44 protein-coding genes, 1 pseudogene and 1 riboswitch (1 of these 46 running past the window's edge) are annotated in these 57671 nt (G+C 41.6%); of the genes and pseudogenes, 42 read left to right on the forward strand and 3 right to left on the reverse strand.

The features are described from left to right. From BXY41_RS26860 to BXY41_RS21500, 27 genes and pseudogenes are all read left to right on the forward strand, one after another. A pseudogene (locus tag BXY41_RS26860) lies at positions 1-231 on the forward strand (anaerobic sulfatase maturase); the annotation flags it as partial. Between the two features lie 115 nt (positions 232-346). Further along, entirely contained in the window at positions 347-883 is a 537-nt protein-coding gene (locus BXY41_RS21375) for a flavin reductase family protein (RefSeq protein WP_104438915.1), read from the forward strand. A 63-nt stretch (positions 884-946) separates the two neighbouring features. Then, complete coding sequence (locus BXY41_RS21380) at positions 947-1159, forward strand: hypothetical protein (protein ID WP_104438916.1); 213 nt, start codon at positions 947-949, stop codon at positions 1157-1159. Positions 1160-1339: 180 nt separating this feature from the next. Beyond that, positions 1340-2347 carry a LacI family DNA-binding transcriptional regulator gene (locus BXY41_RS21385; protein WP_104438917.1) on the forward strand — a complete coding sequence of 336 codons (1008 nt, stop codon included), beginning with the start codon at positions 1340-1342 and terminating at the stop codon, positions 2345-2347. Between the two features lie 264 nt (positions 2348-2611). Further along, positions 2612-3925 (forward strand): ABC transporter substrate-binding protein, encoded by a 1314-nt coding sequence (locus BXY41_RS21390; protein ID WP_104438918.1) that lies wholly within the window; start codon positions 2612-2614, stop codon positions 3923-3925. 90 nt (positions 3926-4015) lie between these two features. Then, the gene (locus BXY41_RS21395; protein ID WP_104438919.1) at positions 4016-4888 is read left to right on the forward strand and encodes a carbohydrate ABC transporter permease; all 873 of its coding nucleotides are present in this window, start codon (positions 4016-4018) and stop codon (positions 4886-4888) included. Between the two features lie 12 nt (positions 4889-4900). Continuing rightward, positions 4901-5740, forward strand: coding sequence for a carbohydrate ABC transporter permease (locus tag BXY41_RS21400; RefSeq protein WP_104438920.1), 840 nt, complete (start codon positions 4901-4903; stop codon positions 5738-5740). 18 nt (positions 5741-5758) lie between these two features. Next, on the forward strand, positions 5759-7270 hold the full coding sequence (locus tag BXY41_RS21405; RefSeq protein ID WP_104438921.1) for a DUF5605 domain-containing protein: 1512 nt from the start codon (positions 5759-5761) through the stop codon (positions 7268-7270). A 117-nt stretch (positions 7271-7387) separates the two neighbouring features. Further along, on the forward strand, positions 7388-8365 hold the full coding sequence (locus BXY41_RS21410) for a LacI family DNA-binding transcriptional regulator (RefSeq protein WP_104438922.1): 978 nt from the start codon (positions 7388-7390) through the stop codon (positions 8363-8365). A 314-nt stretch (positions 8366-8679) separates the two neighbouring features. Beyond that, a complete protein-coding gene (locus tag BXY41_RS21415; RefSeq protein ID WP_170072514.1) occupies positions 8680-10041 on the forward strand; it encodes an ABC transporter substrate-binding protein in 1362 nt (453 codons plus the stop codon). 22 nt (positions 10042-10063) lie between these two features. Then, positions 10064-10945: a carbohydrate ABC transporter permease gene (locus BXY41_RS21420; protein WP_104438924.1), complete on the forward strand. Its 882-nt coding sequence runs from the start codon at positions 10064-10066 to the stop codon at positions 10943-10945. After that, a complete protein-coding gene (locus BXY41_RS21425) occupies positions 10945-11811 on the forward strand; it encodes a carbohydrate ABC transporter permease (protein ID WP_104438925.1) in 867 nt (288 codons plus the stop codon). The genes BXY41_RS21420 and BXY41_RS21425 overlap by 1 nt, the downstream gene beginning before the upstream one ends. 78 nt (positions 11812-11889) lie before the next feature. Next, the gene (locus tag BXY41_RS21430; protein WP_104438926.1) at positions 11890-13533 is read left to right on the forward strand and encodes a glycoside hydrolase family 32 protein; all 1644 of its coding nucleotides are present in this window, start codon (positions 11890-11892) and stop codon (positions 13531-13533) included. A gap of 15 nt (positions 13534-13548) precedes the next feature. Then, positions 13549-14967, forward strand: coding sequence for a sucrose phosphorylase (gene gtfA / locus BXY41_RS21435; RefSeq protein ID WP_104438927.1), 1419 nt, complete (start codon positions 13549-13551; stop codon positions 14965-14967). An 84-nt stretch (positions 14968-15051) separates the two neighbouring features. Next, entirely contained in the window at positions 15052-15540 is a 489-nt protein-coding gene (locus BXY41_RS21440) for an HD domain-containing protein (RefSeq protein WP_104438928.1), read from the forward strand. Positions 15541-15885: 345 nt separating this feature from the next. Next, positions 15886-18228, forward strand: a complete 2343-nt coding sequence (locus BXY41_RS21445) for a helix-turn-helix transcriptional regulator (RefSeq protein WP_104438929.1) — start codon at positions 15886-15888, stop codon at positions 18226-18228. A 173-nt stretch (positions 18229-18401) separates the two neighbouring features. Continuing rightward, entirely contained in the window at positions 18402-19304 is a 903-nt protein-coding gene (locus BXY41_RS21450) for an ABC transporter permease subunit (RefSeq protein ID WP_242980313.1), read from the forward strand. Between the two features lie 11 nt (positions 19305-19315). Beyond that, complete coding sequence (locus BXY41_RS21455) at positions 19316-20206, forward strand: carbohydrate ABC transporter permease (protein WP_104438930.1); 891 nt, start codon at positions 19316-19318, stop codon at positions 20204-20206. A gap of 46 nt (positions 20207-20252) precedes the next feature. Next, on the forward strand, positions 20253-22031 hold the full coding sequence (locus BXY41_RS21460; RefSeq protein WP_104438931.1) for a type 2 periplasmic-binding domain-containing protein: 1779 nt from the start codon (positions 20253-20255) through the stop codon (positions 22029-22031). Positions 22032-22055: 24 nt separating this feature from the next. Further along, complete coding sequence (locus BXY41_RS21465) at positions 22056-23471, forward strand: family 43 glycosylhydrolase (protein ID WP_104438932.1); 1416 nt, start codon at positions 22056-22058, stop codon at positions 23469-23471. A gap of 16 nt (positions 23472-23487) precedes the next feature. Then, positions 23488-25797, forward strand: a complete 2310-nt coding sequence (locus tag BXY41_RS21470) for a glycoside hydrolase family 95 protein (RefSeq protein WP_104438933.1) — start codon at positions 23488-23490, stop codon at positions 25795-25797. 11 nt (positions 25798-25808) lie between these two features. Then, positions 25809-27638 carry a glycoside hydrolase family 36 protein gene (locus BXY41_RS21475; RefSeq protein WP_104438934.1) on the forward strand — a complete coding sequence of 610 codons (1830 nt, stop codon included), beginning with the start codon at positions 25809-25811 and terminating at the stop codon, positions 27636-27638. Between the two features lie 48 nt (positions 27639-27686). Then, a riboswitch (M-box (ykoK) riboswitch) is annotated at positions 27687-27846 on the forward strand. 454 nt (positions 27847-28300) lie between these two features. After that, complete coding sequence (gene mgtA, locus BXY41_RS21485; RefSeq protein ID WP_104438936.1) at positions 28301-31009, forward strand: magnesium-translocating P-type ATPase; 2709 nt, start codon at positions 28301-28303, stop codon at positions 31007-31009. Positions 31010-31092: 83 nt separating this feature from the next. Beyond that, complete coding sequence (locus tag BXY41_RS21490) at positions 31093-31401, forward strand: glutaredoxin family protein (protein WP_104438937.1); 309 nt, start codon at positions 31093-31095, stop codon at positions 31399-31401. Positions 31402-31427: 26 nt separating this feature from the next. Then, positions 31428-31937 carry a flavin reductase family protein gene (locus BXY41_RS21495; protein ID WP_104438938.1) on the forward strand — a complete coding sequence of 170 codons (510 nt, stop codon included), beginning with the start codon at positions 31428-31430 and terminating at the stop codon, positions 31935-31937. A gap of 69 nt (positions 31938-32006) precedes the next feature. After that, complete coding sequence (locus BXY41_RS27355; protein ID WP_277407106.1) at positions 32007-32141, forward strand: hypothetical protein; 135 nt, start codon at positions 32007-32009, stop codon at positions 32139-32141. A gap of 120 nt (positions 32142-32261) precedes the next feature. Beyond that, on the forward strand, positions 32262-32708 hold the full coding sequence (locus BXY41_RS21500) for a staygreen family protein (protein WP_104438939.1): 447 nt from the start codon (positions 32262-32264) through the stop codon (positions 32706-32708). 100 nt (positions 32709-32808) lie between these two features. On the opposite strand, the gene BXY41_RS21505 is transcribed toward BXY41_RS21500, so the two are convergent. Together BXY41_RS21505 and BXY41_RS21510 are read right to left on the reverse strand one after the other, a co-directional pair. Continuing rightward, positions 32809-33576, reverse strand: a complete 768-nt coding sequence (locus BXY41_RS21505) for a hypothetical protein (protein WP_104438940.1) — start codon at positions 33574-33576, stop codon at positions 32809-32811. A 167-nt stretch (positions 33577-33743) separates the two neighbouring features. Continuing rightward, complete coding sequence (locus BXY41_RS21510) at positions 33744-34232, reverse strand: cell wall hydrolase (protein WP_170072516.1); 489 nt, start codon at positions 34230-34232, stop codon at positions 33744-33746. Between the two features lie 200 nt (positions 34233-34432). On the opposite strand from BXY41_RS21510, the gene BXY41_RS21515 reads away from it, so the two are divergent. After that, on the forward strand, positions 34433-38560 hold the full coding sequence (locus BXY41_RS21515) for a DEAD/DEAH box helicase (RefSeq protein WP_104438942.1): 4128 nt from the start codon (positions 34433-34435) through the stop codon (positions 38558-38560). 62 nt (positions 38561-38622) lie between these two features. Then, positions 38623-39471, forward strand: a complete 849-nt coding sequence (locus BXY41_RS21520) for a glycosyltransferase family 8 protein (RefSeq protein ID WP_170072518.1) — start codon at positions 38623-38625, stop codon at positions 39469-39471. Here the strand turns inward: BXY41_RS21520 and BXY41_RS21525 are convergent. Next, entirely contained in the window at positions 39444-39635 is a 192-nt protein-coding gene (locus BXY41_RS21525; protein ID WP_104438944.1) for a hypothetical protein, read from the reverse strand. The two genes, BXY41_RS21520 and BXY41_RS21525, sit on opposite strands and share 28 nt — an antisense overlap. Before the next feature lie 152 nt (positions 39636-39787). Here BXY41_RS21525 and BXY41_RS21530 point away from each other — a divergent pair, with 152 nt between their 5' ends. The 13 genes from BXY41_RS21530 to BXY41_RS21590 form a co-directional block, all read left to right on the forward strand. Beyond that, complete coding sequence (locus tag BXY41_RS21530; RefSeq protein WP_104438945.1) at positions 39788-40156, forward strand: HsmA family protein; 369 nt, start codon at positions 39788-39790, stop codon at positions 40154-40156. 16 nt (positions 40157-40172) lie between these two features. Then, positions 40173-41120, forward strand: coding sequence for a DUF1848 domain-containing protein (locus BXY41_RS21535; protein ID WP_104438946.1), 948 nt, complete (start codon positions 40173-40175; stop codon positions 41118-41120). A gap of 216 nt (positions 41121-41336) precedes the next feature. After that, a complete protein-coding gene (locus BXY41_RS21540; RefSeq protein WP_104438947.1) occupies positions 41337-43139 on the forward strand; it encodes a sensor histidine kinase in 1803 nt (600 codons plus the stop codon). Next, positions 43136-44605, forward strand: a complete 1470-nt coding sequence (locus BXY41_RS21545; protein ID WP_104438948.1) for a response regulator transcription factor — start codon at positions 43136-43138, stop codon at positions 44603-44605. Before BXY41_RS21540 ends, BXY41_RS21545 begins: the two co-directional genes overlap by 4 nt. Positions 44606-44693: 88 nt before the next feature. Then, complete coding sequence (locus tag BXY41_RS21550) at positions 44694-46571, forward strand: ABC transporter substrate-binding protein (RefSeq protein WP_104438949.1); 1878 nt, start codon at positions 44694-44696, stop codon at positions 46569-46571. A gap of 28 nt (positions 46572-46599) precedes the next feature. Then, positions 46600-47601, forward strand: coding sequence for an ABC transporter permease (locus tag BXY41_RS21555; protein WP_207657087.1), 1002 nt, complete (start codon positions 46600-46602; stop codon positions 47599-47601). Between the two features lie 11 nt (positions 47602-47612). Further along, positions 47613-48863 (forward strand): ABC transporter permease, encoded by a 1251-nt coding sequence (locus BXY41_RS21560; protein WP_104438951.1) that lies wholly within the window; start codon positions 47613-47615, stop codon positions 48861-48863. Between the two features lie 12 nt (positions 48864-48875). Next, entirely contained in the window at positions 48876-49883 is a 1008-nt protein-coding gene (locus BXY41_RS21565) for an ABC transporter ATP-binding protein (protein ID WP_170072520.1), read from the forward strand. Next, positions 49876-50703 carry an ABC transporter ATP-binding protein gene (locus BXY41_RS21570; RefSeq protein WP_104438952.1) on the forward strand — a complete coding sequence of 276 codons (828 nt, stop codon included), beginning with the start codon at positions 49876-49878 and terminating at the stop codon, positions 50701-50703. Before BXY41_RS21565 ends, BXY41_RS21570 begins: the two co-directional genes overlap by 8 nt. A gap of 22 nt (positions 50704-50725) precedes the next feature. Further along, on the forward strand, positions 50726-53212 hold the full coding sequence (locus BXY41_RS21575) for a beta-mannosidase (protein ID WP_104438953.1): 2487 nt from the start codon (positions 50726-50728) through the stop codon (positions 53210-53212). Between the two features lie 28 nt (positions 53213-53240). Continuing rightward, the gene (locus BXY41_RS21580) at positions 53241-55508 is read left to right on the forward strand and encodes a glycoside hydrolase family 3 C-terminal domain-containing protein (protein WP_104438954.1); all 2268 of its coding nucleotides are present in this window, start codon (positions 53241-53243) and stop codon (positions 55506-55508) included. Positions 55509-55699: 191 nt separating this feature from the next. After that, complete coding sequence (locus BXY41_RS21585; protein WP_170072522.1) at positions 55700-56509, forward strand: MurR/RpiR family transcriptional regulator; 810 nt, start codon at positions 55700-55702, stop codon at positions 56507-56509. A gap of 139 nt (positions 56510-56648) precedes the next feature. Further along, a protein-coding gene (locus BXY41_RS21590; protein WP_104438956.1) for a beta-glucoside-specific PTS transporter subunit IIABC crosses the window boundary here: on the forward strand, positions 56649-57671 show its 5' portion. 819 nt of this gene lie beyond the right edge of the window; only the first 1023 of its 1842 coding nucleotides appear in the window; the start codon lies at positions 56649-56651; its stop codon lies beyond the right edge, outside the window.

Here is a 57671-nt window from a genome sequence, read left to right on the forward strand (position 1 = left end):
ATGGCGAAAATACAGGAACGAAGATCAGAGATTGGATTTATCGAGCGGTCCCGGAATCATTCCGAAGACTGCAGACAGTGCCGTTGGTTTTCTCTGTGCCGCGGCGGATGCTATCGCTGCAGAGATGGTATGGAGGACAATTATTTCTGCGAAAGCTATCGGATGCTATTTGAGAACTGCTTTGCGCAGATGGAGGAGATAAGCCGTTTTCTGTTTACAACCAGGTATTAAATGTAAGGTTCCATTCAGATGTTGCGTGTGCAACATCCTGGGTGGACTTTTTTTGCTATCATAGAAAAGTAAGAGCTGACTTACTAAAATGATACAAATCGATATGGAGGCAGACATGAAAAAGGTAAATGTAAATTATGAAAAACTGTATTATGGATTTCCTGTTGTACTTGTAAGCTATTACGATACAGATGGGACTCCCAATGTAACAACTGTGTCTTCATCCTACACCTTAAGGGATATGATGGCGCTGGGTTTTTCCTCAAAGGGATATGGCATAAAGCGGATTAAAGAGGTGTCGGATTTTGTGGTAAATATTGCAGACAGCAGCATGGAGGAGGCAGTAAAATTTTGCGGCAGCAAAACAGGAGCAGAGTGCAAAAAATTTGACAGCATCGGTCTGACACCCGTTGCATCTGATGTTGTCCATGCTCCAGTCATCAAAGAATGCCCAATCTCCATTGAATGCAGCCTGACGGATGTAATTGAAAGCGGAAATCATTTAGGAATTACCAATATTCTGGCAAAAATAAAAGGCCGTCTTGTAGCAGAAGAACACTTAAACAGGGAAGGAAGACTGAACGTATCTGCATTTGATGATATTATATATATGGGAGACGGAGTCAGCCGCGGTTTCCGTAATATGAAATAAAAATTTTTGTCCGTATATTTTCCTGATGACTACAGAAACTAATGTCACACAGGAGGTAAGAAAATGGCAAAAGCAGGAATGAGAAGACCAAGTCCTTATGATCCCAAAAATCATGGAACGGAAAATCACGAAAAAATGCATCGTCCAAAGAATGAACAGGCCATGGTTCCTGAAATTCAGGGAGCTGCAAAAAACAGCAGTGAAAAAGCAGGCCCCGTCAATGCTCCAAACTGGGCGAGAGATGATTACAAAACTGGAAATAAAAATGAGGACTGACGAGAAATCATAATACAGGCACAGAAGGACTTAGCATAATGAAAGCTAGGTTCTTCTTTTTGTTTTCAGTGTTAGTATGAAAAAAATTAAACAAATACATTGACTGAAATGTTGAAAACGTTTAAACTTGATAAGTAGATTTATGCTATAACTATATCATACCAGGAGGAGACTGTAAGAATGAAAGTAAAAGCAGCGGATATTGCCAGAGATTTACAAATATCTAAAGCAACTGTTTCGCTGGCCTTAAATGGAAAGCCTGGTGTCAGTGAGCAGACGAGACAGGAAATTCTTGCTTATAAAACGTATCTGGAAAATAAAATGGCGGAAACAGCCTCTGCGATAGGAAAGGAAAAGCAGGTCATAAAAGTTATATTTATGCACCGGGATTTAAAAGTAGCATATAATTCCTTATGGACAGAGGTCCTGGCAGTATTTGACAGGGAAATAAAGAAAATGGATTATTCTCTGGGGGTGACCTATGTTAATGTTTTGACTGATTCTGTGGAAGCAGTGGTCAATGAATGTAATATAAGCAGCGTTGCAGGAGTAATTTTGTGTGCAACGGAAATGCAGAAACAGGATTATGAGCTTTTAAAAAACATTCAAAAACCAATGATAATTTCTGATAATGACTTTGGAGATAATTATCATCACCGGGTATGTATTGATAATATTTCTGCGGTCAGGCTGGCTGTTGAATATTTACTGAAAAGAAACTGCAGGAAAATCGTGTATCTGGCGAATGAAACGGAGATTTTTAACTTTTTACAAAGAAGAGAAGGCTTTCGATCAGTACTGGCTGCTCATGATCTGGTATTCAGCAAAGACATGATGGTTCCCATTGGCAGAACCATTGATGATGTTTTTGAAAGAATGAAACAGTATCTGCATGAAAATCCACTGCCTGACGCATTTGTTATGGAGAACTATCAGGTTTCCATCGGAGTGATAAAGGCGATGAATTCGCTGGGAATTTCCATACCGGAGGATATTTCTCTGATCGGGGTGGATGAGGTTCCTAACTATGCCACATATGATAGCAGGCTGACTGTTATAAAAATAGATCATATAAACAGAGCGGGTATGGCAACGTTTCTGTTACAAAAGGAGATAGCAGAGAATCTTTCTGTAAAATTTAAAGTGATGTCTGACTGCAGACTTATAGAGGGAAACAGCGTGAAGTAATTAAATAACATACTAAATTGCGCCAGGTGTAATTATACACCTGGCGTTTATGTTTGCATATAAAAGTTTAAAAGGAAATATAAAATAAAAATGTTTCATATATGATATGTTACAAAAATTATAATAAAATACCCTTGAATACATACAAGTAATACAAAAAATGCTTGAAATCCAGTTTGTAATGTGTTAAAGTAAGTTTATATTTAATTTAAAAGATTAAATTAAATGTTTAAAAAGGACACATTCGTTTAATAGGAGGTATTTATGAAAGGAAAAAGGGGTATTGCGTTCATGCTGGCAACGGCAACAGTGATTTCCGGGGTACTTGGCGGATGCACAGGTAAAACCGGACTGAAGGAATCGGAGTCAAAAACAGAACAAACAAAAAGCCAGTCAGGAGGTTCGAAGGAAGGAGTAACAGAGGTTTCATTCTGGACACTGAATACAAGGCAGAATGCGGTCGAGCCAATTGCAGAGGCCTTTAATGCTGCCAATAAGGATATGAAAGTAACTGTTTCCTACTATGATACAGATGGAATCAAGGATGCCTGTAAGGTGGCTGCTTCTTCCGGAACGCTACCTAATATGTGGTTTAACTGGGGCGGAAGTCTGGGGGGATTTTACGCGGAAAACGGTCTTTCCTATGATTTGACAGAGTATGCAAAAAACAATGGGTGGGCAGATCGTTTTAGTTCCGGTGTATTAAATCTTTGCCAGTTAAGCGGACAATTGTCAGGCTATCCCACAAGCTATAATGTATTGGATGTTTATTATCGAAAAGATATTTTTGAAAAATATGGTATTAAGGTACCGGAAACTTTTGAAGAATTTGAGGCTGCCTGTGCAAAATTAAAAGAAAATGGTATTACGCCCATATCTACAGCGGGTCTTAACGGCTGGCATGTAATGAGATTCGTGGAGTTATTAATTGAGCATTACGCAGGGAGTGAACTCCATGATTCATTGAATACATTCAGCACCAGTTATAATTGTGAGGCTGTCATTTCAGCTTTAACAAAGTACAAAGAGTTCTGTGAGAAAGGTTATTTCCCAGAAGGCTTTGTTACAACAGACCCCAATGACACAAAGATGGCTTTGTTTTCAGGGAGTGCGGCAATGGATATACAGGGGCAGTGGTACGATGGAGTGATTGTTCAGGATGAACAGGACATGAATTTATACGGAACATTTGCATTTCCATCCGGCGGTTCTGACAGGTTGTCTGCATTTGCTGAGATGACTCAGTTTAATGCGAAAAATACTGATGTTCAGTTAGACGCTTGTATGAAGTTTATGGATTATTACTATAATGAGGAAAATGTAAAAAAATATGCTGAGTACTATAATCTGCCCCTTCCCAACAAGGAGGCAAAGATGCCGGAGGGTCAGCCGAATGTTGCTGATATGCTGGCAGCAGCGGAAGCCAATGGAACCTTCACTATTACAGATCAGGCATTTCCGACAGAAGTAGCAGATGCTTTATTTAATGTTCAGGATGCCATTGCGAATGGTCAGATGGAACCTGCAGACGGAGCCTCTAAAATTCAGGAGGCAATAGAGGCTTATCGGGCTAAATAATAAGTTCATAAGATGATAACGGGCAGTTTTAAGACAAGCTGTCCGTTTTCAGCAAAACGTTGTACGCACGGGATTCGAGGAGAGATTATTATGGGAGATAGTAAAAAAAGGGATTGGAGCGCATATTTATTTATTCTGCCTGCAGGTATTATTTATTTATCGGTTATTGTTGTTCCGGTTTTTTATTCCTTCTATATCAGTTTATTTAAGTGGAATGGAATAGGAAAAAAAGAGTTTATTGGATTTTTCAATTACATACATTTATTTCAATCAGATCCAATCTTTTTGATTTCAATTAAAAATAATCTTATTTGGATTACACTGACGATTTTAATTACAATGACTGTTTCACTGGGATTTGCTGTCATTTTAAATAAACAGTTCCGGGGACGTACTTTTTTTCGTGGATTCTTCTATTTCCCTTGTGTAATTGCTCCAATTGCGGTATCTATTATATGGAGATGGATATACAATCCGAATTTTGGCTTCATGAATCAACTTATGAAGGTTTTAGAAATAGATTTTTCCCAAAGCTGGATTTCCGATCCGAAAGTCAGTCTTTATGCTATATTTGCTGCTGCTTTGTGGCAGGCTGTTGGTCAGCCCATGATTCTTTTTTTAGCAGGGCTGCAGGCAATCTCCTCAGATGTACTGGAAGCCTCAAGAATTGACGGAGCTTCCGGAATGAAGCAGTTTTTCTTTATTACTGTGCCGCTGTTAAAAGAGAGCTTTGTAATCGTAATCGCAACATTAATTGTCTCGGCTTTAAAAGTGTTTGATGTGATTCAGGGCCTGACAGGCGGTGGGCCAAACAATGCCACCCAGATGCTTTCAACCTATATGTATTCCCAGACCTTTCAGTATAATAATGTAGGGGTTGGGACAACCATCGCATGCGTAATGGTATTTATCATGATGGTAGTTATCATACCGTATGTGCTGTTTACAGCAAAAGAAGACTAGGGGGGAATTAGTATGGAGGGAAAGTCACGAAAAGTGGGAAAGAAAATCTGGCTCTATGGAATTCTTACAATTTTAGCATTCATCTGGATTGTACCAATGTTAACCTTGCTTTTAACCGCAATAAAAGCCAAAAAAGATTTTTACAGTGGATTAAGCCTGTTTCGCCTTCCGGCGGAGATCGCATGGAGTAATTTTACAAATGCATTAACCAAAGGGCGCCTGCTTGTTTATATGAAAAATGATTTCATCGTCTCAGGGTTAAAGGTGCCTCTCGGCATTTTTGTAGAAGCTATGGCGGCATTTGCAATAACGAGGCTTAACATTAAGCATAAAACCGGAATTTTTATATTTTTTTTAATCGGTATGATGCTGCCAATGCAGACGGCGTTAGTACCAATTAATGTAATTTACAGCAAACTGAAACTGCTGAATACTTATTTTGGACTGTTTTATGTGTACATAGGATTTGGTATTTCTTATGGAATCCTGATTTTAAGGGGCTTTTTTAAAGGAATTCCAAAGGATATTGACGAGGCAGCCTTTCTTGACGGATGCAATAAATGGCAACTGTTTATAAAGGTGATTCTGCCTGTTTCCAAACCGGCAGTCGCAACTCTTGTTATCACAGATTTCCTGGCAACCTGGAACGAATATTTACTTGCCAGTGTTATTATAAATGATAATGCAAAAAAAACTGTTCCAGTGGGAATTATGACGTTTGTTGGAGAGCATGGAACAGATTATGGTTATCTGTGTGCTGGAGTCCTGGTTTCGGTGATTCCGGTGTTGGTGGTATATCTGGTTTTTCAGCGCCATTTTGTAGAAGGTATGGCGGGAGCAGTAAAATCATAAAAAATATAGGAGATTGATATGACAGAATTTATTCAGAAACTTGAAAAATGGGATACCTGGGAAATTACCTGCCCCGGTCACACTGATAAGAATCCGTTTATGGATTATAAGATCCAGGGGACCTTTACCGGCGATCATGAATGTAAAACAGTGGATGGCTTTTACGATGGAGAGGGAAATTATGTGGTCCGCTTCATGCCTTCCTTTGAAGGAATTTATCAATTTTTGATTAGCGGAAGTTTTTCTGAAAAAACATGGGAAGGAACCTTTGAGGTTCTTCCTGCTTTGGGTAACAATCATGGACCTGTTCATGTAGCAAATACCTATCATTTTGCCTATGAGGACGGAGTTCCCTATTATTCCATTGGAACGACCTGTTATGTATGGGAGCTGCAATCGGAAGAATTACAAAAACAGACTCTTGAAACTCTTAAGAATAGCGCATTTAACAAAATTCGTTTCTGTATTTTGCCGAAACATTATGATTATAATTTAAACGAACCGATCTCTTATCCATACATAGGAACGCCTTGCGACAGTACAAAATTAACCAGTGAAAATTTTATGCAGTATAATGGAAGGGCAGAGGGGAATCAGTGGGATTATACCCGTTTTAATCCGGATCATTTTCGGCATATTGAACAATGTATCAGACAGCTGAGAGATTTGTCTATAGAAGCGGATTTAATCGTTATGCATCCTTACGATCGGTGGGGATTCAGCCTTATGGACAGAGAACAGGACGAACAATACTGGAACTACGTAATTGCCAGGTTTTCCGCATACAGGAATGTCTGGTGGTCACTTGCCAATGAATATGATCTTATGCCTCAAAAGTCTGTGGAGGACTGGGAGTGTTATGCGGGGATCATTTGCAGGAAGGACAAATACAATCATTTGAGATCCATTCATAACTGCAGGCCTTTTTATGATTATACCAGACCATGGATTACCCACTGCAGCATACAGAGGCAGGATGTTTATAAGACGGCGGAATACGTGGATGAATGGAGGGAGAGGTATCAAAAGCCGGTAGTGCTGGATGAAATAGCCTATGAAGGAAACATCCAGCATGGCTGGGGAAATATAAGCGGTAAGGAACTGGTTAGAAGATTCTGGGAAGCCAGCTTAAGAGGGGGATACGCCGGTCATGGAGAGACTTATATGAATCCAAACGACATCCTGTGGTGGTCCCACGGCGGTGTCTTACACGGGGAAAGCCCTGACAGGCTGAAGTTTCTCTATCAGATCTTAACAGAAACGCCGGGGTATGGGCTGACGCCTTTAAAACAGGCGTGGGATGAGGTGTGCGCAACTGTGGAACGTGTCAGCTATTATCTGTATTACTATGGTTTTAACAGACCTTCCTTCCGGGAATTTTATTTTGATGACACAACAGAATTTGATGTGGAAGTCATTGATACATGGGATATGGATATTGAAAACAGGGGAATATGTAAGGGGAAATTTAAAGTGGAACTGCCTGGAAAGGAATATATGGCGATACGCATCAGAAAACATCAGGCGTAGAGATAACAGAGGCGGAATTGGATTTTCCGGGATTGTACTAGACCGTAGACAGGCAATATGGTATACTGAATCCAAAATTTATTTTCAGAATAAAAGACGGCGGGAGGAGATTGACCAATGGCAACCCTTAAAGATGTGGCAGAACGGGCAGAAGTTACGGTCACCACTGTCTCAAGAGTCATTAATAACCGGGGCTATATCAGTGAGCAGACCAGAAAAAAAGTTTATGATGTTATGAAGGAGCTTAATTATCAGCCCAATGAACTGGCACGGTCTCTTTCCATGCAAAGAACCAATACCATCGGAATTATTGTCCCTCACATTGTCCACCCGTATTTTGCCAAGCTCATCAGCAACTTAGAAAACGCAGCCGCCAACAAAGGCTACAAAATATTGCTGTGCAATTCCAAAGCAAAGAATGAAAAGGAACTGGAATACATCCAGATGTGTAAGAGCAACCGGGTATCGGGGATTGTACTGTGCAGCCGAAACGTGGATATTGAAGAGATGAAGAATTTAGACATTCCTGTCATTACCATAGAACGTAACTTGGAAGCAGGAACCGTGGGAATTCAGTGTGACAACTATCAGGGAGGCTGTCTGGCGACGGAACATTTAATATCCTCAGGCTGTAAGAATCTGCTTCATTTAAGCGGGATTAAAAATGAAAACATGCCGGCGGATGCCAGAGCGGAAGGATTTATTGCTGTCTGTGAAAAGCACGGAGTGCGGCACCGGGAAGTGATGGCTACCAGCACCATTTACAATACTCTGGATTATCATGAGCACATCAGAAAAGCCATTGAGGAAGATCCTTTCGTAGACGGTATCTTTGCCAGCAGTGATCTGATTGCTGCCCAGACCATTCAGATCTGCGCTGAGATGAATCTGTCCATACCCGGACAGATCCGGCTGGTTGGTTTTGACGATGTGGATATTGCCAGACTGACAACTCCCACAATTACCACCATCAGACAGCCGGTCAGAGAGATGGCGGAATGGGCAATCGAATTTATACAAAGAAGTCTGGATCATGAAGCAGTTCCGGAACAGTTTAAGCTGCCGGTTACACTAGTAAAAAGAAACTCCACATAAATAAGAATGACACTGGAACATAAAAGCCAGTGTCATTTTTTTATCGTCGATTGCAGAATAATTTATTATAAGCGATTGATCTATGAAATAAGCGCTTTAAGTTAAATAATAAAATAAATATCATAGATATAACACATAAAAATTTGGGGAAAATGCACAAAAAATAAGATTAAAAATTTGTAGATAAGACGAAAATATGTCAAGCGGTTGACATGAGGCACAGAGAGGAATATACTCAGGTTACAGCATACGTAAATACGCTTCCATCAGGGAGCAGATTTTGCGGAAAATCAGAATATCAGGGAGGTATTGGAATGAAACGAAATCAGGTTCTTTCATTGGGACTGGCAGCTGTTATGATGCTTACTGCAGCAGGATGTAACAGCGGAAGCAAGACGCTTGAGGGGGACGCAGGCACAACGGCAGCAGGAAGTACAGAGGGGAGCAAAGCAGAATCATCCCAAAGCGCAGGAGCTGCGGCAAATGGAGTCACCATCACCATTTTAAACACAAAGGCAGGCATGGAGAAATTTTTTGAACCGGCGTTTGAGGATTATAAGAAAAAAACCGGAGTTACTGTGGAGATGTCTTCTATTTCAGAGGGAGATTCTCCCTACGAGGCAATTCAGAAAAGATATGCAGCAGGTGATGCTCCTACACTTGCCATCATGGACTGCAATGATATTGTTGCACTGGCAGAACAAAAGGCCCTCCCGTTAGATGGGGAAAAGTGGGTGGCCGACGGCGGAGATAAATACGGTGTAAAGGTGGGCGGTAAGCTGTATGGCTTCCCATTCAGTCTGGAAGGCAGAGGACTTTTATTTAACAGAACCGCCATTGAAAAGACATTGGGAAGGGATTTTGATGAAAAATCCATAAAAACCCTTGATGATTTCAAAGCAATCTGCGATGAACTGGTTGCTGCAGGCATGGAAAAACCAGTCTGTATCTCCAAAGAAGACTGGTCACTGGGAGCTCATTATCTGGGACTTATGTATGAAGAACAGGATGGAACTTCCAAAGGAGCAGAAGACCTCATCGGTTCGTTAAAGGACGGATCTGCTAAGCTGACTGATAACGCAAGATTTAACAGCCTGTTTGATACCTTTGATGTGCTTATGAAATATAACATCAATGGAAAAGATCCTCTTGCGGCTGATTACGATACGGATAATGCCTATTTTGCAGAAGGGGACGTTGCGTTCTGGTTTAACGGTAACTGGGTATGGGAAGTAGTATCCGGATTTGCAGATTCCAATTCTGAGTTTGGCATGCTTCCTGTTGTTCAGAATACAAAGGATGATAAGTTCAACACTCTGGTCAATGCGGTTGGTTCCAAACAGATTATGATTGATAAAAACGCTTCTCCGGAACAGATCCAGGCAGCGAAAGACTTTTTAAACTGGCTGGTCTATGATAAGACAGCTCAGGATATTGTGGCAAATCAGATTCTTGCAGTCCCATGCTTTAGTACCTTCAACGCTTCCCCTGACAATAAGCTGGGGCAGGCATTAAAGGCTTACGCAGATGCAGGGCTCACCTTTGATCAGTACAACGGACTGCCTGGAGATCACTGGTCCGTATGCGGTGGTTTTGTACAGAAATATCTGGGAGGGAAAACAGACCGTGCCGGTCTTGCAGCTGACTTGGAAGGCTATTGGAAATCCAAGAAATAGGGGATAGGGAAGGAACGCTTTTATGGAAAGAAATGCGATGTCCAATAAAATAAAAACATATATGATGTTTGCTGGTCCGGCAATGTTTTTCTTCTTTGCAGTAGTCATCATTCCATTTATCTATGGTGTGTATTTAACCTTTACCAACTGGGATGGGATTTCAGAAAAAAAGCATCTGATCGGATTCACCAACTACATAGCAGTATTTCAGGATGGGGGATTTTGGAATGCATTGTTACTGACCCTGTCTTACGTGGCAATCAGTACAATCCTGGTACAGGTGATTGCATTTGCGCTGGCATATTTACTGACTGGCGGGCTGAAAGGTCAGAACTTTTTTCGGGCAGGATTTTTTACACCAAACTTAATCGGCGGGATTGTTTTAGGATTTATCTGGAAGTTTGTGTTTTCCAAAGCATTTACTGCTTTTGGAGCGATGATTTCAGCGCCGCTGTTTGAAAGTTCCTGGTTATCGGATCCCATAAAAGCGTTCTTTGCTTTAATTCTGGTTACCGTATGGCAGTATTCCGGATATATGATGCTGATCTACGTTGCAGGCTTTGTCGGAGTGCCCAAGGATTTAATAGAGGCGGCCAGTATTGATGGTTGTACCAATACACAGAGAACCAGACACATCGTAATCCCCATGATGGCCCAGTCATTTTCCATCTGTACATTTTTAACACTGACCAGATGCTTTATGGTATATGATTTAAACGTATCCTTAACAGGAGGAGAACCATATGGAAGTACGATTATGGCGGCTCTCCATGTATATCAGAAGGCGTTTAAATCCAAACAGTACGGGTTAGGTCAGGCAGAGGCGCTGGTGCTATTCGCAGTGGTCGCAGTGGTGGCTGTCACTCAGTATTATTTAAGCAGAAAGAAGGAGGTGGAAGCGTAATGGCGAAAGGGAGAACTGTGGTAGGAGGAAGAAAAGCAGTTTTTATGAACCTTATGAAGCTGGTTTTATTAACAGCTGTGCTGATTTTATACATGATTCCATTTTTCCTGATTCTGATCAATTCGTTTAAGAGAAAGATTACGATTATAAAGAATCCCCTTATGCTGGTAGATCCCAAAGGATTTTCCTTTGATAACTATAGTTCGGCGTTTCGGGAGATGAACTATGTCAGGGCGTTTGGCAACTCCTTGATAATTACCTTTGTCAGTGTGGCCTTCATTGTCCTGTTTGCTTCCATGGCAGCATACTTCTTTGCAAGAACCAAAACCTTTGCTGCGAAATTCAGTTTTTCACTGATTGTGGCAGCTATGGTAATTCCGTTTCAGACGATTATGATTCCCCTGATATCCATTTATGGGAATATGTTTGGAATGCTGAATATGAGGTCGACTTTAATATTCATGAATATCGGATTTGGTATGGGTCTGGCGATATTTATCTATTATGGGTTTATCCGTTCCGGGGTTCCCATTTCCCTGGAGGAAGCGGCTATTATTGATGGCTGCACCCCTTACCAGCTGTTTTTTAAGATTGTTTTTCCACTTTTAAAGCCCACTACCGCAACCCTGATTGTTCTTGATGTCTTATGGCTGTGGAATGATTATCTTCTTCCCAGCCTGATACTGGGAAAAAAGAAATTATATACGCTGCCCTTATCAACTTATACTTTTTATGGTACGTATTCCAGTGATCTGGGGAAAATCATGGCAGGTCTGGTGCTGACCATTCTGCCAGTCATTGTTATATATCTGATTTTGCAGAAGCAGATTATCAGCGGTGTTGTAGCGGGAGCGGTAAAGGCATAGGAGACAGCCCTGTGATTCCATATTCGGTAACACAGGGCTTTTTTAACAGGGAGAAAGACAAAAAGAGAGGGCAGCAGGTTGGAAAAGACAATTCGTATTACAGGAAAATATTTATGGATTCCCATCACTCCGGGAGCGAAAGATTCCATTGTATCTTTTTATATGGATGGCGTAAAGATTCAGGAGATGTGTATTGAAACCGGAGAAGAGAAACCACATTTCTATGCATGGTTTGATGCATCGGCGTATCAGGGCGCTGCAATGACCATAGAAGGGGATTACAAGGAAGCATGGTTTGAGAACATTGTGGTGAGAGATAAAAAACCAGTAAATCCTTCCAAAAGACCTCTGATCCATTATGCGCCTGAATTTGGGTGGCTCAATGATCCCAATGGGCTGATTTATGACAATGGAGTCTACCACATTTACCATCAGCATAATCCTTACGGAGTCAGGTGGGAGAACATGCACTGGGCTCATACCAGTACTGGTGATTTCCTGTCTTATACCCAGACGGAGGATGTTCTGTTTCCAGATGAAGAGGGACCAGCTTTTTCCGGGACAGCTATTTTGGATCAAAACAATTGCCTGGGACTGGGGGCGGAGGCAATTGCATATTATTATACTTCAGCTGGTGGACGCAGCCACTGGTCTAAGGCGCATAAGTTCACTCAGAAAGTAGCAGTAAGCACGGATCATGGAAAAACGCTTAAAAAGCTGGAAGAATCTGTTCTGCCTCATATTAATGAGGAAAACAGAGATCCAAAGGTGTTTTATCACGAAGAAAGCGGCTCTTATATTATGGTGCTTTATATCTCTGATGATACCTTCTGTTTCTTTCAGTCCAAGGATCTGATTCATTGGGAGAAGATACAGGAAATTATCATACCGGGTATGTGGGAATGTCCGGACTTTTTTCCGCTTACCTGTGAAGAGGATGGGGTGAAAAAGTGGGCTTTGTGGTCTGCAGATGGATATTACTGTCTGGGAGATTTTAATGGGAAGTATTTTCAGGCAGAGAAGAATAAAGAGGGAGACACCATTGCCAGATATCAGCTTTATGAAATAATCACAGATGGGGAGAACAAAGCTGACCGAAACTTTGTAAGACCATATGCAGCGCAGATTTTTAAAGGGACAGGTGACCGAATTTTGCAGCTTAGCTGGATAACCAGCGTGAAAAAGGATAGGAATTACGCCGGCATTTTGTCCCTGCCTGGAGAACTGGGGCTTAGTAAAACGACTGATGGATACCGGATCTGTATCAATCCGGCAAAGGAACTGGCAAAGCTGAGAAGTGAGTCATTCAGTGAAGTTCTGGATGAGAAAGAAGAGGCATTGGCACCTTGTTTTGTCAGCCTTTATTCTGGTGAGGGTCAGGCACTGGAGATTGAATTGACTGTTAGTGACGCCAGACAAATAAAGGGGAAAGGTGAATCCTGTCTAAAGCTGACTGTATTTGGAACCCTGTTTTCGATTGATCTTTCTAGCCGTGAAATAAAAGTGGGACCACACAGAATACCATTGAACGAGGAAAAAGAACATCATTTAAGAATTTATGCAGATTCGGATGTGTTTGAATTGTTTGCCTGCAAAGGATTGACATATGCTGTGACTGATAATGAAGGTGACAGCGTTTCAGGATCTGTGGAGATCGAGTATTCCGGGATCATGGGAGACATAAAACTTCATGTATTAAGGGAAATCAGGATAAGTGAATAGATGGGAGCTGGATGAATGGAACTGAATAATAAGATTATGTTAATTACGTATGCGGACAGTCTGGGCAGGAATTTAAAAGAACTGGATACAATTCTGCACACCTATCTGCAGAATGAAGTAGGCGGTGTGCACATTCTTCCCTTTTTTCCTTCTTCTGCAGACAGAGGCTTTGCTCCTCTGTGCTATGATCAGGTGGATGGAGAATTCGGAACATTTGAAGATATAAAAAGGATCAGCAACGATTATTATCTGATGTTTGATTTTATGGTAAATCATATTTCCAGAAACTCTGATTATTTTAAGGATTTTGAGGAAAAAAAGGAGCTTTCCGATTACAAGGAAATGTTTATCCGATATAAAGAATTCTGGGATCAGGGAGAACCAACCAAAGAAGAGGTGGATTTAATCTACAAACGAAAGCCACGGGCACCCTATACGGAGGTAACATTTAAAAACGGGGATGTGGAAAAAGTCTGGTGTACCTTTTGTGAGGAACAGATTGACCTGGATGTAAGGACAGAAACAACGAAGGAATTCATACGTAAATCCTTATCTGGCATGTGTGAGAATGGGGCCTCCATCATTCGGCTGGATGCATTTGCCTATGCTGTAAAAAAGAAAAATACCAATTGTTTTTTTGTGGAACCGGACATATGGGAGCTGCTTCATGATATTCAGGATGTTGTGTCCTCAAAGGGAGTGGATATATTGCCTGAGATCCATGAGCATTATACCATCCAGATGAAAATTGCTAAACAGGGCTTCTGGATCTATGATTTTGCACTTCCTGTGCTGGTTTTAAATGCGCTTTATACAGGAAACGGGGTTTATTTGAAACGATGGCTTGAGATGTCTCCGAAAAAGCAGTTTACCACGCTGGATACTCATGATGGAATTGGAATTGTGGATGCCAGAGACTTAATGCCCGATGAGGCAATTGAGGAGACAAAAGAAAAAATGTTTACCAAGGGAGCCAATGTAAAAAAGATATACAATACAGCGGCTTACAACAATCTGGATATTTATCAGGTGAACACGACCTATTATTCTGCACTTGGTGACAGGGATGATGCATATCTGCTGGCAAGAGCCATTCAGTTTTTTGCACCGGGAATTCCACAGGTGTATTATGTGGGCCTGCTTGCCGGATCCAATGATATTGAACTGATGGAAAAGACAAAAAATGGAAGAGACATTAATCGTCACTATTACAGCCTGGAAGAAATAGCAAAAGAGACGGAACGTCCGGTTGTGAAACGACTTTTTGAGTTGATGCGTTTTAGAAATACCCACCCGGCGTTTGCTTTGGAGGGAAATATGGAAGTGAAGCTTAAAAAGGATTATCAGCTGACTATCATCCGTACCTGGGGCACCTATTATGCTGCGCTTACGGCTGATTTAAAAAGTTTTGAATTTGACATCAGCCATAATTAAAAGAGGAAGCTGGTTCTCTGCGTTGACAAATGCCCTCCGCCTCAGTAAGATAAATACAGAATAAATAAGGAGGGCTCTCAACGGATGAATACCATAAACAGTGTGATTGAAAAGATGATGGATTATTATAAAGGCGATCCAAAGAGGATTCAGCATTTTATGAAAGTATACCAGTTTGGTAAGCTGATTGGAGAAGAAGTAGGGCTTGATGCCAGGAAGCAGCGGGTACTGGAAACAGCCTGTGTGGTTCATGATATCGGTATTAAGGCAAGCGAAGAAAAATATCACAGCAGCGCAGGCAATTATCAGGAGCTGGAAGGACCGCCCATTGCAAGAGATCTTCTTGCGTCTCTTGATTATTCACCGGAAGAGATTGACCGGATCTGCTGGCTGGTAGGTCACCATCATACATACAAAAATATAGAAGGTGAGGATTATCAGATTCTTGTGGAAGCTGATTTTCTTGTCAATGCATGGGAGGATGGGATGTCTCGGGAGGCAGTTGAGAATGTCAGGAAGAAGATATTTGCAACATCACCAGGAATCCGAATGTTTGAAACCATGTATATGTAAAGAATATCTGGCTGGGATGAATTTCTTAAAAATTGTATATGATAAATTAAGGATTGAATATACACGTTTTTATAATTTTATGTAATAATAGTGTTGAAACGGATGGAGATCTGCTGGGTGATATCATGAACGATGCTGTGACATAAAGTTTTGACACTATCAATTTAAAACAATAAATAGGGTTGTTGCATTATAGTAACGGGAAATAAGTGATAAGTGGCTGACTATAAAAAAGCGTTAGGATACAGTCATGAAATCAATCTCCTTTATTACTTTATTTGCAGCATCCCTTTTTTATTTTATTTGCATCATACATAAAAAATATTTCCCATAAGGAGACCTGTTATGAAACAAAATGGAAAAAAAACTTTTAAATTATTCAAAAAATCCAGGGCCCATACCATTTTGTATCAATTTATGGTGACGTATTTTATTGTGCTGTTTATTCCTTTATTAATATGCAGCGGTTATTATATCAGGATGATTTCAGTAATTGGCAACGACGATATACAGTCGAGGAAAACAGAGCTGACACATGCTGCAGTTTTAGTGGATACGATGCTTGATGAAGTCTCCTATCTGGGAGACAGTCTTGCATCTAATACAGGTGTTAATACCTTTAAGAGAATTTCTGCCGCTTTCGAAGGTCCCAATTCCTATGAGGTTTATGAGTTACACAAAATGCTTCCGGATCTATATGCCATTAATCAGTCTATATTTGACTATTTCATATTTTTTGATAAAAGTGAAACAGTAATAAATAAGCAGATTGCCTATACATACAAGGATTTCTATGATCTCTACCTGCATGAGGTAAGATATGAAAGTTACGATGACTGGTACCGGCATATGAAAGAGGATCAAGTAATTTATGGATTAAGCCCAATGGAAGCTTATAAATACAAAACGAAACCCTCTCTAAATATGATTGCATATACAAGGCCTATGATCTATGGGGATTATAACGGGAAAAGCAGGATAGAGATCATGTTTAAAGATACGGTATTAGAAACCTTAATGCCGGCGCGGGCTGATAACAGTATCCAGTTTATAAAAGATTTTCACGGCAGGCTGCTTTACTATAAAGCTCAGGGTGAACCGGAAACGACATCCCGGGAGGATGTGAGCAGAGCAGTTGACATGGTCATTACCCATAATGAGAATCCTGAGAATCAGACAGTAATCCTTAATAAAGAAAAATATCTGGTGATCCGGTATGCTTCGGATAAATCCGGTCTGGAATATTATATGCTGCAGCCGATGGTGGCAGTCAACAGCAGGAGTGTGTACAGTATGTTCATGCTGGCTGTTTTTGTTTTTACTGCAATAACGGTGGGAATCATATTAAGCTATTATATGTCCAAGAAAAGTGCCACTCCCATTAATGATATTATGAAAGAAGTTTCCCAAAACACGGAACGGTTTCAAGGGCATCAGGCAGTTTTTTTAAGCTTAAAAGAGACTTTTAAACATCTGATAAATACCAATACGGACATGATAAGGGTAATTGAAAGTCAGAAACCGTTTTTAAGGAATGCTTTTTTAAACCGGTTGTTATACGGCAATTTCACTACAGAAGAGGAAGTTTCCATAATTGCCCGCAATATTGGACTGCTTCATACTGACAGGGTCTTTGGCATCCTTGTATTCCGCTTTAATACGGATATAGATAAAATTGTAGAAGATGATCTGAAACTGATAAACTCCTGCATCCTTTCCATCATTGAAGTATTGAAAGAGATACTTCCAGACAGCCTCTATACCACCCTTGACGGTGATCAGGTAGTCCTGCTGATGAGTATCGATAAGAAACACAGTGAGTATTTCAAAGAAGAGACAGAACGAAAGATTAGAAAAATCAGGGAAGCCATGCCCTCCAATGTATCGGAGCAGTTCTATGTATATGGTGGCAATGAAGTGGAGAGTCTGACAGAACTTAAGGATTCCTATAATAATGCAGTGTATATGTTCCAGAATGAGAAGGAGCAGATTGATCATACCGTCATCTGGTATATTAATAATTTTGTAAATATTCCTTCCTATCCTCCCCAGGACTTTTCCCTGAAACTTATGCATTATGTAATGGCTGGGGATAGTGAGGGGCTCCATGATGCTCTTGAGGATATTATTAAAAAGTATTTTATTGAGAACAATCTGCCGGTTTATCTCCAGCATATGCTTTTGAATGAATTGCAGACAGCGTTATTCCGTATAATCCGCCGGATTGGGGCTGATGAATCAGAATACCGTACTTATTATAACAAATTAGAGGAAAACAGTAATGCAACACTGCTGAATCAGTTCACCCTCACTCTGAACCTGTACCGTACGGTATGTAAAGGTGTCAGCGACAGAAAGAAGCTTAAGGATACTTCCGCGATTACAGCTTCCATTGCTTCCTATATTGATGTTAATTACGGTGACAAAAATCTGTCACTAACCAGTGTTGCTGACATATTCAGTATCAGTGAACCCTATTTATCCAGCATATTTAAGCAGTCCCTGGGAATTAACTTTTCTAACTACATGGAAGGGGTAAGAATTGAAAAGGCAAAGGAATTATTAGAAAAGACCAATTTGTCCATCGGTGAAATCTCCGATCATGTAGGTTACGGTTCGGCTAACTCTTTCTGTAGGGCTTTTAAGAGGGTAATGGGAATCAGTGCTTCCGAATACAGAAAAAAATAAGGACTGAAAGCCTTATAAACATTGGGTTCTTAAATTATGAATAGTGGGAAAAAAGTATTGTATATATATTTTTAGCTGACGGTGTGCAATGATGAAAAAAAGAAAAGGGAGAGGTGAATGAATTGCTTAACCGTTATAAAGCTATTGTAACAAATCAAAAGAAAGGAGGCTTTTTGAAATACTTTGCTGCCCACTGGCAATTATATCTTATGATCGCACTGCCTTTCAGTGTATTACTGATTTTTTCTTATGGTCCCATGTACGGTGTTATACTTGCTTTTAAAAATTATAAGGTAAGTCTGGGAATATGGGATAGTCCATGGGCTGATAATTATGGTTTTAATAATTTTATAAGATTTTTCAATAATTATAATTTTAAAGAATGTTTCCGCAATACTCTGGTGGTTTCTATTTACTCCATGGTGGTAAGCATACCCTGTTCCATATTGCTGGCAATTTCCTTAAATTATACTAAAAATATCTTATTTAAGAAAGCGGCCCAGTTGATTACATATTGTCCCTATTTTATTTCTACAATTGTATTTGTAGGAATTATAAATATAATCATGGACAACAGAACCGGAGTAATTGGGAGCATTCTTTATAATCATTTCGGAATTAACGTACTGGGCAGTGCCGGATTGTTTCCGTCCCTCTATGTGTGGAGCGGTGTCTGGCAGGGGATTGGTTTCGGTGCAATTATTTATATTGCTGCCCTGGCTGGTGTAGACATGGAACAGCATGAAGCAGCCATTATCGACGGAGCCACTCTTTTACAGAGAATACGGTTTGTGGATATACCCGCAATTATACCTACGGTGGTTATTATGATGATCTTAAATATGGGAAGTCTCTTAAATGTGGGATATGAGAAAGTTCTTGCCATGCAGAACCAGAATAATCTGATTACTTCTGAGATTATCACTACCTATTCTTATAAGGTATCATTGGTTTCTACCTTTCCGGATTATCCATATTCTACTGCCATTGGATTGTTTCAGTCCCTGATTGGATTGTTTCTGATACTTGTCGCAAATAAAATCGCCAATAAAGTATCAGGCACTGGCTTTATGTAAAGGGGGAAATTATGAAGAGTAGAAGAATTACACAGGATAAGGTTGTTTATTTCGTCAATTACATATTGCTCACCCTGCTGTTAATAATTGTGTTATATCCGATTATCTATATTATCAGCTGCTCCTTCAGCAGCGGTAATGCGCTGATGACTGGAAAGGTTAAATTATTTCCGGTAGGATTTACCCTGGACAGCTATGAAACCGTATTTAAATATAAATCAATCTGGACCGGGTTTAAGAATTCACTTACTTATACGGTCTGCGGCGCTTTAATCAGTATAATCCTGACGTTGTTTGCGGCATATCCCTTATCCAGGGAGGATTTCAGGGGAAGAAAAATAGTGACAGGACTTTTCTTGTTTACCATGATGTTTTCTGGTGGATTAATCCCTACCTTTATGTTAGTGAAGAACCTTAAGATGATCAATACGATGTGGGCAGTCATTCTGCCCGGTTCAGTCAGTGCCTATAACGTTATTGTTGCAAGAACATTCTTTTATCAGACGATTCCAAAAGAATTACTGGAAGCCTCAAAGATGGATGGCTGCTCTGACTTTAAATTCTTCTCCATGATAGTAATACCTTTGTCTAAACCAATTATAGCGGTTCTTAGTCTTTGGGTAACGGTTTCCTTATGGAATTCTTATTTTAACCCTATGATTTATATCAATTCCGTGGATAAATACCCATTACAGTTGGTACTCAGAAAAATAATTCTGATGTCCCAGGTGGATTTGTCTTCCGCCAATGTGGATCCCATGATGGTAGCAAAAAACCGGAATTTAAGTGAAATGCTAAAGTATGGAACAATTATTATCAGCAGCCTTCCCTTAATGATTGTCTATCCTTTCGTACAGAAATACTTTGTAAAGGGTGTTATGATCGGATCTGTTAAAGGTTGAGTGTAACCTTTTTAGCTTAATATATAAATAATGAGGAGAAAAAACCATGAAAAATAGAAGGATTTTTAACAAACGTATCATATCAATCATAGCTTCAACCGCTATGGTAGTATCACTGTTAGGAGGCTGCCAGAAATCTGGCACGAAATCTTCCGATGCCAAAACAGACGATACGAAATCAACATCTTCTGAAGATGCGTTTAATTTTAAATCCGTTAAAGATGTGACGTTTCCACTGAAACAAAAGCTGGAATTAACAGTTTTTGTATATGCGACAGCTACAGGCGGGGGCACATATCAGGATAACTATGTAACCGACTGGCTGGAGGAAAAAACCAATATTCATCTGAATTATGTATATGATTTAGATGGTGATGATGCAAAAACCAAATTAAATCTTGTTATGACTGATGCGGCCAGTCTTCCGGATATCTTCCTGGCCACCAACTGGACGAAATCAGAAGTACAGTCTTATGGACAGCAGGGGCTGATTATTCCCCTGAATGATTATCTAAAAGACGCACCAAACTGGAATGCCAATAATGAAAAAAGTCCTTCCAGAAAAGCGGATCTTACGATGACAGACGGAAACATCTATACATATGGCGATGAGAATGAAAGCTTCCATAATATGTTCCAGAACAGAATGTGGATCTATATGCCCTGGGTAGAAAAACTCAATGAAGGTAAGGTGCCTCAGACCACAGATGAACTGTATGATTACATGAAAAAAATTAAAACCCAGGATCCCAATGGTAACGGTGCAGCAGATGAAATACCTATGACCGGTTATATCGGCGGCTGGGCAACCGATCCCACTGTCTGGATGATTAATTCTTTTGTACAGTGTAACAATCCGTTAAGCAATACGAACCCTACGGTAGCAGCGGGTTTTGTCGCCAACAATGGAAAAATTGAGTATAACGTAATGAAAGACCAGTATAAAGATGCACTTAAATATATGAATAAGCTTTATAAAGAAGGTTTACTGGATAATCAGACCTTTACTCAGGATAATACCCAGTTTGATTCTGCTTTAAATAATACGGACCATCTGGTTGGATTATATGCAGATGGCGGTGTGAATGCGGACGGAGATAATTTCTGGGCTAAAAAACCGGGTGACTGGCAAAACTGGGCATGCCTTGAGCCTGTTGCAGGACCTGATGGGGTCAGACTGGCGGCCAGAAGTATTGCTACTTACTTTGGCTCTTCAATAGGAAGTATATCAGCAAATTGCAAATACCCTGTTATTGCAGCAGCATTATTTGATTTCATGGCATCAGAAGAAGCTTCCAATGTACAGGCATATGGACCAGAAGGCTTTGGCTGGGATTGGACAACAGAGGGAACTTCTTTGGGTGATGGTGTTCCTAAATATGAAACACATACGATTCCCGATGATTTTGACTGGGTCGGAAACGGATTTCCCAGAAATTATGCTCACAAGGCCTATACTGCCGATGCTATGGTAAGATCCAGCAACATTGATTACCGTTCTGCCTTAAAGATTGAGAATCCAGATCTGGATGTAGAGTATGTATTCCAGAAGGCAGCAGAAAAATATGAAAAATATTCACCGGATATTAACACCCTGATTCCAAACTTTGCATTCGAAGGGGATGACAGCCGGGCCATTTCGGAATATACACTGACCATTGGTGGATATGTAAATCAGGCTACGGTTCAGTTCATCACTGGAAATATGGATATAGACAAAGAATGGGGCAATTATATCAGTAAATTAAAGGATATGGGAGTGGATGACTATATCGCACGTTATCAGAAATACTATGATGAATATATGAAAACAACAGGAAAGTAAAAAGACTGGTGGGAGGTATTATTTGTGAAAAAACAGGCCTTTAATCCCTATCTTCCGTCATGGGAATATATACCTGATGGGGAGCCTTATGTATTCGGAGATCGTATTTATATATATGGGTCTCATGACCGGTTCAGGGGAAATGCTTATTGTTTAAATGATTATGTATGCTGGTCGGCACCAGTGGATGATCTGGGTGACTGGAGATATGAAGGTGTAATTTACCCCAAGGTATCCGATCCCCTTAATAGGGACGGCAGCATGTGTTTGTACGCACCGGATGTAACCTTAGGTCCTGATGGACGCTACTATCTTTATTATGTGCTGGATAAAGTAAGCATCGTATCCGTTGCGGTGTGTGAGGAACCGGCAGGAAGATATGAATTTTACGGATATGTACATTATGCTGACGGTACACGTCTGGGAGAAAGAAAAGGTGACGAACCCCAGTTTGATCCAGGGGTTCTTACGGAAGGCGGTACAACCTATTTATATACCGGATTCTGCGGCGTAGGTGACAGATCCAGAAGCGGCCCCATGGTAACGGTACTTGGACCTGACATGCTTACCATTGTGGAAGAACCTGTATTTATTGCCCCAAGCGAGCCATTCAGTGAAGGAAGCTCCTTTATGGAACATGAATTTTTCGAAGCACCGTCTATGAGAAAAAGAGGAGATACCTATTATTTTATTTATTCCTCCATTGTTATGCATGAATTATGCTACGCAACCAGTAAGTATCCCACAAAGGGGTTTGTGTACGGTGGAGTGGTAAGCAGTAATTGTGATATGCACATTCATTCCTATAAACCGGCCAGGAAACCCATGTATTATGGGTCTAATAATCATGGAAGTATGGTTGAAATCAAAAACCGGTGGTATATATTTTACCACCGCCATACGGATGGAACAAATTTCAGCAGGCAAGGCTGTGCAGAACCCATTGAGTTTCGGGAAGACGGATCCATCATACAGCCAGAGATGACCTCCTGCGGATTAAACGGGGGACCATTGGCTGGAAGGGGAGAATACCCAGCTTATTTAGCCTGCAATCTTTTCTGTAAGGATGAAGAAATTTATACTCCCCTTGGAGGCCTTTGGATGGACAGCCGGTTCCCCAAAATAACACAGGACGGGAAAGATGGGGATGAGGAAGCCGGTTATATACAGAATATGCGTGATACGGCAACTGCCGGATTTAAATATTTTGACTGTCAGGGAGTGAAAGGTGTTATAATTAAAGTACGCGGATACTGCAGGGGTCAGTTTGAGATAAAAACCTCCTGGGATGGAAAAGCACTTACAAATATTCCCGTTGGTTATACCAATATATGGAAGGAATATACGGCGGATATTGCAATTCCGGATGGGATCTGGCCAATTTATATTACATATCGCGGAGAAGGCAGTGCGTCTTTACAATCGTTTACTTTAATTTAGCCTGGAGGATATCCTTATGAAGAATCGTTTGCTGTATGACAGACCAGTTCCGTACCAAAGATTCAGACCTGACAGTGAAGAAATTTGGAATGAAGCAGCACCCATTGGCAACGGAAACATGGGAGCTATGGTTTTTGGTGGAGTTCAGATAGATAAATTGCAGCTGAATGAGGATACCATCTGGTATGGAAACGGGGGAAGAAACCGTGTAAATCCGGAAGCAAAAGGCAATTATCTTAAGATACGCCAGTTACTGTCAGACGGCATGGTCTCAGATGCTCAGAAGCTTGCCGCCGATACAATGATGCCAATTCCTGACCAGCAGAGAAATTACAGTACCGCCGGTGAAATCTTTTTTGAATTTCATGAAGAGAACCAGGAGTTTAAGAATTACATAAGGTGTCTTGATTTCAATCAGGCAATTGTAACCATGGAATATGAGATTGGCGGGGTGGAGTACCAAAGGGAATATTTTGCCAGTGCCGTTCATCAGGTAATTGCCCTCCATCAGGAGAGCAAAGGTGAGGAAAAGGTAAATGGCTGCCTGATTCTGACATTTTTCCGCAGTAATGTAGAAAAAATTGAAAAAATCTCCGACCACATCCTATCTATGACAGTAAAGGAAGGCGGAGAGGGCTGCTGTTATTGTGTCATGGCTGCAATTAAGAATGAAGGCGGTACCGTGGAGATTCACAGAGACCAGATCCGGGTGAATGAAGCAGATTCCTTTACTGTCTATCTGTCAATCCGAAGTGATTTCTATAAAGAAGAGCCGGCCGGCTGGTGCAGAGAAAAGCTGGAGTCTGTACTTAGGCTGCCTTATGAGCTTGTAAAGTCGGAGCATACAAAGGAGTACCAAAGCTACTTTAATCGCGTTCAATTTTCGCTGGGTCAGGATACTGCAAAAGCGGAAAGGACGGTTCCTGAAAGACTGAAAGCCATGCAGCAGGGAGAACAGGATCTGGAGCTGATTGCAGCGTATTACCAGTTTGGCAGATATTTGCTGATTTCAAGCAGCAGACCTGGGTCACAGCCCGCAAATTTACAGGGCATCTGGAACCGCAATGAGCATCCGGCCTGGGGCAGTAAATATACAATTAACATTAATACGGAAATGAATTACTGGCCGGCAGAAAGCTGCAATTTATCGGAATGCCACCTTCCCCTTTTCCAGTTAATCCGTAGAATGCTTCCCTATGGTCAGAAGGTTGCAATGGATATGTACGGTCTGCCCGGTTTTGTTGCCCACCATAATACGGATTTGTTCGGAGACTGCGCCCCCCAGGATGCAGTCATGTCGTCTACGATCTGGCCTATGGGTGCAGCCTGGCTTTGCATTCATATCTGGAACCATTATGAATATACCCTGGATCAGGAATTTCTGAGAATGAATATGGATTTGATAAAGGAAGCCTGTCTTTTTATATCGGAGTATCTCTTTGAAAACCATCAGGGAAAACTGATAACAGGACCTTCCATTTCACCGGAAAACACCTATCTTCATCAGAGCGGTCAGACGGGTCAGCTTTGTATCGGGCCAACTATGGATACTGAGATTATCAGGGACCTGTTTGAGGCCTGTATCAAAGGGGCAGAGATTACTGACTGCGAGGATGAATTGACAAGGAAGCTTAAAACTATCTTACCCCGTCTTCCGCAGCTGTCTGTTGGTAAATACGGACAGTTAATGGAATGGGCGGAAGACTATGAGGAGATGGAACCTGGCCACCGTCATATCTCTCATCTGTATGCGCTGTATCCTTCTGAGCAGATCACTTATGAAAGAACTCCGGAATTAATGGAGGCTGCAAGGGTGAGCTTAGAAAGACGTCTTAAGAACGGCGGGGGTCATACCGGATGGTCAAGAGCCTGGATTATTACCATGTGGGCAAGACTCAGGGACGGCGAAAAGGCGGGAGAGAATATCAGGAATCTACTGACAAAATCAACCTATCCCAATCTTTTTGACTGTCACCCTCCGTTTCAGATTGACGGAAATTTTGGCGGGACGGCAGGTATTGTGGAAATGTTACTGCAATGCTTAAATGGGGAGCTTACTTTTCTGCCCGCACTGCCAAAAGACTGGGACTTGGGACATATAAGCGGAATAAAAACCAAAGGTGCCTTAACCGTTTCCTTTACCTGGAAGGACGGAGAGGTTATTTCAGGCAGTATTCTTGCAGAGAAAGGCGGCAGGTGCTGTTTTATAAAGCCTGACAGCATTACAAAAATCGTTTCCGGGCAAAAGGTAAACATTACCTATAAAGGGCAGAAGGTAGTCTGTTACGGTGAGGGTGTATATGAAATACAACTCTTCTGTCAGTAAGGAGATCAGAGATGGAATATTATGTAGAACTGAAACTGAGAAAAGATGCTCATAACGGAGGATTTTCCAATGGCCTGACCTTATGCGGAGGTGAATCCACAAGAGGACTGGAACTAATTTTCAAAGAGGATGACAGAATTGTTTATAAAAACAGTACCAATCAGTATGTAACACTGGATATAGTAAGGAATGACGATACCGTTGAGGTAAGCACTATATTTGAGAATAAAGGTACTGAAAGTACAACTTTGGAAATGCTCTCATCGTTTGCTCTGAAAGGAATAAAAGCGGATAAAATCCACAGACTCCAATCCTTTTGGAGTGGGGAAGGAAAGCTCAGGACAGAAACAATTGAGGAGCTGCACTTAGAGCCATCCTGGAACAGATGTGGTATGCGGGTTGAGAAATTTGGCAATTTAGGATCTATGCCAGTGCGGAAGTATTTTCCTTTTATCGCGCTGGAAAACAGTGAAACACAGGAGTTTACGGCGGTTCAGTTATATATCCCCTTCTCCTGGCAGATCGAGATTCTGTGCAAAGAGGATGAAACTCTGTCACTTGTGGGTGGTATTGCAGACAGGGACTTTGGACACTGGTTTAAGAATATTGCACCGGGGGAAACCTTTACTGCCCCCAAAGCAGTCATTGCCAGGGGAAGTTCCCTTTATGAGGTGTGTGATAAACTGGTGAAGGCACAAAAGCCAGAGGTATCTGAACTGGATCAGGATATGGGTATCATGTTTAATGAATATTGTACTACCTGGGGGAACCCAAGCCTTGAAAACATCAGTAAAATCTGTAATAAATTAAAGGATAAGGCGGTTAAGTACCTGGTAATTGATTCCGGCTGGTATGGTAAAAATGATGGCTGGTGGGAAAGCATCGGGGACTGGGATGTCAATTGTGAAAAGTTCCCTGGCGGCTTAAAAAAAGCTGCGGATTATATCAGAGAATGCGGAATGATACCAGGTCTCTGGTTTGAAGCGGAATCTGTGGGCAGACGGTCAAGACACTGGAACGATACGGAGCATTTACTGAAAAAAGATGGTGTAGTACTAACTGTGGGTGATAAACGCTTTTGGGATATGTCCGATCCCTGGGTTATGGAGTATTTAAATAATGCGGTTATAAAAACCCTGAAAGAATGCGGATTTGGCTATATTAAAATTGATTATAACGATACCATCGGCATTGGCTGTGACGGTGCTGAAAGCCTTGGAGAAGGATTAAGACAGAAAGTCAGTGCAACCCAGGGATTCTTTAAAAAAATCAGAAGGGAGATTCCGGATATTGTAATTGAAAACTGTTCCAGCGGGGGACACAGGCTGGAACCCTCCATGATGGAACTGGTATCCCAGGCAAGCTTTTCCGATGCCCATGAAACCACCGCCATACCGATTATTGCGGCAAATATGCATCGAGTAATAAAACCGTCCCAAAGTCAGATTTGGGCAGTTATGCGAAGCAGTGACAGTATTAACAGAATTTACTATTCCATGATCAGTACTTTTTTGGGCAGAATGTGCTTAAGCGGTGATATCTATGATCTTACTGCAAAACAGTGGGAAGTAATTGAGGCGGGAATGGAATTTTATAAAGAAGCAGCTGATATTATCAAATATGGAAAAACAATAAAATATGAAAATAGTACGAAAAGCTATAATAATCCCCAGGGAGAACAGCTTGTTATCCGGGAATTCTGCAATAAACAGTTAGTGATTGCCCATAGATTTGAGAATTCCAAAGAGATCAGCCTTGATTTCCTGCAGAATAAAATAATTATAAAAGAATATGGAGTCATAGATGGTGATTTTACTGCTAAGGCATGGCTTATAGGATAAAAAACAAATTAGGGGTTGACAAATGTGGCAAATTGAACTAGTATTAAGACGAATATTCGGTAGGTGAGGCTACTACAGGGATACGGGCTGTTGCCGCGGAGTTGTGGAGACACAATGAGATGGTTTGAACAGGCTGCATCGACATTAAGGTGCAGCATAATACAGTTACATTGCCCTGTAAAGCTAAAACTCATACGAAAATATAAGAAAATGTAATTACATTCTCGTATATTCTTTCCGAATATGCGGGAATTTTTTATTTTAAACTCTAACAAAGAAAGGATGTGCCTGTTTTGGATAGTGGTAATTGTCACAGTTGTATGAAACGGATGATGGCAGTATATGATATCGGTGACAGGCAGTCTTTGCCTGTTACTTAGTTGTGCTGTTCAGCCAGATATTACGGCCATCATTCTCAAAAACACGTTTTTTGATAATGGTGGTTTTTTTGTGCCTATTTTTGGGTTATTTAATTATTTTGAAAGTGAGGTGAGGAGAATGGATGCAGACGGAAGTAGCGGTGCGGCCCCCGGGAAGCGAAGCAGCAGGAGTGATTTGGAGGGAGACGTACACTTGTCTGCTCCAGGCTCCTGAACCCAATACGCTTCTCTTGGCTGCCATAATTTTTGAAATTACAAACTATAATTATGGAGGTAGAAACCATGAAGAAGATTATTTTAAACAGAAAAAGGAATGGGAGGCTTTTGGCCGATCATTCCCGTTACAATGAAACAAAACAGAGACTGATTCAGGCTGCTGATGGAAATACAAAACAGGTATTGAACGCATTGGGAACCTTTGAGGACGGACTCACAGAGGAAATGGCAGAGGAATCCAGAGAAACCTATGGAAACAATGTGATCACACATGGAAAGAAAGACTCCATATGGAAGCGGATCTGGGCTGCATTTGTCAATCCATTTACTTCAATCCTGTTCCTCCTGACTGTGGTCTCTGTATTTACCGATATTATTTATGCAGAACCCCAGAATAAAAGCTATACAACCGTAATCATTATCACTACCATGGTAATGATTTCCGGGATTCTCCGCTTTGTTCAGGAAACAAGAAGCGGCAACGCTGCAGCCAAACTTTCTCAGATGATTCACACCACCACCTGTGTGGAGCGAAAGGAAGCCGGCCGGCAGGAGATCCCCTTAGAGGATGTGGTTGTGGGAGATATCTTACATCTCTCAGCAGGAGATATGGTGCCTGCAGATGTACGGATTCTCAGCTCCAAGGACTTATTTGTGAGTCAGTCAGCGCTGACTGGCGAAAGTGAGCCGGTGGAAAAGCTTGCAGTTAACCATGCAGATACCAAGGTGCTCACTGAGATTACGGACCTGGCGTTTATGGGAACCAATGTAATCAGTGGGAGCGCAAAAGCGGTTGCAGTTGCGGTGGGAAATGATACCGTGCTTGGGACGGTTGCAAAGGAATTGACAGTGAAACCGCCGATGACCGGTTTTGAACGGGGAGTGAATTCAGTCTCCTGGGTACTGATCCGTTTCATGCTTATTATGGTGCCAATTGTACTTTTTATTAATGGTTTTACCAAAGGTGACTGGCTGGATGCCACACTTTTTGCCATCTCCATAGCAGTGGGTCTGACCCCTGAGATGCTGCCCATGATTGTAACCACATCACTTGCCCGCGGAGCGGTTGCCATGAGCAGAAAAAAGGTGATTATTAAAAACTTAAACGCGATACAGAACTTAGGCTCCATAGACATCCTCTGCACGGATAAAACCGGAACACTGACTCAGGATAAGGTGGTTTTGGAATATCATCTTGATATCCATGGAAATGAAGATGACAGAGTTCTCCGTCATGCATTCTTAAACAGCTATTATCAGACGGGGCTTAAAAATCTGATTGATCTGGCAATTATTTCAAAGAACCGGGAGCTTGAGAACAGCCATCTTGAGACTGGATATACAAAGGTGGATGAGATTCCCTTTGATTTCAACCGCCGCCGTATGAGTGTCGTGGTATCGGATTTAAACGGTAAGACTCAGCTGATCACAAAAGGAGCTGTAGAAGAAATGCTCAAATGCTGCTCCTTTGCAGAATATAATGGTAATGTTGAGCCGCTTACAGAAGAGATCCGTGAATTTATTTTATCCAAATCCAATGAGCTCAATGCCGATGGAATGCGTGTAATAGCAGTGGCTCACAAGACAAATCCGGCACCGGAAGGTCAGTTTTCTGTCTCCGATGAGACGGATATGGTACTGATCGGATATCTGGCTTTTTTAGATCCGCCCAAAGAAACCACTGCCCAGGCAATCAAAGCGCTTTATGAGCATGGTGTGGATGTGAAAATACTGACTGGTGATAATGAGAAGGTTACCTGCTGTATCTGCAGACAGGTGGGACTTCCGGTCAATGAGCTTCTTCTTGGCTCTGAGATTGATGAACTTGATGACAAAACGCTGGCAGAAAAAGCGGAGAGTATAACCGTTTTTGCTAAATTATCTCCAGCCCAGAAAGCAAGAGTGGTAAGAGTTCTCAGAGAACATGGCCATATGGTAGGATACATGGGGGATGGAATTAATGACGCTTCCGCCATGAAAGCATCGGATGTGGGCATCTCAGTTGATACTGCAGTGGATATCGCCAAAGAATCGGCAGATGTAATTCTTCTTGATAAGGATTTAATGGTTCTGGAATCGGGAATTATAGAAGGCAGAAAGACCTATGCCAATATGATAAAATATATAAAGATGACGGCTTCATCCAACTTTGGAAATATGTTTTCCGTGCTGGCAGCCAGTGCATTCCTTCCCTTTCTTCCTATGGCATCCATTCATCTGATTTTATTGAATCTGATTTATGATGTTTCCTGCACGGCGATTCCGTGGGATAATGTTGACAGAGAATATCTGTTAAAGCCAAGAAAATGGGATGCATCGTCTGTGGGACGTTTTATGGTCTGGTTAGGACCTGCCAGTTCTGTTTTTGACATAGCCACTTATTTACTGATGTATTTTGTCATCTGCCCGGCAGTATGCGGCGGGCTAATGTTCCATCAGATTACGGATCCGGCAATGCAGGCTCTCTTTATCGCAACGTTTCAGGCGGGATGGTTTATCGAATCCATGTGGAGCCAGTCATTGGTCATTCATATGATCAGAACACCTAAAATACCATTTATTCAGAGCTGGGCTTCCAGACAGGTGGTATGCCTTTCCTTTGCAGGGATTGCAGTTCTTACCATGATCCCATTTACTCCTGTGGCACAGGCATTAAAACTGGCAAGGCTGCCCGCAATCTATTTCGCCTGGCTGGCACTGATTGTAGTCTGCTATATGGTGCTTGCCACTGTTTTAAAAACAGTCTATATAAAACGGTATGGAGAATTGCTATAAAAAAATAAGAAAAGAAACCAGATTATATGATATACTGATCTCATCAAATATGATGACTGCATGATATAGAAAGGGAGATCCAAATGAAAATCATTATGTATGGGACAGAAATCTGTCCGGATTGTGTAGCAGCAAAGGCTCAGCTGGGAGAACTTACCTCAGTTGAGCTGGATTACAGGAATATTACAGGAAATACTGCGACTTTAAAAGAATTTCTCCGCTACCGGGATCATGATGAGATGTTTCAACCGGTTAAGGAAGAGGGCAGAATCGGAATTCCTTTCTTTATTCTGGAAGATGGAACCCAGACCTTTGATATCGCTGATTTTATGGATGATGTCAAATCCCAATCAGTTCCAAATGCCTGTTCCATTGACGGAAAAGGGTGCTGAATAACAATTATATCAGGAGGTAATTTATGAACACGTTTCAAACCATTACTGCAAAAGAGTTTGATTACAATCCATTTCACTTAATTGGGGATGAATGGATGCTGATTACTGCTGAAAAAGACGGGAAGGTAAATACCATGACGGCTTCCTGGGGCGGACTTGGGATTTTATGGAACAGAAGTGTTGCCTATGCGGTCATCAGACAGAGCCGTTTTACGAAAGAATTTGTTGATGGTGCAGATCATTTTTCCCTCTCGTTTCTGGATCATAAGTCATATGCAAAAGAGCTGGGGTATTTAGGCAGCGTATCAGGAAGAGACGAAGATAAGATAAAAAAGACCGGAGTAACAGTAAATCATGAAGACGGTGTGCCTTTTATTGATGAAGCGTCCAAAGTTTTAATCTGTGAGAAACTCTTTGTAACAGACATGAAGCCGGAGAACTTTATCATTCCAGAAATAGACACCAAATTTTATGGAGATAAAGATTACCATCATCTGTATATTGGAGGCATCACAAAGATACTGACCAGATAAATCACCGGCAGGCATACATAGGATTCCGAAAATGACACATCCTAATTAAAAAATGAAAGGAGCCTGTTTATGCCAAAAGACAGTCAGCCGGATAATAAGGAAGCAAGAATGGAAAAATGCAATGGTCAGACGCCTCTTACAAGAGAGAATCAGAATAAGAATAAAAATGCCAAGCGTAAGTCCATTAAGCACAATGATGTTTAGTAAGCAAGCCCCGGAGCTCACACCTCTGGGGCTTTTGTTGTGGCATGACTGAATATTTATCACAAATTTACGTGTTTAAGCATACCATAAATGAGACTGTCGATGTAAGAGGTTTTTAAGTTGAAAAAGCTTGATTCTCAAAAGGTATTTGTACAATATCGGGATATAATGGAACCATACGGGCCTGTTAAGGGAAGATTATATACGATAACGCATTCAGATATAACCGCAGAACTGTTTGTGTTTGTAGCCCCTGAGTATGCAGCGGATCAATTTACCAAAATGCATGACGAGGTGAAAATTGCCTGGGAATTATATAATGAAGGATTTGCTTTAATTGGTTCTGTGATTGTTGATGGGGAGGGTGTCACTGGAGATCCAGCCATAAGAAATAAGATATTCTATAACGAAATGCCCACTGCACTTCAGGCATTACGCCAGGCTGACAGATTTTTGTTTGAGAAAGAACCTGATCTGGATCATACCCCAGTGTATATTCAATTTATCTCAGACAATCCTGAATATAACAAAACATATGATTTTGGAGTTATTGGTATGTATCAGTAAAATTCAGCTGTGATGTTTGATCAATCGGCTAAAATCGGGGCTGTCGCACTAAGTAATCTAGTGCGACAGCCCCTTTCTTAAACACCCTCTGGGTTAATAGTTATTTTTCTACTTTTATATTATCCAAAATAAATGATTTATCTTCATTGATTACAACATCAGCTTTTATGGTCCCAATATATTGTGGTGTAACAATATTAGTGAAATAAGCTTCCATTCCTAAAGTTATATTTATTCCACTGTCAAAAGAAAATGATACATTGTTACCATAAGAAATTTTTTCAAAATTCCAATTCGAATCTTTAAAGTTTTTAAGATCAATGTCATATAAATCTTTATTATTGATAATTATATCTAAAACATTGTCACTCTGTAATTTGTAGTTAATTGCTTCATTTAATTGTTTTTTATAATTATCCGCCGAAAAATTCATAATATTTAAAAAATTCTTAGAGTCCTGGTAAAAACCATATAAATCTTCAATATACACCTCAGATCCAGATTCAGTATTGAAAGAGCATAATATGATTTCCTGTTGACCAATTTGAACTATTTTTAATTTAGGAAGAACAAACATTGGTGTCATATATTTTATGTCATATTTTTTTAACTCATTTCCATATCTTACTATGATACCTTTATAATTATCAGTATTATCATTTATGCCATATACATAAAAATTCTTTTCTGGAATTTCAGCTAATAAAGGATATTTAGATTTTTTAAATGTATCTTCATTTGTAATATTCTTATCTAATTTGTCAAAACTTAACTCTTTATTGGCTTGATGTTTGTTTAAATATAATATGACTAATCCAGCTAATATAACTGCTATTCCAAAATAAATATACTTTCTTTTAACGTTCATACTTAATTCCCCTCCTAGATAATTTAACTACTATAATAGTTTATGCACAAAATTTTGTCAACTTGTTGAAACTAATGCTTTATTAACATATGATTGCAACTATTGTTTTATTAACAGAAAAATAAGCTCTAACTGAAAATGTCAGCCAGAGCTTACTTTTCTATTAATTAATAACCTTGAACTTTAAAAAAAGTATGTCCTCCAATAACCTTTTTTTCCGTAACTTTAACATAATCTCTACCATTAAAGGTATATGATTCTGTTGTACCTGATTTTTTGATTTTGTTTTTGTATAAGCTATTTGTGACAAACCAAAGACAAGTTCCTATAGGATTTACAATGCTATCTGGATTTAAGAAAAATTTTTGTGCTAATTCTAAGCATTCTTTCCAAGCAGTTGAGTTTATATCAGGCTTTAATGCAGATTCTGTTGTCATTCCTTCAAATGAATATTTTTTTAGTATTACTCCCGAATATGAATTTCCACCAAATTCGGATGAGTTTTTAGCCATTCTATTTCTAACTACATAGCCGCAACCTCTTCTGCCTTGATCTGATTCACCCCTTGCTTCTGAATAGAGCATACGTGCAATAAGATCTGTTTGACTCCTGTCTTTTAAATCATTCGTACTGTTTAATGGATCTCCGTAACCCATAATTAATTCCTCCTTTATCATAATCAACATTGTTTTATAACCGGTTATGTTTAATAAAAAGGAATTAAATTCTTATTTGTAAACATTGACTTTAAATTAACTACCTTTGTGTTATTTGTTATTTCATAAATTGACAGGTTACATACCATTATTTATAATAAAACAATACAGCAATGAAATATTAAAAAACGGAGGCGTCTATGTCAGATCATTCCATGGAACTTTTTCAAACAGATACCAGACACTGGTTTGAACGTGCACTTGGTACCCCTACCCTGGTTCAGAAACAGGCATGGCCTGAAATTGCAGCAGGCAGGCACACCCTTGTTTCAGCCCCAACCGGAACGGGTAAGACACTGACGGCTTTTTTAATATTTCTTGACAGGCTTTTAAACGAAGCAGCAGGCGGGCAGTTAAAACAGGAAGTGCAGCTGATTTATATCTCTCCTTTAAAATCCCTGGCTGGTGACATCAGGGAAAATCTCAGACGGCCTCTGGAAGGAATTGTGGAGGAGAGAAAAAAGTCAGGGAATGATAACGGTCAGGAACTTTCCGTGGGAATCCGAACCGGTGATACCACACAAAGGGAGCGGAATCAGATGATTAAAAAACCTCCCCACATTCTTATAACAACTCCGGAATCCTTCTATCTGATGCTGACCAGTAAATCAGGACAGAAAATCTTAAAGACAGCAAAAGCGCTGATTATCGATGAGCTGCATGTGATGATTGACACCAAAAGAGGAGCCCATTTAATGCTTTCTGCAGCCAGACTGGACAAGCTTTGCAGTAAGCCTTTGCAGCGGATCGGATTGTCCGCTACCATTGAACCACTTGATCTTGCAGCAAACTACCTGGCTCCCGGAAGGGTTTCCATTGTCGCGCCTAAGATGAACAAGGAGATACGGATTGAAATAAAAAGTCCATTTTCAGATGGAAACAATCAGGGGAAGGACTCTGTCTGGAAAGACATTGCAAAAACCATATACTCTTATATAGGAGGAACAGGCAGCTCTCTGGCATTTGTGGAAGGAAGGGCATATGCAGAAAAGCTTGCACACTTCATTAACGAGTTAGGGGGCGAAGGATTCGCCCGCACCCATCACGGGAGCTTATCCAAGGATCAGCGTTTTGAAGTGGAACAGGCACTGCGTGATGGTTCCTTGAAACTTCTTTGCACCACTTCCTCCATGGAACTTGGAATTGACGTAGGAGAAATCAAACAGGTATTTCAGGTTGGCTGCCCCCGTTCTGTTTCCAGCACCATGCAGCGGCTGGGCCGTGCCGGGCATAATCCCGGGCGTGTCAGCGTTATGTATATGTTTCCCAGGGAGGCTTCGGAAGGCTTATTTTGCGGATTTACTGCAGAAGCGGCGAGAAACGGGAAGATAGAATATGCCAGACCGCCCAGACTATGTCTGGATGTACTTGCCCAGCATCTGGTATCCATGGCATGTACCCAGGAATTTGGAGTGGAAGATGTGATGGATATTTTAGCCGGAGCCTATCCGTTTTATGAGGTAACGGCAGAGGATGTAACAGGCGTTTTGCGAATGCTTGCCGGTGATTATGAGCATGAACGGGACATTCCGGTAAGACCACGAATTATTTACGACCGGATTCATGACCGGATCAGTGGGGATGCTTACAGCCGTATGCTGGCGGTCAGTGCAGGTGGAACCATTCCTGACAGAGGTCTTTATACGGTCCGTTCAGAAAACGGAGTCAGGCTGGGAGAGCTTGATGAGGAGTTTGTCTTTGAAAGCAGAATTGGGGATCGGTTTTTACTTGGTACTTTCGCATGGCAGATTGTGAGTATCATGAAGGATACGGTGATTGTATCACAGGCAAATACTTCCGGCGCCAGGCTTCCCTTCTGGCATGGAGATATTAAGGGGCGAAAACTTGGAACCGGACTTGTATTCGGTGAGATATTCCGCAGGTTTAATGAGTCCGGCAGTACAGAAGCGTTATATAAAGAATTAACAAAGCTTGGCTTAGATGAAGTGACAGGTGAGCGTGCCCTTGATTTCCTGCTCAGTCAGCAAAAAAGCACGGGAATCTTTCCTGATGACAGAACCATACTGGTAGAACACTTTATGGATGAAAACAGCAATCATCAGATGATGGTTCACTCTGTATTTGGACGTCAGATCAATGAACCCCTGTCTCTTCTTGTGACTGAAGCAGCAAAACTTCATATGGATACAACCATTAACTGTACGGCAGATGATGATGGTTTTTTATTGTTTCCTTATGATGGGACCCCTTTGCCAGATGGACTTATTTATGAAGTATCTCCTCAAAAAGCGGATGCCATTGTCGCTGCATTGCTTCCGGCCACCCCTTTATTTAACATGAATTTCCGTTACAATGCCGCCAGGGCGCTGCTTATGGGAGTAAGAAATCAAAAGCGTCAGCCCCTCTGGATTCAGCGAATGAAAAGTGCGCAGATGCTGTCTGGCCTGGTAAAAGAGGAAACCCATCCCATACTAAGGGAGACAAAACGGGAATGTCTGGAGGATTTTTGGGATTTAAAGGGACTGCAGTCTGTTTTATATGAGATACAATCAGGAAACATCCAGATACGGGAAATGTACTTAGAGACACCGTCCCCCATGTCACTGCCTTTAAGGCGCCAGACAGAAGCTTCCATGATGTATGATTATGCTCCCACGCCCCAGAGCATCCATGAGACGGTAAAGGAGGCGGTTCATGAGGCTGCCAAAATCACCCCGGAGCCTGAGCATCTGGCCCGTGTTTCCCAGAGATTGCATCTTCCGGAAGATGAGGAACAGCTTCATACACTTCTTATGATAGAAGGGGATATGGAAGCAGGAGAACTTGATATTCCCATTGAATGGCTGGAGTCTCTGGCTTTTAAGGGAAGGGCACTTTACGTAGAACCCGGCTTATGGATTGCGGCAGAGCATGCCGATGAATATGAAAATGCTCTGATTAAGGGGCAGAAAAATGCGGGTAAACGTCTTGTTCAAAGAATGCTTAAGTATCGGGGAGCAAAATCTTTGGAACAGACGGCTGAACGGTATCTGTGGTCAGAGGAAAGGGCACTTGATATTTTAACTTCTCTGTGTGACCAGAGGAAAGTGATTTTACAGGATGGAGTCTATTATCACGCAGACCTTTATGACAGAGCCAGAAATGAGACAATTAAAAGCAGAAGAAGGCAGATTACCACCCTCCCTTCCGGATGCTATGCTGCTCTTATGGCAATGCGCCTTCGGGTATCCGCCTCCCCTCTTGAGCAGCTTCAGACTGCCCTGGAAGGACTGCTGGATCAGCCTTTTCAGGTAGATCTGTGGGAGAATGTTCTTTTGCCTGCACGAGTGGGAAACTATCGCCCGGAACTTATGGATACGCTGTTATCAGCAGGTAAAGTATTCTGGCAGCTGGAAAACGGTTCTGACCTTACGTTCCATCAGACTGCGGATATTGACTGGAGTGCAGATTTATGGGAAGTCCATGAACAGCTGGAGGGAGAAGAAAAAGCCGTATATGGCGCCCTGTTGAAACATGGGGCATGCTTTATGCAGAGATTGGAGGAAATCATAGGAGGATCGCCTTATGAAGCCTTGTTTTCACTGGCAGAAAAGGGGCTGGTAAGTGCAGACAGCCTGATTCCAGTCAGGCAGCTTATGAACCGGGATAAACTGAATAAGGGAACCGTTCGCCAGCGGGTAAATGCAAGGACAAAAATATTATTAACCGGCAGATGGGAAGTAGTACGCCCCCGAAAGGAAGCTACTGTTGAACAACTGCTTGACCGTAACTTTGATAAAAGCATGATTGTGTGCAGAGAGACGATCAAGGGCCTGACCTGGAGTGCGGCACTGGAAACACTGCGGATCTGGGAATATACTGGCAGGGTGCGAAGGGGTTATTTTATTGAAGGCCTGTCAGGAATCCAGTTTATCCGGGATAAAAATTTTGCAGGAACCATGGCGGGGCTTTCAAATCCCGGTAAAGAGGTACTCTGGTTAAACGGAGCTGATCCCGCCCAGCTTTGGGGGAAAGTGTTAAAGCATCAGGAAGGAAGATCATTTCTAAATGTACAGGGAACTGCAGTGGCATTATGCAAAGGAATACCGGCAGCGATTTTTGAACGCCAGGGTAAAGTCTTAAAGATATTTGATATGGATTGTGCAGAAGATGTGCTTAAGGTGTTTGTTAAGGAATTTATGGGACATAGAATCTACTCTTCACGAAACAGAATCGTAATAAAAGATTACCCCAGGGAAGCAGAAGATTTGCTTCGGCTGGCAGGTTTTCGCCGTGAACTTCAGGATTATGTACTGTATTGTCTTTAAAGACATGGAAGCCATAAGATGATCATAGAATGAAAAATGATTGTGTGATTGAGGAGGAGAGTATGAATCTGTTAATTTCAATTTGTGAAAGTTTTTTAACACCGGCTAAGGTGATGCTGTATTCCCTTTCCAGATTTCATGAAGATGTTGATATCTACTTATTATACAGTTCATTGTCCCAAAAAGATATCAGTGATTTGGAGCTTTTTCTGATTAATAAGTGTAAAGCAAGGCTTCATCCGGTCTGTGCCTCTGGATTTTTTACCAACGTTCCTCTTTCCAGCCGGTATAAAAAGCCGGAATTGTATTACCGTATCCTGGCACCCTATCTGCTTCCTGCTGATCTTGACCGGGTTTTATATCTGGATGCGGATATTATTATCAATGGATCCCTGAATGAGTTTTACAATCAGAGCTTTGAAAATAATTATGCAGCTGCTGTCAGAGACCGGTTTGAAAACATCGATAAAGTGATTGTGCTTAAAGAAAAGCTTGGATTAAAAAAAGAAGATTCTTATTTTAATTCAGGAGTCTTGCTGTTTAATCTGGCACTGTTTCGAAAAGAGATTACGCTTGAAGATATTATGGCTCTGATTGAAGAGAAGAGGGAAGCTTTGCGTTATTTTGATCAGGATGTATTAAACTGTCTTTTAAAGAATCATATTAAGCTTTGCAGCCAGGAATATAATACCCAGACTTATCCCTTTGACCAATGTAGTCTGTCAGATATAAAAGATACTGCAGTTGTCATTCATTATACCGGACTCCCTAAACCATGGAGTCCGGATTACAACGGTACACTGGACTATTTATATTGGAAAAATGCATTAAATGCCGGATTCAATGAAGATTATCAGGCCTATTGGGAGAATAAATTTGGCAGTCAGGATCCTGAGTTCACAATTGATTGAACGTAAGCCAGCATTTCCAGCTTTGACTGAATCGTTTCTGCATGGTCAACCATATGCTGCTGTTCTTTTTCCGGCAGGGAAAAAAAGTAATCCATCGCCTGAAATTCTTCCAGTGCCAGCCCGAAGCCTAAAGGCAATTCAATACCCTGAGTGTATTTGTTCATAAAGACCTCCTTGTATTTTATAAAACAGATTATTTGTTATTATTGTATTTTTTAAAGTAACTATTCGGGAATTAGAAATAATTATAAAACCGGTTCATTTGAGGAATCATTATATACAAATAGTAATCTCATACGAAACAGGAGGGGCTGAAATGTTATTTTTCGCTGTGCTTTTTATTACATTAGCTTTAATCTTTTATACGCTGGGAGTATTCGGTGAAAAACTTCAAAAGATTTTAAAACCATGGCATCTTATTGCTTTCTGGGCCGGATTTGTCTGTGATACTACGGGAACATCATTAATGAGCCGTCTTGCAGTGGGACAGAGTGCCGTTAATTTTCATTCAGTAACCGGAATTGCGGCAATTCTGCTTATGCTGATTCATGCAGTCTGGGCGACGGTGGTTCTAATACGAAATAATAAAGATATGATGGCTGGATTTCACAAATTCAGCCTGTTTGTATGGCTGATCTGGCTGATACCTTATTTCTCCGGTATGTTTGCCCATATGATCAGGTAGCAGTAAAGGAGGTACAATGATACTCAGTGCCAGCCGCCGGACTGATATTCCGGCTTTTTATTCTGAATGGCTGTTAAATCGTTTAAAAGAAGGGTTTGTACTGGTTCCCAATCCAAGAAATCCTTCTCATTACAGCCGGGTGCAGCTAAGCCCACAGACCGTGGACTGTATTGTATTCTGGACTAAAAATCCCAAAGAAATAATATCTAAGCTTGACGTAATATCCGCTATGGGATATGATTTTTATATCCAGTTTACCCTTACTCCTTATGGAAGAGATGTGGAGGAATATTTACCGGATAAAAAAGATTTGATTGAGGTGTTTTTAAAGTTAAGCGCTGAAATTGGTTCCAATCGAGTTATCTGGCGCTATGATCCTGTGGTATTCACCGACAGGATGAATGTGGAATACCATTTAGATTGTTTTGAAAAAATGGCAGGTTTATTGGAAGGCAGCACAAACCGATGTATTTTCAGCTTCCTTGATTTATATGCCAGACTGAAAACCCCCCTTCAAGATCTTGGAGTCCGGGATATACAGGAAGAGGACATGCTAAGGATAGGGGAAGGATTTTCAAAAATTGCAAAAAAGCATGGAATCCAATTGTCCACATGCTGTGAATCCGTTGATTTAAGCCGATTCGGGATCAGCCATGCTTCCTGCATTGATGGGAACTTAATTGAAGAATTGACTGGATGCAGCCTTCGTAAAAAGAAGGATAACGGACAGCGTCCCGGATGCGGCTGCATGGAAAGTGTGGATATCGGCAGTTATGACAGCTGTGGGAATGGCTGCAAGTACTGCTATGGAGTTTATTCAAGAGAAAGGGCTCGTGTAAACCGGGAGAATCATGATCCCCAATCTCCGGTTTTGTTTGGATCAGTTCCTCAGGATGCAGTTATAACAGAAAGACCCGTAAAGTCCTTAAAGGATGGGCAGATGGATTTCTTCCATCTCATTTAACATTCAATTGACAGACATATCTATTACATTCGTTGAGTTAACAACTATCTGAAATTTTCTGACATTAAAATCATAAGACGAATGCAGCAAAATATATATTAAATAGGGCTGATTACCAGAAAGACAAGCTGGAAATCAGCCAGAAACCTGAATTAAATTGGAAGGAGGGTTCAGATTCTGATCGACAGAAAACGAATAGCCGGAAAAAAATTCAGAATGCTGTCACTGAGCAGTAAATTTACATTGCTGATTCTTGGTGTTTTAATGGTACCCATTGGAATTTTTATTCTGCTGTTTTTTCATAATATGGAAGCGTCCTTATACAAGGATGGACAAACACAGATGATTTATGAACTGGATAAAAGCTGCCAGAATGCGGAGCAGATTGCGGTAAACTGTAAATTATCTTCTGAGATTATTGTAAATAATGAATCCATCAATGATTTTTTAAATCAGATTGCGTCCGATAAAAAATTCACTTTTATGGACATTCTGGACTTTTATGGGAAAGAAATCAGCGGAGTGCAGAAGATTGTCAAAAGCAATCCTTATATTTATAAGCTGAGAATTTTTGTCAACTCCAATACCGTAAAGGAGATTATTCCCCTTCTCTACAAAGAAGATAAAATTGCTGACTTAAAATGGGGCAAAGACGGGGTACCGCCTACAGGAACCTGGTGTTTTGATTATGAGGATGCTTTGGCCCAGACGGATGATTCGGACCATGTTCCCAGAATCGCTTCCCTCATAACAAGGCTCAATGATTACCGGTACGGACGGTATGGCATTGTGGAATCTGCAGTAACCATGGAAAATATGTTTCCTGATCTCTATCATTCAACCGTGACAGACAGAACCTGTTTTATTGATTCCGATGGCATCCTGTATAGCAGTCCACAGCTTTCCCCTCTGTGGGAAAAGCAAAAAGAAGATATGATGGATTTTATACATAGTCTGGAAGAATCAGAATCGCTTTCAAATGGTGCGGTCAGCAAAAGGACAAGAATTGGAGGAGAAGAGGTTTTAGCCGGCTGCGTGAAAATTAAATCCATTCAGGGATACTTAATCCGGATTGTTTCCATGAAAAATGAAAAAGTGGCACTTCGCACTTCAAAATTACAGTTTTCTCTTCTATGGATTATGATTCTCATCGTGCTGTTTTTATTTTCCAATAAGCAGGTAACCCATATATTAAGGCAGTTTTTCGAGATCTACGATACGGTTTATCAGGTACAGAAGGGGGATTTAAAGGTAAGAGTAAAGAATATGAGCCGGGATGAATTCGGAGAACTGGGAATTGAGCTGAATACCATGCTGGACCGGATACAGAAGCTGATGGATGAAACCCTGCACCGTGAGCTGCTTGTGAAGGATGCCCAGATTAAGGCATTGCAGAATCAGATCAATAATCATTTTATTTACAATGTATTGGAATCAATCAAAATGATGGCGGAAATTGATGAAAAATATGAGATAGCAGATACCGTGGCGTCCTTTGGTGAACTTTTGCGTTACAGCATGAGATGGAAATCAGGCTACGTTATGGTGGAGGCAGAAATCGATCAGATCCGGAATTACCTGGCGCTGGTTAATTTGTGGTATGACGACGAAATTGGATTAAGCATGGAGATACCACAGGAAATCCTGTGTCAGGAAATCCCCAAGATGTCACTGCAGCCCATTGTTGAGAACGCAATCGGCCACGGGATGAGGGAATTTACAGAAGATACCTGCATCTATATGAAAGGAGAGATCATTGAAAATATCTGCTACATCCACATCACTGATTATGGGTGCGGGCTGGAAGAAGCAGAACTGGAAAAACTGCGCAAACGGCTGAGCGGTGAAATAGAAGATACATCCGGGCAGGAAAATGGAATTGGATTAAAGAATGTTCATGACAGGTTACAAATTGGCTTTGGTCCGGATTATGGAATCGTTATTGATTCCAGAAAACATGCTTTTACAGAAGTTACGGTAAAAATTCCATATCAGAAAAGAAAGAAGGGGATCACATGAATCATGTGCTGATTGCAGAAGATTGTAAAATTATAAGAAAAGGAATCTCTGCCATGATTGCGCGGTGTCAGGTTCCGATTAACCAGATTATAGAATGTAAAAATGGTCTGGAGGCACTGGAGATTATCCGGAACATGCCCATTGATGTTCTCATTACAGATATTCGTATGCCGGATATGGATGGAATCACGTTGGTAAAAGAACTTCAAAAAAGCCAGTACATACCAAGAATTGTTGCAATCAGTGGATATGATGATTTTTCCTGCGCTGTTGATTTACTAAGATGTGGGGCCAGGGAATATCTGTTAAAGCCAGTAAAGCGGGAAGAACTGAATTCAATTATGATGAAGCTGGAGGAGGAGATACAGAAGGAGCAGTCTGAAAAACGGGCAAAGAGGGCGTTGTGTTACAGTCAGATAAGGCGGATTCTACTGTCTGAAAACATTTCCAGGGAGGAGATGAAAGAAGCAGAGCGGTTAAACTGGTTCAATGAGCAAACCTATTCAGTAGTAATAAGCAGCGGGACTCTTAATGAGGTGGACGAGACACATATATTTACGTTCCCTGATGTGGAGGGGGGCCAGGTGACGTTAATGGCAGAAAAAGAATTGAAAGATTTTATTACAAACAGGAACAGCAGTTCGGACTATGGAGTCAGCGATCCCTTTCAGGGAATTTTTAATTTAAGAAAAGCGTATGAAGAGGCCAGACAGCGGAGAATCCGTGGTTTTTGTATGCAGGAAAGAGAAGGGATAACCAGTAAAAACTGCCTGATGCCCCAAAATGAGATGGAGTGTTTTGTTCAACGGATCGGAACCCAGAAAATCAGTAAAAACGAAACAATTCTCCTGGAACTGGCAGACAGAGTGAAAAAAGGAGAGGTGGAAGGATTACAGTTTCAGGATTTTATGAGTCACATGATTATGAGAGTCAGAGAATTTTATGGCAGAATCCTGGCAGAGGAAGAGATATCTTTGGAGAAACTCTGCCACATGCTTGAATTTAACAACATTGATGAGTACTGTACAGAAATCAGGCGGGTGTTTTCCTGTATCAATGAACGGGTACTTCGTGAAAATGATGATTATAAAAGCCGCTTAAAGGTGGAAGAGGCACTGGCCTATATGAATGAGAATTATTCCAGAAATATTAACATGGCCATGGTCTCCAATCACGTAAACATGAATTACACCGTATTTTCCATAGCATTTAAGGATTACACCGGTGATAACTTTGTTAATTATTTACGAAAGATCCGCATGAATGAAGCAAAGCGGCTGCTGGCAGAAACTGATTATAAGATCGGCGAAATCGGACAGATGACAGGGTATGAAGATCCCAAGCATTTTATGAAGTCTTTTAAGTGGGTGGCTGGTATTACGCCCAGTGAGTTTCGAAAAAATTTAAGAGTGAAGGATGGGATAACTGAAAATATTACACCAAAAACGAAAATAGTAACATTTTAATTAAACCTTTTTACATTTACAATAGAATTGTAGCAGATAATTGCCCCAGGTTAAAAGACCTGGGAGATCATTGGGTGGAGGTTTATGAATGAGAAAGAGATTTAACAAGTGGTCTGCGCTGCTTACTGCTGGCGCAATGACAATGACCCTTCTTTCCGGCTGTCAGAAAGCAGCATCTACGGATGGAACCGGGCAGACAAGCAAGGCTGAGGAGACAACACAGACAACAGCACAGACGACAACGGCGGAAGAAAAAAAGGATTCGGCAGATGCCGGTTCCACGCCAAGGAATGAAACTCTTTATTTCAACGGACAGCAGTGGGGGACAATTAATGACTGGAATCCGTTAAGCTCTAATTCAAACAATGCAATGGCAATCACACAGAACGATAATGCAAGAGTGATTGTATATGAGACACTTTTTATGTATAACATGCTGGACGGAAAACTTTACGGACTTTTAGGAAAAGACTATTCCTGGAACGATGGACAGACAGAGCTGACCATAACCTTAAACCCGGATGCCAAATGGAGTGATCAGACTCCGGTTACCGCACAGGATGTTGCATACACCTTTGACTGCCATAAAAAATACGCCTCTGCACAGGGAAGTGATTATTCCAATTACATTGATTCCGTTGTAGCGAAGGACGATCATACCGTAATATTTAAGGCAAAATTAGATGACAAAGGTCTTCCAGTGAATCCTTTAAAGGTTGTGGAATATGTTCCGAAAATTTATGTTATGCAGAAAGCCTACCTCCAAAAAGTGGAGCAGCGTAATGGCAACGATGCAGACAAAATCAAACAGGACCGCATGGACGATTTCGTCGCTTCCGGACCTTATAAATCCTATTACAACGACGACCAGAAGGTTGTTTTTGTAAGAGATGATAATTATTGGGGAAAAGCCCTGTGGGGAAAACTTCCTGCACCCAAATATCTGACCCACGTAATTTATGAGAATAATGCCGCAGGAGATACTGCGTTTAAATCCGGAGAGGTTGATGTTTCCCAGCAGTTTATTACCAATGTACAGAAACTTTGGGAAGAAGACGGCCTGCCAATCTCCACCTATATTGATGAGGCACCTTACGGCGTCTGTGCCACCATGCCTACCGCTTTCTTTAATGTGGAGAAACCAGGGCTTGACCGGAAAGAAGTAAGAAAAGCAATTGCCATGGCTGTTGATTATGATCAGATCATCGCTTCGGCCATGTCCAATCAGTCCCCAAGTTTTAAAGATGTGCCTCGTTCCATTATGAACCCTACTTCCGGGGAACAGGCGCTGGTGAATCAGGAGGCGTTAAAGGATTATCAGTTTACAGGCAATGATGTGGAAGGCGCGAAAGCACTTTTAGACAAGGCTGGTATTGTGGATAAAGATGGAGACGGAATCCGTGAAATTGACGGCAAGAATCTTACCTTTAAGGCTGAATGTCCGGATGGCTGGACGGACTGGAATGCATCTTTGGAAATCGTTGCAGCAGCAGGAAGCAAAATCGGAATCGGAATTGAAACTTATTTCCCAGATGCCAATACCTTCTATGACGATATGACCACCAGGAAATTTGATATCTGTATGTGGAATCCGCCTGCAGCTTCTGTAGCAAACCCATGGGGCAGAGCTATGGCCTTTATGTCCACCGATTACGCCAATCTTAAAGTAAACTGGACCGGCAACTACGGCGGTTATATCAATGAGGATGCAAACAATCTGTTAAAGAAGATCCCGTTGGAGACCAATAAAGATACGCTGAAAGAGTATTATACAGAACTGAGCAGGATTTACTTAGATGAGGTTCCTTCCTTCTCCCTGATGTACAGACCAATGCTGTTTCACGCAGTGAATGAAAGTGTATGGACCGGATTCCCGCAGCTTGATGATGGTGACAACATTCCTCCAACAGACTGTACCGATGGTTACGGAATCGCAGCGCTTTATAAACTGGTAAATGTAAAATAAGAGGAATTACAAAAGGGGTGAGACTTTGATGGGATATAAAAAATATTATACCAATAAAATCATCTGGTATCTGATAACTCTGGTAATTGCTGTTGTGCTGAATTTCATTCTGCCCAGACTGATGCCAGGTGATCCGGTCTCAGCCATTGCAGCCAGGGCGGTAGACGGCATGACCGATTCTACCGCAATCCAGGCTGTATATGAGGACTATGCGGAAAAATTTGGTGTCAATCTGCCTATGAGCACGCAGTTTCTTATTTTCATAAAGAATGCTTTGAGAGGGGATTTTGGAGTTTCCTTCAGCCAGTATCCCAGAACCGTTGGGAATATAATTGCTTCATCCGTTTGGTGGACCGTCTGTCTTCAGCTTCCTGCAATTTTGCTTGGCTGGATTCTTGGTAATGTCCTGGGAGCAGTTTCTGCCTATAAGAAGGGTATATTTGATAAGGGAATTCTTCCTGCATTTTTATTTATGAGCAATGTACCGGCTTTTGGTATGGCGACTGTTCTTCTTTACATATTTTCACTGAAGCTGGGTCTGGCTCCTTCCAGCGGAGGCTATGGTTTTGATTTGATTCCCAGTGCTAGCATTACATTTTTCCGTTCTGTTCTGGCTCATTACCAGCTTCCATTCTGGTCTGTTGTGCTTATAACGGTTGGTGGTCAGGCGATCGGAATGCGTTCCATGTCAATCTATGAATTAAATGCAGATTACGTAAAGTATAGCCGTTTTATGGGGATTAAGGACAGAAAAATTGTGGGATATGTATTTCGAAATGCCATGCTTCCCCAGATTACGGGTCTTGCCATGTCCATTGGAACCATGATCGGAGGGGCGCTGGTAGCGGAAATTATCTTCAGTTATCCGGGTCTTGGAACCACACTGCTGGCTGCAGTCAAAGGAAGGGATTACCCCTTAATATCTGCCTGTACCCTGATTATCACAATCATGGTATTACTGGCTAATTTATTTGTAGAGCTGATTTACGGTGTCATTGATCCCAGGATCAAGGCAGCACAGCAGGATTAGGAGGGCGAGTGATGAAAAACCAGATCAGACAGATTTTCCATTCCCCTAAATTTACAGTGGGATTTATCATATTTGCAGCATTGCTTGTGTTAACCGTTTTTTATCCTTTGATTGTGACCAATGATCCTTTGGAGATGGTTGGGCAGGGAAACTTTTTTAAGCCGGGAACCTATATCTCAGTCTCGGAAGCGGTGAATACAAATCCATATACCTTAAATTTAAATGCATCCTCCAGCAGACTTGAGCAGAATTTAAGCATGGAGGAACGTATGGCCATGGCTGACTGGCTGAATCAGTTTGCAGGCATTTCCTCAAAGGAAATGGATGTAACGGATGCCGGGGGACTTGTTTCACTGTGGAAAGACCATTATGACTCAACCAGTGAGCAAAAAGGTCTTATCGCTGCCAGAAAAAAGTATTTCAGCCGTCTTGACAAAAAGATTACAGGTCTCCTTGAGGACAGAGATGTTCTTCTGGCTGAAAAGAATCAGGAGACAGGGGAAGTATCGGTAAAAAAGACCATACCATCCACCTCTTATGTCAATGTTAAGGACGTAGGAAGCAGGCGGGTATTCATTCTGGGGACAGATAATTTCGGACGTGATGTATTGACAGAGCTGGTGGCAGCCATTAAAACTTCTTTAAAAATAGGATTTATTGCAGGACTGATTGCCACAACCATTGGACTTTCTCTGGGTCTGATTGCCGGGTATCTGGGGGGAATCATCGATGACTTTATTTTGTTTATCACCAATCTGTTTACTGTAATCCCCAGCTTTATTCTTCTTATTCTCATTTCCTACAGCATAGGTAAAAATGCCAGAGGGGTGATGATGGTGGCATTTATAATCGGACTTACCTCATGGACCTGGACTACCAGATCGGTTCGTTCCCAGGTGATTTCTCTTCGAAACAGAGATCACGTGAATCTGTCGAAGCTTTCCGGGCACAGTCTGTTTCGGATTATTCTGACTGATATTCTTCCATACATAGCATCTTACGTTGTAATGGCACTGATTTTACAGATTTCCTCCGGAATTCTTGCAGAAGCCCAGTTATCCATGATCGGGCTCGGTCCTGCGACAACGACGGTATCCACTCTTGGTCTTATGATGAACTGGGCGATGTCTTACAGTGCACATTTGAATGGGGACTGGTGGGCTTATTTTCCCGTCATCATTTCCATCGCACTGATTTCATTTTCCTTAAATCTGATGAATACGGGACTGGATCAGATATTTAATCCGCAGTTAAGAGAGTGAGGAGGATAAAACGTGGGAAAGACAATGCTGGAAGTGGATCATTTAAAAACAAAATATATTACCAGATTTGGGGAAAATGTCTTTGCAGTTGACGGAGTATCGCTTAAAATAGAAGAAGGGAAATCTCTTGGAATCGCAGGGGAATCAGGCTGCGGAAAATCCACACTGGCACTGAGCCTCATGGGGTATTATTTTGCGCCCCTTCATTATCAGAGCGGGACCATCAAGGTGGATGGAGTGGATATAACCGAAATGAAGCCGGATGAAATCCGTAAGAAGGTACTTGGCAATGAAATTGCTTATATTCCTCAGGCTGCCATGAATGCCTTAAACCCCACACAGAAGATTATTTCTTTTATCGAAGATGTCATACGGGCTCATGACCCTGGTGCTTCAAAAAAAGAGATTTATGATCTTGCAAGGGAGCGGTTTGAAATTCTGGGACTGCCGGAAAGTGTCTTAAAGAAACATGCAGTGGAACTGTCCGGTGGCATGCGGCAAAGGACAGTCATCGCCATATCCACTATTTTATCACCCAAAGTACTGATTGCAGATGAACCATCTTCTGCGCTTGATGTGACTTCCCAGAAGATGGTAATCAAGATGCTTCGGAACTTAATGGAAAAAGGCTTTATTAAATCCATGATATTCATTACCCATGAGCTACCTCTTCTTTATAATGTTACAGATGAGATTATGGTGATGTATGCGGGGCAGATCGTGGAGCATGCAACTGCGAAGGAGATGGTTTTTGATCCACTCCACCCATATTCCAAAGGCCTGATGGGTTCCATCCTGGTTCCGGAGAAGGGGGCAAGAGATGCCAAGCTGACTGCCATACCCGGTACTCCGCCTAATTTAAAAAATCCACCCAAAGGCTGCCGGTTTGCTGATCGCTGCCGTTATGCCAAGCCTGCCTGTATGCTTCACCCAATTGCGGAAAGCCGCCTGGAAGACGGCCGGATGTACCGCTGCTATCTGGAAGAAAAGGAATTAAGGGAGGTATATCAGGATGAGTGAAGAAAAAAAATCAGTACAGAACAGCTCCTGTTTAAGCGGATCTGGTGTGACGAAGATCTTTGGAATGGGCAAGGAAAAAACAGTGGCGGTGGATCATGTGGATTTCCAGTTTCGGGAAGGTGAGATTGTATCGATCGTAGGTGAGAGCGGTTCCGGGAAGACAACACTTTCTAAGATGCTCTTGGGATTAATCAGTGTCACAGAAGGGGAGATATGCTTTCAGGGAAAGCCGCGGGATATAAAAGGCTATCGTAAGAAGAAAGAGTATTGGAAGGGAATTCAGGCGATTTTTCAGGACCCGTTTTCCTCCTTTAATGTATTTTATAAAATTGATCAGGTGCTTTTAGACTGCATTAAAATGAGAGGCGGCGCCAGACTCCCTTATGAGAAAAAGGTGGAGATGATGACGGAAGCCTGCCGTTTTGTTAATCTGAAATTTGAAGAGCTGACCAACAAATATCCCTTTGAGCTTTCCGGAGGTCAGATGCAGCGTCTGATGATCGCTAGGATCTTTCTGTTAAAGCCGGCGATTCTGCTGGCAGATGAGCCTACTTCCATGATTGATGCCTGTTCCAGAGCCACCATACTGGATATGCTGTTAAAGCTGAGAGATGAGACCAACATGACCATAATTTTCATCACTCATGATATCGGGCTTGCTTTTTACATTTCTGATTCCATCTACATCATGGAACATGGAAAATTTGTGGAATCAGGAACTGCAGAAGCTGTGATTCTAAATCCCAAGGCGGCTTATACAAAACGCCTTATTAATGATGTACCCAAAATTCATGAAGAGTGGGACTTATCGACGGTCTGACTGCGGATTGAAAGGAGAATGTATGAAAAAAAGGGTAATAGACAAAGCATTTGTAATGCGGATTGCCTCAGAAGAAACCTGGTATCCGGCAACGGTGCCTGGCAGCGTGTATGGTGATCTTCTGGCCAATGGAGTGATAGAAGATCCTTACTGGCGGGACAATGAGTTAAAAGCGCTGGAGCTGATGAAAGAAGATTTTGAATATGTGGGTGTTTTTGACGGAGATGACGAGATATTAAAGCAGGAAAAAGTATACCTTCACTTTATGGGACTTGATACTCTGGCGGACATCTATCTAAATAACACCCCCCTTGGCAGTGTAAATAACATGCACCGCCAATGGAAATTTGAAGTAACAGATGTAATAAAGCAGACAGAAAATGAGCTTCGGCTGGTATTCCATTCGCCCACCAGGTTTATTGAAAAAGAATATGAAAAGGATAAAATCGGAGGTTCCGAGGATGCCATGAGGGGCTTTTCAAAGCTGAGAAAGGCGCATTGCATGTTTGGCTGGGACTGGGGCCCCAGACTTCCGGATGCCGGTATCTGGCGGGATATTTTCCTGACTGGTGTAACCGGCGCCAGTTTTAACAGTGTTTCGGTCAGCCAGCGCCATGAACCGGAAGGGGTTTATTTAAATTTTAAGGTTTTAGTCGTCCGAGTTGGCGATAACCGTCTGCTTGATTGGGAGAAAGATAACCAAGAACTTCTGAAAGATGGTTATACTTTGAGCATTACAGTCACAGACCTTGCAGATAAGAACCAAAAGAAGGTTCATACGTTTGGTGGAAAGCCAGAAGAAATTCTCATTGAAAACCCCAGACTCTGGTGGCCCAATGGGTATGGTGAGCAGAATCTTTATTCTGTGCAGGCCCGGCTTTTGAAAAATGAGGAAGAGGTCGATACCTGGGAAAAGAGGATCGGTCTTCGAACGCTTACAATGAAAAGAACAAAGGATGAGTTTGGTGAATCCTTTGCTCATGAGGTTAACGGAGTCAGCTTTTTTGCCATGGGAGCTGATTACATTCCTGAAGACTGTATATTAGGCAGATGCAGTGAGATGAGAACAAGGCAGCTGCTGACCCAGTGCAAGGAAGCAAATTTTAATGTGATCCGGGTCTGGGGAGGCGGTCATTATCCCTTTGATGGGTTTTGGGATATCTGCGATGAGCTGGGACTGGTAGTGTGGCAGGATTTCATGTTTGCCTGCGCACTTTATGATCTGACAGAGGAATTTGAAGAGAACGTCCGAAGGGAATTAATTGATAACATCCGAAGAATCCGCAGTCACCCAAGTCTGGGGCTCTGGTGCGGCAACAATGAGATGGAGATGTTTACAGATACGGAAATCTGGGGATGTACACCCAGACAGAAAGCCGATTATATTAAGCTCTATGAATATATAATACCGAAAATATTAAAGGAAGAAGATCCATATACCTTTTACTGGCCTGCCAGCCCCTCATCTGGGGGAAGCTTTGACAACCCCAACGATGAAAACCGGGGAGATGTCCACTACTGGGATGTGTGGCATGGTAATAAGCCTATTACAGAGTACCGCAAATTTTATTTCCGGTACGTTTCAGAATTTGGTTTTCAGTCATTTCCATCCATCAAGACAGTGGAGACTTTTACGGAAAAAGAGGACAGGAATATCTTTTCCTATGTCATGGAAAAGCATCAGCGCAATTCCACAGCTAACGGAAAGATCATGAACTATATGGAGCAGACCTTTTTATATCCCAGTGATTTTGATACCCTTCTTTATGCTTCCCAGCTTTTGCAGGCAGAGGCCATGCGTTATGGAGTGGAGCACTTTAGAAGAAACCGGGGACGATGTATGGGAGCGATTGTCTGGCAGCTCAATGACTGCTGGCCGGTAGCTTCGTGGTCGTCCATCGATTATTACGGAAGATGGAAAGCGCTTCATTACTATGAGAAGCGGTTTTTTGCCCCTCTTATGATTTCCTGTGAGGAAGAGGGAATTCTTACCCAGGACACCAATCCCAACGCCCAGCCTTATGAGGTAATGAAATCCATACGACTGTGCGTAGCCAACGAAACCCAAAGGGATGAAACGGTGACTGCTGTCTGGGAGCTGAGAAAAAATACCGGAGAGATAGTAAAAGGCGGGCAGGAAGAATGTGTGGTTTCAAAGCTTTCTTCCCTGTGGTTTGAAAAGATTTCACTGCAGGATGCCAGTCTTTATGAGGATTATGTCAGCTATAAACTGGAGCAGAGGGGAGAAACCCTGTCCCAGGGAACGGTTTTATTCTGCCCGCCCAAACACTATCATTTTATTGATCCCCAGCTGACTGTACGGTCAGACGGAGAAAATCTGATTGTGGAGGCAAAGGCTTATGCCCGCTCTGTAGAAATTCGTAATAAAGAGGATAATCTTCTGTTAAGTGATAATTTCTTTGATATGAATCAGGGAGAAAGAAGAGTCCGGGTTCTAAAAGGTCTGCCAGAGGAGTTAACTGTGAGAAGTGTTTATGACATCCGATAATATAAATGAAAAGAAGGGATAGATAAAAATGGATATAAAAAAGTTGGTTGGGGAAATGACATTGGAGGAAAAAGCGGGATTGTGTTCCGGTGCAGATTTCTGGCATACAAAGACAGTGGATCGGCTGAACGTTCCGGCCTCTATGGTGAGTGATGGCCCTCACGGGTTAAGAAAGCAGGATGAGAAAAGCGATCATTTAGGTGTCAATGACAGTATAAAAGCAGTCTGTTTTCCTACCGCATGCGCAACCGCTTCTTCTTTTGACCGGGAACTGCTAACAAGTCTTGGGGAGGCTTTGGGAGATGAGTGTCAGGCGGAGAATGTCAGTGTCATACTGGGACCTGCTGTTAACATTAAGCGTTCGCCTTTATGCGGCAGAAACTTTGAGTATTTTTCGGAAGATCCCTATCTGGCGGCTGAGATGGCAGGAAGCCATATTAAGGGGGTACAGAGTAAGGCGGTAGGTACCAGTCTAAAGCATTTCCTTGCCAATAATCAGGAACACAGGCGTATGACCTCTGATTCTGTAGTAGATGAGAGAACACTGCGGGAAATTTACCTGGCTGCTTTTGAAGGGGCGGTAAAAACTGGAAAGCCCTGGACTGTGATGTGTTCTTACAATAAAATAAACGGAACTTATGGTTCGGAAAACAGGCGTTATTTAACGGACATACTAAGAGACGAATGGGGCTTTGACGGCTATGTTATGAGTGACTGGGGAGCGGTGAATGACCGAGTTGCAGGAGTAATTGCAGGGCTTGATCTGGAGATGCCTTCCTCTGGCGGAGTCAATGATGCACGTTTGGTGGAAGCAGTGAGAGACGGACGGCTGAAAGAAGAAGTTCTTGACCAGGCCGTCACCAGAATTCTTACCATTGTTGACCGATACTTAAAGAGCCGGAAGCCGGAAACCGTATGGGATAAAGAAGTTCATCACGAACTGGCGAGAAAGATAGAGGGAGAGTGTGCAGTACTCCTGAAAAATCAGGGAATACTTCCTCTTTCTGATTCCGATGAAGTGGCATTTATCGGCTATTTTGCAACTCATCCCAGATACCAGGGAGGCGGCAGCTCACACATTAATTCTATAAAGGTAGAGTCTGCTGTGGAAGCGGCCAGGGACAAGGGGGTAATCTATGCCCAGGGATATGAAATCGATGGAGATCAGGGGAATAATACCTTGTTAGAGGAAGCTGTTGAAGCGGCAAAGAAGGTAAAAACAGCAGTTATTTTTGCCGGCCTCCCCGAATCCTTTGAATCTGAGGGGTATGACAGAACTCATATGGCTATGCCGGAATGTCAGAATGCCTTAATTGAAGCAGTGGCTGCCGTTCAGCCCAATACAGTAGTGGTGCTTCACAATGGTTCACCAGTGGAGATGCCCTGGATTCATAAGGTAAAAGGAGTGCTGGAGGCTTATTTAGGCGGTCAGGCAGTTGGCGGTGCAGTTGTGGACATTTTATACGGTCATGTAAACCCAAGCGGGAAACTGGCTGAGACATTTCCGATCAAGCTGGAAGATAATCCCTCCTATCTTTATTATGGCGGAGAAAAGGATCGGGCAGAATACCGGGAAGGAGTATTTGTAGGATACCGGTATTATGATAAAAAGAAGATGGAAGTGCTGTTTCCATTTGGCCATGGACTAAGCTATACCACCTTTGAATACAGCAATATGAAAGCTGATAAATCAACCATGAAGGATGATGAAACGGTGACCGTTTCTCTTGATGTCACCAATACAGGTAAGGTGAAGGGGAAAGAGGTTGTACAGATCTATGTGGAAGCGCCGGACAGCCATGTAATCCGCCCGGTGAGAGAACTGCGTGAATTTGCAAAGGTTGAATTAGAGCCTGGAGAAACAAAAACAGTAGCGTTTACTCTTGGTAAACGGGCATTTTCCTACTATCATGTGGAATTAAAAGACTGGTTTGTACAAACGGGTGCATATTTCATACACGCAGGATCTTCATCCAGAGATCTTCGTCAGATGATCAGTGTGTACGTAGAATCTACAGTAAAGGAACCGATGGTTTACGATTTAAACAGCACCATAGGGGACATTTTGTCAGATCCGGATGCTGCAGAAATTATTACCCCCCTTATCGACCGTTATAAAAAAGGCAGTGCATTGGGGAATTCCGACGGAGATGCTGCTAAATCGGCAATTTCGCAGCAGATGGACGACGCCATGTTCCGTTATATGCCTCTTCGCCAGATATTAAGCTTTGCACCAGATGTCAGTTCTTTAAAAGAACTGCAGGAATTGGTGGACTCTATTAATGATAAGAAGTAGAAATATAATTATATAAATTCAAAGAAGAGACGGGCATGATTTGTTGCCTGTCTTTTCTTTGAACTTCCTGCTATGGTGTATTATTCCTTATTGTTGACAGTTGTGAATCCATGCTTTATGCTGTATTAAAAAACAAATCAGTGAAATGATAACAAATACATCGGCCGCAATTGATGCTGCAAGGAGGAAACATGGTACGGGATCTGATATATCAGCTGCAAATTATTGTTAATACAGAAGGGGTAGACGAGACGAATTCTACCATAGCCAGAGTTATCCTGGAAAACCTGGACAAGGATATGGAGAATATATCCATTATGGAACTTGCAGATCTGTGCTATACCTCCATTTCTACCATAAGCAGGTTTGTAAAAAAGCTGGGATATACCAGCTTTAATGAGTTCAAATTAAAATGTATTGAGAAGCGAAGGCTGGATTCGGAAATTTTGGTAGATAATGAGTTCAATCTTTGTTTTGGATCCAGAGATGATAAAGGACTTGTCATTGGACTGGCTCAATCCATTGGAGAATCATTAATGAATTTTGCCGACAAATTAAATCTGGAGGAAGTGGATCAATTGATCCAAATGATTCATGAAACAAAGGAAATTAATTTATTCGGTTTTCATTTATCCGGATATTTTATCCAGAACCTTCAATATCATCTGTTTCTTGCGGGTAAATTTGCAAGTTACGCCTGTCTGGAAGGTGATCAGGAAAAACTGGCGGAGATGTCTGCCACAGACAGTCTGTCTATTATTTTTTCTGTTGATGGTAATTTTTTAAGAAACAAATCTGAGATCTTCTTTACATTAAAAAAGAATGGCGGGAAGATTGTTCTTGTTACCCAGAATCCGGCTCTGAAGATGGCGGGGCAATGTGATTATGTGTATTATTTAGGTGACTATAAAGGTGCTACAGAAGGAAGATATAAGCTGCAGCTTTATACCGAAATTCTTATTAATCGTTATTGTCAGAAGTACGGGCAAATCAAAAAATAATTCTATTTTCAAAAAATGAAAATCAATATAAAAGAAGAAAAAGCTTTCCTACAATGAAGCCATCAAATATCGTTCTTTGTGCTATGATTTCTTTGAGGGGTAATAATAAATTTCTACTTCATCTTAGGAGGAGCGTTATATGGACAAAAAGGAATTAGCAGAAAAAATTGTGCAGGAACTTGGCGGGAAGGAAAATATTCTGCAAAGCTGGCATTGTATCACCCGTCTGCGTTTTAATGTGGCAGACGAAGAAAAGGTCAATCTGGATGGGTTAAAGGCACTGGGGAGCGTAATGGGTGCACAGTATCAGAATGGACAGTTTCAGGTGATTATTGGTAACAAGGTAGCAGAAGTATATGAGTCAGTAGCTCAGGTTCTGGGTAACCAGGGGGCATCTGCAAAGACCCGGCCGGTAAAAAAGAAACATTTAATTGATGCAGTTTTTGATATAATATCAGGAATATTTGCACCAATTCTTCCGGCAATAGTGGGTGCAGGTTTGTTAAAGGGAGTGCTGTCTCTGATCATTGCCTGCAAACTGATGGCCCCTGAAGATTCCGGTTATGCAGTGTTAAACATGATTGCAGACGCACCTTTTTATTTTCTGCCTTTTTTAGTGGCTTTTTCTTCGGCGAAAAAGTTTAAGACCAATGAGTTCCTGGCAGTTACCATTGCCGGAGTCATCATGTATCCCACCATAATACAATATGCGGTATCTGGAGAGGTTGCCTCCTTAAGTCTGCTGGGTTTAAAAATCCCTATGATCAATTACAGTTCAACGGTGATTCCCATCATCTTAGGTGTATTTTTAATGAGCTACATCTACAAGGCTGTGGATCGGATCGTACCTGATTTTTTAAAGGTAATTGTGACACCTCTGGTGGTACTCTTTACGGATGCGGTTCTTGTCCTTGTGGTGGTTGCACCGTTAGGCAGTTATATTGGTGTTTACGTACAGCTTTTCTTTTCTTACCTTTATAAAATAGCGGGACCTCTGGCAGGCGCACTATTAGGGGGAATCATGCCTTTGATCGTTATAACAGGTATGCATTATGCCTTTTTTCCAAGCACGTTCTTAAACTTCAGTAAGCTGGGTTATGATACGATTCTGCTTCCCTTAAATCTGGTGGGAAATATGGCTCAGACAGGAGCTGCTTTGGGT

It is taken from the genome of Lacrimispora xylanisolvens, from assembly GCF_002934545.1.
Classification (GTDB): Bacteria; Bacillota; Clostridia; order Lachnospirales; family Lachnospiraceae; genus Lacrimispora; species Lacrimispora xylanisolvens.

Bases quoted from the DNA above. Each gene is read 5' to 3' on its own strand.
- BXY41_RS21375 (WP_104438915.1), top strand. From the start codon at position 347: ATGAAAAAGGTAAATGTAAATTATGAAAAACTGTATTATGGATTTCCT.
- BXY41_RS21380 (WP_104438916.1), top strand. From the start codon at position 947: ATGGCAAAAGCAGGAATGAGAAGACCAAGTCCTTATGATCCCAAAAAT.
- BXY41_RS21385 (WP_104438917.1), top strand. From the start codon at position 1,340: ATGAAAGTAAAAGCAGCGGATATTGCCAGAGATTTACAAATATCTAAA.
- BXY41_RS21390 (WP_104438918.1), top strand. From the start codon at position 2,612: ATGAAAGGAAAAAGGGGTATTGCGTTCATGCTGGCAACGGCAACAGTG.
- BXY41_RS21395 (WP_104438919.1), top strand. From the start codon at position 4,016: ATGGGAGATAGTAAAAAAAGGGATTGGAGCGCATATTTATTTATTCTG.
- BXY41_RS21400 (WP_104438920.1), top strand. From the start codon at position 4,901: ATGGAGGGAAAGTCACGAAAAGTGGGAAAGAAAATCTGGCTCTATGGA.
- BXY41_RS21405 (WP_104438921.1), top strand. From the start codon at position 5,759: ATGACAGAATTTATTCAGAAACTTGAAAAATGGGATACCTGGGAAATT.
- BXY41_RS21410 (WP_104438922.1), top strand. From the start codon at position 7,388: ATGGCAACCCTTAAAGATGTGGCAGAACGGGCAGAAGTTACGGTCACC.
- BXY41_RS21415 (WP_170072514.1), top strand. From the start codon at position 8,680: ATGAAACGAAATCAGGTTCTTTCATTGGGACTGGCAGCTGTTATGATG.
- BXY41_RS21420 (WP_104438924.1), top strand. From the start codon at position 10,064: ATGGAAAGAAATGCGATGTCCAATAAAATAAAAACATATATGATGTTT.
- BXY41_RS21425 (WP_104438925.1), top strand. From the start codon at position 10,945: ATGGCGAAAGGGAGAACTGTGGTAGGAGGAAGAAAAGCAGTTTTTATG.
- gtfA (WP_104438927.1), top strand. From the start codon at position 13,549: ATGGAACTGAATAATAAGATTATGTTAATTACGTATGCGGACAGTCTG.
- BXY41_RS21440 (WP_104438928.1), top strand. From the start codon at position 15,052: ATGAATACCATAAACAGTGTGATTGAAAAGATGATGGATTATTATAAA.
- BXY41_RS21445 (WP_104438929.1), top strand. From the start codon at position 15,886: ATGAAACAAAATGGAAAAAAAACTTTTAAATTATTCAAAAAATCCAGG.
- BXY41_RS21455 (WP_104438930.1), top strand. From the start codon at position 19,316: ATGAAGAGTAGAAGAATTACACAGGATAAGGTTGTTTATTTCGTCAAT.
- BXY41_RS21460 (WP_104438931.1), top strand. From the start codon at position 20,253: ATGAAAAATAGAAGGATTTTTAACAAACGTATCATATCAATCATAGCT.
- BXY41_RS21470 (WP_104438933.1), top strand. From the start codon at position 23,488: ATGAAGAATCGTTTGCTGTATGACAGACCAGTTCCGTACCAAAGATTC.
- BXY41_RS21475 (WP_104438934.1), top strand. From the start codon at position 25,809: ATGGAATATTATGTAGAACTGAAACTGAGAAAAGATGCTCATAACGGA.
- mgtA (WP_104438936.1), top strand. From the start codon at position 28,301: ATGAAGAAGATTATTTTAAACAGAAAAAGGAATGGGAGGCTTTTGGCC.
- BXY41_RS21490 (WP_104438937.1), top strand. From the start codon at position 31,093: ATGAAAATCATTATGTATGGGACAGAAATCTGTCCGGATTGTGTAGCA.
- BXY41_RS21495 (WP_104438938.1), top strand. From the start codon at position 31,428: ATGAACACGTTTCAAACCATTACTGCAAAAGAGTTTGATTACAATCCA.
- BXY41_RS27355 (WP_277407106.1), top strand. From the start codon at position 32,007: ATGCCAAAAGACAGTCAGCCGGATAATAAGGAAGCAAGAATGGAAAAA.
- BXY41_RS21505 (WP_104438940.1), bottom strand. From the start codon at position 33,576: ATGAACGTTAAAAGAAAGTATATTTATTTTGGAATAGCAGTTATATTA.
- BXY41_RS21510 (WP_170072516.1), bottom strand. From the start codon at position 34,232: ATGGGTTACGGAGATCCATTAAACAGTACGAATGATTTAAAAGACAGG.
- BXY41_RS21515 (WP_104438942.1), top strand. From the start codon at position 34,433: ATGTCAGATCATTCCATGGAACTTTTTCAAACAGATACCAGACACTGG.
- BXY41_RS21520 (WP_170072518.1), top strand. From the start codon at position 38,623: ATGAATCTGTTAATTTCAATTTGTGAAAGTTTTTTAACACCGGCTAAG.
- BXY41_RS21525 (WP_104438944.1), bottom strand. From the start codon at position 39,635: ATGAACAAATACACTCAGGGTATTGAATTGCCTTTAGGCTTCGGGCTG.
- BXY41_RS21530 (WP_104438945.1), top strand. From the start codon at position 39,788: ATGTTATTTTTCGCTGTGCTTTTTATTACATTAGCTTTAATCTTTTAT.
- BXY41_RS21535 (WP_104438946.1), top strand. From the start codon at position 40,173: ATGATACTCAGTGCCAGCCGCCGGACTGATATTCCGGCTTTTTATTCT.
- BXY41_RS21540 (WP_104438947.1), top strand. From the start codon at position 41,337: ATGCTGTCACTGAGCAGTAAATTTACATTGCTGATTCTTGGTGTTTTA.
- BXY41_RS21545 (WP_104438948.1), top strand. From the start codon at position 43,136: ATGAATCATGTGCTGATTGCAGAAGATTGTAAAATTATAAGAAAAGGA.
- BXY41_RS21550 (WP_104438949.1), top strand. From the start codon at position 44,694: ATGAGAAAGAGATTTAACAAGTGGTCTGCGCTGCTTACTGCTGGCGCA.
- BXY41_RS21555 (WP_207657087.1), top strand. From the start codon at position 46,600: ATGGGATATAAAAAATATTATACCAATAAAATCATCTGGTATCTGATA.
- BXY41_RS21560 (WP_104438951.1), top strand. From the start codon at position 47,613: ATGAAAAACCAGATCAGACAGATTTTCCATTCCCCTAAATTTACAGTG.
- BXY41_RS21570 (WP_104438952.1), top strand. From the start codon at position 49,876: ATGAGTGAAGAAAAAAAATCAGTACAGAACAGCTCCTGTTTAAGCGGA.
- BXY41_RS21575 (WP_104438953.1), top strand. From the start codon at position 50,726: ATGAAAAAAAGGGTAATAGACAAAGCATTTGTAATGCGGATTGCCTCA.
- BXY41_RS21580 (WP_104438954.1), top strand. From the start codon at position 53,241: ATGGATATAAAAAAGTTGGTTGGGGAAATGACATTGGAGGAAAAAGCG.
- BXY41_RS21585 (WP_170072522.1), top strand. From the start codon at position 55,700: ATGGTACGGGATCTGATATATCAGCTGCAAATTATTGTTAATACAGAA.